The sequence below is a fragment of the uncultured Cedecea sp. genome, from assembly GCF_947498825.1.
Classification (GTDB): Bacteria; Pseudomonadota; Gammaproteobacteria; order Enterobacterales; family Enterobacteriaceae; genus JGM124.
Map to the genome: position 1 here is coordinate 1 of NZ_CANMLV010000016.1, position 57,671 is coordinate 57,671.

The following is a 57,671-nucleotide window of genomic DNA, read 5'->3' on the forward strand; positions in this document are numbered from 1 at the left end:
GCGGGGGCCGGATTTGAACCGACGACCTTCGGGTTATGAGCCCGACGAGCTACCAGGCTGCTCCACCCCGCGTCCGTGGATGCGCACTATACTCCGCTCTCTTTTCTATGCAACTCTTTTTTAGAATTAATCTATTAATTTACCGTAGTTGATTAAATATTATCAATCATCCTCGCAAATAAACCCTATTCACGTTGAGATGGCGGCAAGCGTTTAATTTTTTCAACGTCTTTGCTATCTTCGCAGTAACGGGTGTTGTTAGCAGGGCAGGATAAAGATGAAAGTGCATTGGGTAAAATATGCGGCAGTGGGTGTGGTGTTAGCGACTTTGGCTGCCTGTACTTCAAAACCAACCGATCAAGGGCAGCAGTATAAAGATGGTAAGTTTTCTCAGCCTTTCTCGCTGGTTAATCAGCCTGATGCTTTGGGGGTTCCAATTAATGCGGGTGATTATGCTGAGCAAGTTGCACAAGTCGCCTCTGCCTCGCCTCGCCTTTATAATGGCAGCAGCAATGTCTATGATGCGGTAAAACAGTGGCTAGGGGCTGGAGGAGATACGCGTCAGCTCAATCAGTTCGGTTTGAATGCCTGGCAGATGGAAGGCGCTGATAATTACGGCAACGTGAAGTTTACCGGGTATTACACCCCTGTGGTGCAGGCTCGTCATACCCGCCAGGGGGAGTTCCAGTATCCGATCTACGCGATGCCACCGAAAAAGGGGCGTCTGCCTTCTCGCTCAGAAATCTATAATGGTGCACTCGGTACTCGTTATATCCTCGCCTGGAGTAATTCATTAATGGATAACTTCATTATGGATGTCCAGGGCAGTGGCTATATCGACTTTGGCGATGGTCAGCCTTTAACGTTCTTCGGCTATGCCGGCAAAAACGGACATGCTTACCGTAGCATCGGTAAAGTACTGATTGACAGGGGGGAAGTGAAACGAGAAGACATGTCGATGCAGGCTATTCGTCACTGGGGGGAAACGCACAGTGAAGCTGAAGTGCGCGAACTACTGGGGCAGAACCCCTCTTTTGTTTTCTTTAAACCTGCAAGTTACTCGCCGGTGAAAGGTGCCAGCGCGGTACCGTTGATTGGCCGGGCTTCTGTGGCATCGGATCGCTCGATTATTCCTGCGGGAACAACCTTGTTGGTTGAGGTTCCCCTGTTGGACAATAACGGCAAGTTTACCGGGAATTATGAATTGCGGGTGATGGTTGCTCTTGACGTGGGTGGCGCCATCAAAGGCCAGCATTTTGATATCTATCAGGGCATTGGCGCAGATGCGGGACATCGTGCTGGCTGGTACAATCACTATGGCCGGGTGTGGGTATTGAAAGCGGCACCCGGAACGGGCGCTGCCAGTAAAGTTTTTAACGGTTAATTCAATCTGTTTGAATTGCAGGGACAGCCTGTTCCCGCACCTTGTGCTCTTTATTGGTATTCCCGGCGGGCTGTATAATCAGCCCGTCACAGTGTAGACCAGGAAGGAAAAACGTGGTTTTTCCTGCCTGGTGATTATCAGTCTAAAATCAATCAATTGATTTAACTTATTTTTTTAATCTATCTCTGTTGGGTCAGAGGTGCTTTAAGGTTTGTCGTCACTTTCGCGGGCTGTATAATCAGCCCGTTGTTATTTCCGAGGATAAATGATGTCAGTGATACTCACCGATGCCTGGCGGCAACGCTTTGGTGGTACAGCCCGTCTTTATGGGCAGTCAGCTTTGCAATTATTTGCCGAGGCGCATGTGTGCGTCATTGGTATTGGCGGTGTAGGTTGCTGGGCCGCTGAAGCGCTGGCACGTACGGGGATTGGCGCAATCACACTAATTGATATGGATGATGTCTGTATCACCAATACTAACCGTCAGCTCCATGCCTTACGAGAGACCGTCGGACAGGCAAAAACGGAAGTGATGGCGCAACGTATTTTGGCTATTAATCCGGAGTGTCGGGTCACTGTTGTTGATGATTTTATTAACGCTGATAATACGGCAGAGTTGCTTGGCCAAGGCTTCAGCTATGTCATCGATGCGATTGATAGCGTTCGGCCGAAAGCCGCCCTGATAGCCTATTGTCGACGCAATAAAATACCTTTGGTGACGACCGGTGGTGCAGGGGGACAGATCGATCCGACTCAGATACAAGTTACCGATCTGGCAAAGACGATTCAGGATCCGCTGGCGGCAAAATTACGCGAAAGACTAAAAAGTGATTTTGGCATTGTTAAAAACAGTAAAGGTAAGCTGGGTATTGATTGCGTGTTTTCAACCGAAGCGCTGGTTTATCCGCAAGCCGATGGCTCGGTCTGTGCGATGAAAAGTCAGGCAGAAGGCCCGAAACGTATGGACTGTGCTGCCGGATTTGGGGCTGCCACGATGGTAACGGCCAGTTTTGGTTTTATAGCCGTATCCCATGTACTGAAAAAAATGATGGCTAAAGCAAAAGCCCGAACGGCTTAAACAGCCTGACGGGCAATCTGCTGTACACGTTGTGCTAATGCATGTAGCCCGTCACTTCTTGAGGCACTGAGCTGGTTACGCAGCCCCAGATCGTCAAACAATGTCAGAGGGTCGACAGTCAGCAATTGCTGAGCTGTTTTGCCTTCAATCGCCGTCAGTAACACCGCCAGCAATCCGCGAACAATTCGCCCTTCACTGTCGCCGAAAAAATGCAACGTCCCGTCTGACTGATAAATATGCCCCAGCCAGACCCGATTCTCGCAACCGCTGATTTCAAATTGTTCTTCTTTCAGGCTGTTCGCCAGGGGAGGAAGTTGTTTCCCTAACAGAATCAGTTGGCGATATCGATCTTCCCATTGCTTTAAAGGAGTAAATAAATTTTTCAGACTCTCTGGGCTGATTTTGCTGCCAAAAGGATGAGAGGTGTTCAAGTTATCAATCAATTAGTCCACCAAAATATCAAGTGCAAGGTCAACGGCTTTTACCAGCCTGTCAACATCAAGCTCGGTGTTATAAGGCGCAAAAGAAGCGCGTAGTGTCCCACTGACGCCTAAAGCCGCCATCAAAGGCTGGGCGCAATGCTGGCCAGCACGTAGTTCAATACCCGATTCCGCCAGCAGAGTCACCATGTCATGGTGGTGCACACCCTCAAAGTTAAAAGCCAGCAGGCTTGACTCCTGGCAGCGATAGCTCTGAAAGCCAGAACGCAGGGACAGTGCGGACTCTGCCATTCCGGCTAATTCACGGCACCAAGCCTCAGCTTGCGGCTGGTTAATATCTTCAAGCCAAGTCAGGGCCGCATTCATACCGATAACCCCTGCAACATTAGGTGTGCCCGCTTCGAATCGCAAAGGTACTGGCTGGAGCTTAACACCGGTAAATGAAACTTCAGTTATCATTTTGCCACCTCCCAGCCAGGGAGACATCATTTCCAATAGCTCAGGTTTTCCATAGAGGATACCTGTGCCGGTTGGGCCATAAAGTTTATGGGCTGAGAAAGCATAGAAATCGATATCCAACGCCTGGACATCAGGTGGGCAGTGTACAATTCCTTGAGCACCATCGACCATCACGACAGCACCGGCCTGATGGGCCAGTTCAATTGCTTTAGCGAGGAAGGGACAGCCACCCGTGACATTCGACATCTGACCCAGGGCCAGAATTCGCGTCTTGTCGCTCAAAAGGTTGGGTAACAGAGCAACGTCAGGCAGCATGTCGGAGCCGACAGGCAATTTGACTATTCGCGCACCGGTTTGCTCGGCCACCATTAGCCAGGGCACAAAGTTGGCATGATGCTCAGCTTCACTGACAATAATCTCATCACCAGGCTTCAAACGTGGGCGAGCGTAGCACTGAGCGACCATATTTATCGACTCCGTTGCACCCTTCGTCCAGACCACGGATTGAGGCTGTGGTGCATTCAATAACTGTGCCACGCGAGCGCGTGCTGACTCGTAACTGTCTGTCAGAAGCTGTGCGGCCAGAAACTGACTGCGATGGACATTTCCTCCACTCAGACGATAAAACTGCTGTGTTGCTTCTATGACTGCCTGAGGTTTAAGTGCCGTTGCAGCGCTATCAAGGTAGACATTTGTGTCAGATAACGCGGGGAACTGTGCACGGAACTGTGCTGGATTAAATATTTTCATGACATTCCTCATTTACCTTCCTCGATCGTTTCTCATATTCACTCAGAGCACAAGATTTTTGTCATTCTCATCGTCGGACCTGAGCCGCATAAGAACGGTTCCAAGTTAAGGCTGCAAAAAATATGAGAAAAATCTGTCGGGTAGGTTAGATTGAAGGGACGACAGGATGGGGAACAGGCAAAAAAAAAGCACCGCAAAAGGCGGTGCCATATAAATCATTATTGGCAGACAGGGTAATCTGACAGGAACTAAAAAGAGGGGCTCCCCGCTGCCGGGGTCTGAAAAACAGACCAAACGCAAACACAACAACACAACAACACACAACCATAAGCCAAAAACTCTCTGAACACGCATTCCAGATAGTTTTTCGTTCCGGCTCAAGAAGTGGCGTCACTATAGGTATTTGCTGGTACATCCTCAACGGACAATTTATAATGGCTCAGATAAAAAAAACTAATAGGTAAACAAGAGTTTCCTGTTTTGTTAATAATCATTCCTGTAAAAGTCTAATCATCCATGTCCAAACGGTTACCACCTTTAAATGCGCTGCGGGTTTTTGATGCTGCCGCCCGTCATTTGAGTTTCACTAAAGCTGCGGAAGAGTTGTTTGTGACTCAGGCTGCAGTCAGCCACCAGATCAAGTCTCTGGAGGATTTTCTTGGGCTAAAGCTGTTCCGTCGTCGTAATCGTTCGCTACTGCTTACCGAGGAAGGTCAGAGTTATTATCAGGATATTAAAGAGATTTTTACGCAGTTAACTGAAGCTACGCGTAAACTTCAGGCGCGTAGCGCAAAAGGAGCCCTGACAGTCAGTATACTGCCGAGCTTTGCCATTCACTGGCTGGTACCTCGACTGAGTAGCTTTAACTCGTCCTATCCGGGGATCGATGTAAGAATTCAGGCGGTTGACAGACAGGAAGAGAAACTCTCTGATGATGTCGATGTGGCTATATTTTATGGGAGGGGAAACTGGCCTGGGCTGCGGGTTGAAAAATTGTATGCGGAGTATCTGCTACCTATTTGTTCCCCGACACTGCTTATTGGTGATAATCCGATTAAAACTCCCGATGATTTGGCAAAACATACTTTGTTGCATGATACTTCCCGCCATGACTGGCAGGCTTATACCCGACAACTGGGTGTCAGCCATATCAGCGTTCAGCAGGGACCTATTTTTAGCCACAGCGCGATGGTTTTACAGGCTGCAATCCACGGCCAAGGCATTGCGCTGGCTAACAATGTTATCGCGCAGTCTGAGATTGAAGCGGGCCGTTTGGTCTGTCCGTTTAATGAAGTTTTAGTCAGCAAAAAAGCTTTTTATCTGGTTTGTCATGACAGTCAGGCAGAACTGGGTAAAATAGCCGCCTTCAGACAGTGGATCCTGGCAAAAGCAGCCAGTGAGCAAGAGAAATTTCGGTTTCACTACGAACAATAAGTCATTTTCGCGTGGCGATACCACGCTTTACTTTAAGGTTACAACATGACCAGCCGGTTTATGCTGATTTTCACCGCTATCAGCGGTTTCATCTTTGTTGCTCTGGGGGCTTTCGGCGCACATTCACTAAGCAAAACCTTGGGCCCTGTGGAGATGGGGTGGATTAAGACAGGCCTTGAATACCAGGCTTTTCATACCTTGGCTATTTTGGGATTGGCTGTTGCTATGCAGCGCCGAATCAGTATCTGGTTTTACTGGAGTAGTGTTTTTATGGCGCTGGGTATCGTGCTATTTAGTGGCAGCTTATATTGTCTGGCGTTGTCACATTTGCAGTTCTGGGCGTTTATTACGCCAGTTGGTGGTGTCAGTTTTCTTGCTGGCTGGATATTAATGCTCATTGGTGCTGTGCGCCTCAAAAAAAAGGGCACAAACCATGAATAAAATTATTTTGTATTGCCGTCAGGGTTTTGAGAAAGAATGTGCTGCAGAAATTACGGATAAAGCCGCTCAGCGCGAAGTTTTTGGTTTTGCCCGTGTTAAAGAACAAAGTGGTTATGTGGTCTTTGAATGCTATCAGCCTGAGGATGCAGACAAACTCATCAGGGAGTTACCTTTCCGCTCATTGATTTTCGCGCGTCAAATGTTTGTTGCCGGTGAACTGTTAAAACATTTACCCCCGGAAGACAGGATAACACCGATCCTCGGTATGCTGCAGGGCGTGGTTGAGAAGGGCGGAGACCTGCGGGTTGAAGTCGCCGACACGAATGAAAGCAAAGAGCTAATGAAGTTTTGCCGTAAACTTACTGTGCCATTACGCAGCAATTTACGTGAAGCTGGTGTACTGGCTAAGCATGATTCACCCAAGCGTCCGGTCGTCCACGTATTCTTTATTGCACCAGGTTGTTGTTATACAGGCTATTCTTACTCTGATAATAACTCACCATTCTATATGGGGATCCCACGCTTAAAATTCCCGGCCGATGCGCCAAGTCGTTCAACCCTGAAACTGGAAGAAGCTTTCCATGTCTTTATTCCTGCTGATGAATGGGATGAACGCCTGGCAAATAGCATGCATGCGGTTGATCTTGGGGCCTGTCCCGGAGGCTGGACCTACCAACTTGTGAAGCGCAATATGTGGGTAGTGGCTGTTGATAATGGCCCGATGGCACCCAGCCTGATGGATACCGGGCAGGTAACCTGGTTACCTGAAGACGGTTTTAAATATCGTCCGACTCGCAATAACATCTCCTGGATGGTGTGTGACATGGTTGAAAAACCAGCCAAAGTCGCGAGCCTGGTTGCTGACTGGCTGGTTAACGGCTGGTGTCGTGAAACTATCTTTAACTTAAAACTGCCGATGAAAAAGCGCTATGAAGAGGTGTCACAGAATCTGGCGTTAATCCGTAGTCGACTGGAAGAGAATGGGATTAACGCAGAGATCCATGCTCGCCAGCTTTATCATGACCGGGAAGAGGTTACGGTACATATTCGTCGTTGGTGGGCTGCAGTAGGTGGACGTTTCGACGAGCGATAAGTTTTTTTACTCAGCAAGGTCTGTTTGACTGAGCCTCAGCTGCTGTAAGTTACCCTCCAGGTGTAAGTCTGTTTTCAGCCTTGCTACCTGGCGGCTGGCAAAAGCCAGTTCCTGGTGCTGAATCAGTTTTTTACGCCACTTTTCCGGAACCGCATCTAGCTGCTGATAGAGCTGTTCCAGCGTGGAAAATTGCTGGATCAGCGGCATCGCGCTTTTCGGCCCCAGGCCGGGTACGCCGGGTATATGGCTACTACTGATGCCAGCCAGTCCCCAGTAATTGGCCAGCTGTTCTGGTTTAACGCCAAATTCGTGAGCGATAAAGGGCGCATCCAGCCAGCGTTTCTGGAAGTAGTCACGAATTTGTAAGGTTGGCGCCAGCAGCTGGCAGTAACCTTTATCTGTCGAGACAATAGTGGTCCGGTGTCCACTACCCGTCACTTTAACTGCCAGGGTAGCAGCAATATCATCAGCCTCATTTCCTTCTGAATGCCAACAACAAACGCCACGTTGGGTAAAAGCATCGCGGATAATTGGCATTTCAAGTTGCAGATTATCGGGCATCGGGGTTCTGCCCGCTTTATAGCCGGGTAATATTTTATGACGCCAGTTTTCACTTCCGGCGTCATTATCAAAGACTGCAACTGCATGAGTGGGTTGGCTATGTGTAATTAATTGTTCCAGAGCCTGCAGGCAGGCTTTAACACAAGGCGTCCCCTGTACTGCATGAATTCGCCTGATAAGATTCAATGCATCAACAATAAGTAAATGAATAGCCATGGGAAATTTGCTCTTTATATCAGAGTTTCTACCCTAACATGTTCAGTCCAAGGGTGCTATTTTCATCGTAAACACAGGGAAGAACCTCGCAAAATAGCCAATAAAAAGGGTGGAAATACATTGCGAAGTCATGAGATAGCCAGGTATATTTTATCGGCATAAAAAAATAGAGAATATCATATGAGCAACATCACACATCTCGCGCAACGCATTCAAAATTTACAACCTTCTGCCATTCGCGAATTGCTGAAACACAGCAAAATGCCAGGCGTTATTTCACTGGCGGGTGGCATACCTTCCAGCGACTTGTTTGATAAAGAAGGTTTAAACCTGGCCACACAAAAAGTCTTGGATGAACAATTTTTTGATGCCTTCCAGTATGGCCTGACTGAAGGTAATGTGCTTCTGCGCAACCAGATTGTTGATGTCTGCAAGCAGCGTGGTATCACCACCCAGCAGGATAAACTGCTGGTCACCTCCGGTTCTCAGCAAGCCCTGGACTTGTTAATGCGTACCCTGGTAGATGAAGGGGATGTATTTGTTGTTGAACGTCCTACCTATCTCGCGACACTACAAATTCTTAGCCTTACCGGAGCAGACGTTAAGTCAGTCGGCGGCGATGAACACGGCATGATCGTGGATGAGCTGGAAGCGTTGCTGAAAACAACCCGTATTAAAGGGGTCTATCTGGTTCCAACTTTTGGTAACCCAAGCGGGACGACCTTAAGTGCCGAACGTCGTGAAAAGCTGGTTAAACTTGCCGCTGAATATGACTTTGTGATTATTGAAGATGACCCTTATGGAGCGATAAGTTTTACCGACCGTAAGGAGAAGACGCTGATTCAGATAGCCACTGAACAGAATCTGGAGCAGCACGTTGTCTATACTTCGACCTTTTCAAAAATCCTGGCACCGGGCCTGCGAGTTGGCTGGATTATCCTGCCTGAATGGATGAAGCAGAAAGTCGCCATTATCAAACAGGCGACAGACTTGCACAGTAACTCCTTTACCCAGGCACTGGCTGCCAGCTATCTGACACTTTCGCGTCTGGATACGCAAATTGACCTGATCCGTGAGGCTTATAAAAAGAAATGTCTGACGCTTTCAGAGTTATTACAGCAGGAACTGGGAGAACATATTCAGTTTAATCAGCCAGAAGGTGGCATGTTTCTCTGGGCAGCATTCCGTTATGACTTTGATACGACGGCCTGGTTACAGAAAACCCTGGAGCAGGGCGTGGTCTACGTACCGGGCGAGTTCTTCTTCAGCGATAACCCGGATAAACGTACCTTACGTTTCTCTTATGCGACAGCAACCGAAGAACAACTGTTTGAGTCGGTCAAACGTCTGAAAGCGGCGCTGTAGTTCGCCTCTGGAATGCAAAAAGGGAAAAGTAAGATACTTTTCCCTTTTTTTATCAGCACGATATATTAATCGCAGTTAACCACTTTTAATGCCAGCCCACCACGTGATGTTTCGCGATATTTTGAGTTCATGTCTTTGCCTGTTTCGTACATGGTCTCAATCACTTTATCCAAACACACGCGCGGCTCGCTGGTACGGCGCATTGCCATACGTGCTGCGTTGACCGCTTTAACGGCGGCAATTGCATTACGCTCGATGCAAGGAACCTGAACTTGTCCGGCAACTGGGTCACAGGTCAAGCCAAGATTATGTTCCATACCGATTTCGGCAGCGATACAAACCTGAGCAGGACTACCACCCAATAATTCAGTGAGCCCGGCTGCCGCCATTGAACAGGCAACGCCGACTTCACCCTGACAGCCCACTTCCGCACCAGAGATAGACGCATTCATTTTATACAGCGTCCCAATTGCACCTGCTGTCAGTAAGAAACGTGCGCAAGAGTTAGGATTTACCTCACGAATGAACTTATCGTAGTAAGCCAACACGGCTGGGATAATCCCACAGGCACCGTTAGTTGGCGCGGTGACCACACGCCCTCCGGCGGCATTTTCTTCGTTGACAGCCAGAGCAAACATATTGATCCAGTCAACCACGGCCATTGGGTCAGTATTATTTTTATCGCTGGTTACGAGCATACGACGTAGAGCTGCGGCTCTGCGTGGTACCCGCATTTTTCCGGGCAAGACACCCTCGGTGCTAATGCCGCGTTCAATACCCTTACGCATCACTTCCCAGATAGCGGCAAAGCGGGCATCAATCTCTTCTTGAGATTGGGTTGCGCGCTCGTTCTGCATCATTAATCCGGACAGTGACAGGCCGGTATCCTGACACCAACGCTGCAGATCGGCTGCATTTTTATAAGGGTAGGGCACGGTGGATGTACTGCTACTTTCTTCACCAAAGTGCTCTTCATCGACGATAAAACCACCGCCAATGGAATAATAGGTTTTGGTGTACAACACTTTGTCATGGGCCAGCGCGGTAATCCGCATCCCATTTTCGTGTAATGATAAGTTGTCTGAATGAAAATTCATGCAACCATCAACAGGGAATTCAACTTCATGCTGACCATTTGCTAGCATCAGACGGCCGGTAGTATTCACATTTTCAATAAAATGAGGAATGGCATCAATATCTACACTGTCCGGAAGATTACCAGCCAGGCCCATAATAATGGCGAGATCGGTATGGTGTCCCTTACCTGTCAGAGAAAGAGAACCGTAAACATCAACCACTACACGGGTTACGTCGTGCAAAATACCCTTTGCGATTAAATCATCAGTAAATTGTTTACCCGCTTTCATCGGGCCGACGGTATGAGAGCTTGATGGGCCAATACCGATTTTGAAAATGTCGAATACGCTAATCATGATAGATCACCCATGGCGTCAGAAGACTGGAAAGAGAGGAAGCCGCCCGCAGGGCGGCTTTGAAAGGCTTAGATGAACAGTGTATAAGCGATAGCAGAGATGGCAATCAGACCCATAATCACAACGAATACGTTGCTGATATGGCCGCTGTATTTACGCATTGCCGGAACCTTGTTGATGGCATACATAGGCATCAGGAACAGGATCATCGCGATAACCGGACCGCCCAGGGTTTCAATCATACCGAGGATGCTTGGGTTCAGTGTTGCAACAGCCCAGCAAGTCACCAGCATGAACAGCGCAGTCAGTTTGTTCAGTTTGTTCAGTTCAATAGTTTTACCTTTGCTGCGCAAAGATTTAATCACCATACCGTTGAAACCTTCACGTGCGCCCAAGTAGTGACCCAGGAAGGATTTAGTGATAGCGATGATGGCAATGATAGGCGCCATCCAGGCAATTAATGGCGCCTGGAAGTGGTTAGCCAGGTAAGACAGGATAGAGATATTCTGTGCTTTTGCTTCAGCAAGGTCAGCAGGTGACAGACTCAGTACGCAGCTGAACACGAAGAACATAACGGTAAGTACCATCATGATGTGTGCACGTGCCAGGATGCTGGAACATTTTTTCTCTGCGCCATCGCCGTACTCTTCACGTTTAGCGACTGCGAAAGAAGAGATAATAGGTGAGTGGTTAAAGGAGAACACCATAACCGGGATTGCCAGCCATAAAGTTAACCACAGGCCGCTACCCATTGATTCACCGCTCATAGAGAGCGTATCAAAAGCGGCAGTGCTCCAGTTAGGAATCAAAAACAGAGCCAGTACCATCAGAGCTGCAACGAATGGGAATACCAGCACACTCATCGCCTTAACAATCATTTGCTCACCAAAGCGAACAATCGTCATCATGCCCACAATCAGGATTAAGGACAGCAGCGCACGAGGTGGTGCAGTCATACCTAACTGGTGATTGATAAAACTTTCTACGGTGTTGGTAATAGCAACGCTATAAACCAGCAGAATTGGGTAGATAGCGAAGAAGTACAGTAAGGTAATTAATTTACCCGCACCGATACCAAAGTGTTCTTCAACTACTTCAGTAATATCTTCACCTGGGTTTTTACCTGATAAAACAAAACGTGTCAGACCGCGGTGAGCGAAGAAAGTCATTGGGAAGGCAAGAATTGCCATAATGATTAAAGGAATCAAACCACCCACGCCGGCATTGATTGGCAGAAACAAAACGCCTGCACCAATCGCTGTACCATAAAGGCCAAGCATCCAAATAGTGTCAGACTTACGCCATGCACTTTTTGCCGCAGCAGAAATGACGCTGCCTTTTTGAGTTGTTTCCATTAAGATTCTCCAAGGATATGTTTAATGCAATATTTAAGATTCTGGATAGTTAAAACACTGTTTCTGTCTCAACTGTTAAAACTAAATTCTGTATTCGGCCTTTATACTAAGAGTTATTGACCGTGATTATCGGCGGGCGGAAAGATACATTTATGTTAGTGCTGTATCAGTGATCATGATCCCAATTACGATAAATATCTTTGATTTGGGATTGATGCCGCATAAATATCTGCCAGTGCATTCTCTTGCGAAACTTATCTGTATAAATACTACCACTTGCAGATGATGTGATACTTTGATTAAAGATAAATAAAATGTTTTTCACTGCAAAATTTATCCTGGGCAGGATAATTAAAAAACAGATCACATATTGGTAATATTTTGATGCGCATCAAAAATCAAATTGTCTAACCAATTGATTTGATGAGTGCTATACAAATAACAATCGAAATGGCTATGTTAATAAAAAGTATTCTGGCAGGCAGGAGGGGCTATAAAGGTGGGTGTAGTTCATTTAAATGACATGGTTATTTACTGCGGGAATAAAAAACAGGATTCAGCAAAACGGGCGGCCGAATGACCGCCCTGGAAGAATTAACGACAAATTTCGTAGCAGGGGATGTAAGCGCTACCCGGTAGCTTCATCCGCTGTTGCTGAACAAAGCCTTCCAGTAGCTCATCCATCTGCTGCATCATCTGAGGGTCACCATGTAATTTATAGGGGCCGAATTGCTTAATCGCCTGGATCCCGACATCTTTAACATTACCGGCGACGATCCCTGAAAATGCCCGACGCAGTGCAGCGGCCAGTTGCTCTGGTGGCTGAGAAGGATAAAGTTTTAAGTCAGCCATATTTTCATGAGTCGGAGCAAATGGCTTCTGTAGGTCTGGAGCGATACGAATAGACCAGTTGAAGCTATAAGCATCCCCACTCTCACGGCGGCTCTCTTTTACCCGAGGCATCGCTTTTTTCATCACCCGAGCCACTTCTGCGGCATCATCAATAATGATGGTGTAATGACGACGAGCTTGCTCGCCCAGAGTATTAACAATAAATTCGTCCAGCACACGGAAGTAATCAGCACTTTCTTTCGGCCCGGTCAGAATCAGTGGCAGAACCTGATTCTTGTTATGCGGATTCATCATGATACCCAGTAAATAAAGGAACTCTTCAGCAGTTCCTACGCCACCCGGGAAGATAATGATCCCATGTGCGATACGCACAAAGGCTTCAAGACGCTTTTCGATATCCGGCATGATTATCAGTTCATTGACCAAAGGATTCGGTGGCTCGGCAGCAATGATAGAAGGTTCTGTCATACCAATAAAACGGCCGTCTTTATAGCGTTGCTGCGCATGTCCCACTGCTGCGCCTTTCATTGGGGCTTCCATTGCCCCGGGTCCGCACCCGGTACAAATATCCAGTTCGCGTAATCCCAGCTGGGTACCTACCTGGCGAGCATAAAAGTATTCAGTTTCATTGATCGAGTGACCTCCCCAGCACACGACAAGATTTGGGGCTTCGCCAACATGTAAAGCACGGGCATTACGCAAAATAGAAAAGACTGTGTTGGTGATATGAGTCGAGTCATCGTTATGGGGCTGAGTTGTCCGGTTCAGATGTGCCATTTGGCCATTAACAAAGACGATATCGCGTAATACTGCAAACAGGTTAGCTTGTAGGGCGCGAATAATTCGGCCATCGACAAAAGCATCTTCGGGTGGATTAACCAGTTCAAGTTTAACGCCACGCTCACGACTCAAGACATTGATATCAAAACTTTCAAAGCGAGAAAGAAGTTCCGTACTGTTATCCGTCTGGCTTCCTGAGTTGAGCACTGCAAGTGAGCAGTTACGGAAGAGTTGATACAGATCGCTGCTGGCGGTGCATTGAAGCATATCGACTTCTAGCTGCGACAGCATATCCATTGAACCAAGTGGACTAACATGTGTAATCAAGTGAACTCCTTAAGTAACGAAAAGTATTGTCCTTAAACTCCACAATATCCCTGAGTCGTCTGTTTTTACAACCCATTGATCCCGCGACTATGATATGGACGAGATATTTCGAATTTATTGCCGAACCAAACGACCAAAAGTAGGGTGGAAATGGGTATTGGTTCGCCATGGGTTAATATCCAGTCCACCGCGACGAGTATAGCGTGCATAGACGCTTAACGCTTGTGGCTGACAGTAGCGCTGAATATCGTTGAAAATACGCTCAACACACTGCTCATGAAACTCATTGTGATGACGAAATGAAACCAGATATCGCAGTAGCTTTTCACGGCAGATTTTTGGACCTTTATAGTGGATCTGAACGGACCCCCAGTCAGGCTGATGGGTAATCAAACAGTTGGATTTTAACAGGTGGCTGACCAGCGTTTCTTCTACAACCTCTTCAGAACCGGCATTAAGCAGATGGTCGGCATTGAACTCATAGTCATTGATAACAATATCTTGTTCATCAATACATTCGCCGCTTAATGGGACCAGGTGCTGACATTCCAGCTCATCAAGTCGAAACAGTACAACGGTGACGTCGCCTTGAGCGCAGGCGCTTAAATCTTGCTGGAGTGTTTCCTGAACGTTATCCCAGTTTGCAAAATGCGTCTGATTGAAACTGTTGAGATAGAGCTTAAAACTTTTAGATTCGACTAAATTAACGCTACTGGCGCTAATTTGAACATGACCGACAGCAACTTGAGGTAACCCGTTATTATTTAACCAGGATAGTTCGTAAAGTGTCCAGATGTCACCACCGTGAAACGGCAAAACCTCACCATCGAGCCCTGGCATATTACGATTAAGACTACGAGGAACGCCCTGAAGTAGATCCGGTTGATACTTATCCTGATAAGCTGTTGCTTTTCCAAGTGTCAGGCCGCTCAAAGCCTGATGATTTTCATCGAACATATTTCACCGTATTGATTGTACAATTGGTCTGTATTGTATCAAAGCCGGCATGAGTGAGGAATTAATGCACGAAATTAGCCTTTCCCTACAAGAATTCACCCAGCGATTTTGCGCTAAATGGCAGCAACAGACGGGAAACGGGCCGCTCAGTGAAGAGTTGTACGGTATTCCATCTCCCTGTATTACCCATACAGTCGAGGATTCTGTTCACTGGCAGCCCCAGCCTTTTATACCCGAATCTGATTTAAGCGCGGTAGAACGGGCGCTCGAGATAACTCTGCATCCGGATATTCATGCGTTCTATACCACGCAATTTGCCGGGGATATGCCTGCCATAAGCGGGACGACCTCTCTCACTTTGTTGCAAGTATGGAGCGAAGATGATTTTCAACGTATACAGTCCAATCTTATCGGACATTTAGTGACACAAAAACGTTTAAAGCTGTCACCGACGTTGTTTCTGGCAACGACAGAAGATGAAATGGAAGCGATATCTCTTTGTAACTTGACAGGGAAAGTATTGCTTGAAAAGATCGGTACTAGCAAGCGTAACGAGCTTGCTTCCTCACTGACGGCCTTTCTGAACAACCTTGAACCAGTGGTTATTTTATAAGCAGATCACATAAATGTAAGATATTTCCTACATGACTTGTGCGATATTTCTGAAATTAGATCTAGATCAATATTTATACAGAAAAAATAGTATTTATATAACACTCAGTTGCAGAGTTTTTTGCGATACAGCTTGGTAGTGTGTCCGTTATTTTAAATTTGACATCTTGTCATTTTAAGCTAAATAAACGATGCTACTGAAACGACATGATACCGCTGAAATATAGGAAATATAAGCATTATCTCCTTTATTGATGCAGGTATAGTTGGCCAGGATGGCGTATTGGACTTTTTCATGGACGAAGTATGGGATAGCTCAGGATGAGCTAAAGGACACCTCCAGGAAGGAGAATGAGAGCTGTAACATGGAGTGCAGTGGGTCAAGGAGACCTAGGGACAATGCATCAGAAGATGCAGTAGCCGACAGGATGAAGGCAGCAGGACGCATATGCAATGGATTGTAGGTCAGTAGACCGAGGGACAAAGTTGTCATGGATGAGCAGGGAGCAAAAACGTAGCAGGATCAGCTACAAAACGAATCGAGGGCACTGTTTATACAGTGCCCTCTTTTTTTTTTCCCCAGGCGAGCCTGATAAATCTGTCAGGTTAAAAGAGACCCGGATTGCCCGGGCGAGTAGCCAGCTTATACAACTAAAGTAGCAAGCGTGCTCAAGCAGAAAAAATATCCAAATATCAGCTTCGGGAATTATGGCTGTTTATCCCCAGCCTGAAGCCGTGGTGAAAGACGGCTTCAGCGCCACAGACTTCGCGCTGACAGCTACCACCTATGGTGTTCTGATCGAAGGTGAAAAGGCTGAAGAGCTGGCAAAATAATACAGCGTAAAAACGGCTCTTTACTGTTGATGCTTTTTCCGATGAGCTGAAGAAATGTTATTCTGTCTTCTCTATTTTCATAGCAGCTTAAGGTTTTCATGGACAGTCATACTCAAATTCGCCAGCATCTTATTATTATTGAGCAGATTTTGCGTGATCACGCCCTGTGGCAGGAAACTATGCCTCATCCTGCTGCGTTAGACAGCACACAACCTTTTTGCATGGATACCCTTGATCCTGTTGAATGGCTGCAGTGGGTTTTGCTCCCTCGTATGCATGCTCTACTCGACAGTGAACGTGCATTACCCGGTGAATTTGCTGTTGCCCCCTATTATGAAATGGCGCTGGATGGTTCAAGACGTGAACGTGAACCTCTACTGGCGGTGTTATTATCTTTAGATGCCTTTTTTAATCCGGCCGATTCTTGATGTTAGAGATTATTTATCAAGATGAATGGCTTGTTGCCGTTAATAAGCCCTCCGGATGGTTAGTTCATCGCAGTTGGCTGGACAGGCATGAAACGCGCATTGTGATGCAAACTGTACGCGATCAGCTGGGGCAGCATGTTTTTACCGTACATCGTTTGGACAAACCTACTTCTGGCGTACTGTTAATGGGGTTATCCAGTGACGTGGGGCGTTTATTATCACAGCAATTTGAACAACATCAAATTCGTAAACGTTATCATGCTTTGGTGCGGGGCTGGCTGGAAGCTGAGGCTGTCCTCGACTATCCGCTGACCGAAGAGCAGGATAAAATTGCCGACAAATTCAGTACTGAGGATAAGCAGCCACAATCAGCAATCACCCATTATCGCGGTCTGGCTTCCGTTGAAATGCCGGTCGCAGTGGGACGTTATCCCACTGCTCGCTATAGTATGGTTGAACTTGAGCCTCAGACAGGGCGTAAACATCAACTCAGGCGTCATATGTCGCATTTGCGTCATCCGATTATCGGTGACTCAAGGCACGGTGATTTACGTCAGAACAGAGGTGCGGCAGAGCATTTTGGTTGTCAGCGACTTATGCTGCACGCCAGTCAACTCTCTTTGACACACCCGATAACCGGTGAAGCGTTAACCTTGCGTGCTAACCTGGATACAACATGGATGAATATGTTGTCACAATTCGGCTGGAACGGGCTGTTATCAGAAATTGAAACTGAGAGCATCGCGCAGAGAGATTGTCATGATGGTTTCACGCAGTAGTGCTTATTTATAAGGAATAATTCGATGGCTGAAGTAGGTATCTTTGTTGGTACGTTGTATGGAAATGCGTTGTTTGTTGCCGAGGAAGCCGAAGCTATTCTGACCAGACACGGCCACAGTGTGAAAGTGTTTGAAGATCCAGAATTAACACAGTGGCAGTATTATCGGCATCATTATGCTTTGGTAATTACCTCGACGACCGGGCAGGGAGATTTGCCAGACAGTATCGCTCCGTTATTCCATGCGATTAAAGACGAAGTGGGTTATCAGCCTGAACTGCGTTATGGATTGATTGCCCTTGGTGATAGCAGTTACGACGTTTTCTGTGGTGCCGGAAAACAGTTTGATGCGTTATTGCAAGAGCAGGGAGCAACGCGCATTGGCGATTTATTGCTGATTGACGCCGGCGAAGATCCTGAACCTGAGTCTGTCTCTAATCCATGGACAGAGCAGTGGGCTTTATTGCTGAAATAACTGCTGATTAGTTCATTGGGCAGATAACGCCTTTCTGTTTCATTCGTTATCTGTTCAATTCAGCGTTTCTTCGCCCGTACGACGATAAGCACCAGGGGAAGTATTAAATTTTTTACCAAACGTACGGGTGAATGATTGTTGTGAATCAAACCCATAGCGTATTGATATATCCAATATTCTGTCGCTGGTGTTTTTAAGATCGGCCGCAGCAAGCTGAAGTTTACGCTCTCTGATATAAGCGCCAAGACTTTTCCCTGCCCAGCCAGTGAACATCCTCTGTAGATACCATTTGGAGTATCCTGACTGTTTTGCCACGTCTTCAATACGGAGTGGACGCTGCATATTGTCGTCTACCCATTCAAGTAGTGATTCCATAAAACCTTGAGGTACGGACATATCTGCTCCTTATAACCCAGTATTTTTGTGACAAATTGAGTGAGTGAACACTCATTATAGGTATGAGGGGTCAACCGTCAACAAAATTTACGGTATAATACTTAGTTCTACATTCAGATGATCAAAGACACCTGGTCGGGGTTATTGTTCATACTTATTCTTTGTGAGGTTACGTGGCTCGTCCAAAAAGTGAAGATAAAAGATTAGCGTTGATCGAGGCGACAACTCGTGCCGTAGCTGAATTCGGTCTGGGAGCAGCAACCTCGCTTATCGCCAGAGAAGCGGGTGTGGCCGAGGGAACGTTATTTCGTTATTTCGCGACTAAGGATGTGTTATTTAACGAGGTCTATTATCACCACAAGCAAGCTCTGGGGACTGAGTTGATGAAGACCTACGACCAGAATTTGCCAGTAAAAGAGCGTGCCCAGAAAATATGGAATAGCTATATCGACTGGGGGTTGGTTAACGTGGATGCCAGAAAAGCGATGAGCCAGCTAGCGGTCTCAGGGAAAATAACCAAAGAGACCTTACAAAAAACATTCGATGAATTTCCTGAACTACGTCAGCTTTCTAACGAGAGTATTACTAACGAATATTTGACCTGCGGCGAATCACCCTTCGCTGATGCTATCTTTTTTGCCCTGGCAGAAACCACGATGGAATTTGCTGCCAGGGAACAGGAACGTAAGCAAGACTACATGGCTGCTGGATTTGATGTAATGTGGCGTGGAATGACTAAAGCCTGATAAAGGCTAGTTAAGGTACGCTTGCGCTGCGTGCACTACATTGTCCATCTCATCTAACAATTCCAGAATTTCGGGTTCCAGCATTTCGGGTGCTACGCCGTTGCTTAACTCTGTTTCCAGCAGCAAACAGAGTTTCTTTAAACGCGGTACCCCACTATAGCTACAACTTCCGTGCAACTTATGAATGATATCCTTTATTTTTTGATGGTTATTATTTAAAGGTTGTTGCTCTAATACCTGACGTACTTCGGGTAGAAATTCCAGCAGCATTATCAGCATTTCTCGGGCCAGGCCCGGTTTGTTTGCGGCCTGAACCAGAGCCAGTTGCCAGTCAAAGGTTTGATCAGCCAATGGTTTGTCTTCTGTCGCGGGTACCAGCGTGGCGCTATTGAGAGTATTAAACTGATAATGCAGTAAAATATTATGTAATTTGTTCTCTTCAATCGGTTTGGCAAGGTAGTCATTCATCCCGGCAGTGAGTAATTTTTCTTTCTGCCCGGCCATTGCGTGCGCCGTAACTGCGATCACCGGCGTATTTTTATGGTGAGGTAGCTGACGAATCAGTTCACAGGCACGGATCCCATCGATTTCTGGCATTTGAATATCCATCAGTATCAAATCCAGCTCCATCTGACGCGCCTGGTCCAGAGCTTGCAGCGCGTTACTGCACAGCACCACATGCTGTACTTTGTCTTCCAGTAGCGCACTAAGCAGTTTTAGATTGGCGAGATTATCATCAACCGCCATCACCGTCATGGGCAGTTTTCCATCATCGGTTGCCACTGGCTGAGTCGCTGTCGTAGGGGAGTAACTTTCCAGTAGCAGCGGGAATAAACGTGTGGATGTCACAGGCTTTAACAGGCAATTGGTGACACCCTGACGTTTAAGCTCTTCAGCGTGGATCTGTGCCTGACAAGGTAAAGCAAGGATCAGACAATCACTCATTGTGACGGCTTGTGCCAGATTAATATAAGCCAGCGGCTGATTTTCGTTTAAGGTAACCGGAGCCCCAATGAGTAATATATCAAAGTGTTCGTTGGGCAACCCTGAAATTGACGGCGTATGAACGACCGATAAGGGAGTACTCTGAAGCAGATTAAGCGTACTTTGTGCGGCATTCGCATTAGCTTCTACATAAGCAATCCGACGACCAGCAAGCTTATTCATGACTTTATTATTCACCACAGCATGTGGATTCAAGTCGAGATTAATATAAAACCAGAATGTTGAACCGCTGTCAGGTTTGCTGTGGAAGGATATTTCCCCGCCCATTTCATCCACTAATTTTTGAGTTATCACTAACCCTAGTCCGGTTCCACCATGACGGCGGGAAATACTGGCGTCTGCCTGGCGAAACGCCTGGAAGAGTCGTGACTGCTCCTGTTCAGGAATGCCAATACCAGAATCGTGGATTTGCATCTCAATCTGAACTTTATTGTTCCCCTCAGCCCGCTTTTGTACCAGAACATCAATATTGCCTGTTTCAGTAAATTTAATCGCATTACCCACTAAGTTAGTAATAATTTGCTGTAAACGTAGTGAGTCGCCGATAACATTATCCGGAACATTATTCTGAATATTGAGTGTGAGTTCGAGCCCCTTTTCATGGGCTGAATGTGCCAGCAGAGTGATGACTTCATCCAGAGTATTGCGTAGTGGGAACGGAATGTTTTCCAGCAACAATTTACCGGCTTCCAGCTTAGAGAAGTCCAGTACATCATTGATGATAGTCAGTAGGTTATTCGCTGAGCGTTCAATCGTATATAAGTAGTCTCTTTGGGTCGAGTTCAACTCAGTTTTTAGTGCCAGTCGGGTAAAACCAATCACGCCATTCAGTGGCGTTCGAAGCTCATGAGACATATTGGCTAAGAATTCAGATTTTATCCGTACGGCTTCCTGAGCTCGTTTTTTGGCTAAATCTAGCTCTACGTTCTGAATTTCCATCTGCTCTAGCGTTTCACGCAGATCGGAGGTCGCCTGATCGACATTATGTTGCATTTCTTCATGATAAGCGGTGAGCGACATTGCCATAGAGTTAATGCCATTCTTGAGCATATCCAGCTCACCCAGCATAAATCCTTCAACCCGACTATCGAGTTGTCCCCGACGTATCCGGTCAACGGTATTCACCATATTACGAATTGGGGCGGTAACATCGCGCATCAGACGATAAGCAAAAAGCATGGCAATGGCGATACAAGCCAGCATCATCATGGTTGAAGTGAAAATTTCGCGGTATTGCTGCAGTCGTACTGATTGTAAGTCCAGTTCCATAGCAACATAGCCTTGGATAGAGTCGGAATCAGCCTTCCCTTGCGCTTTTTCTTCATTTTGAAAATAGGCTTCAGACATGATCGGAGCACGTAAGATCATTTTATAACCTTCGCGACTTACCGTCAGATGTGGAGGAATACTTTCGTTATCAGGTAGCTGAAGTGAGGATGAATCTTTTTGAAAATTTGAGGTGACGAACAGCTTGTTCTGACTGTCATAAATCGAAATGCCACGCACAATATCTGAATGCCTGCGATGAGTAACACTAACCAGTTTGCGTAAGGGCTCCCGGTTATTGAAGTTCATTGTATATTCGCAAGCAACGGCCAAAGGTTCGATAATGCTGACCCCGGCGTTTTCTAATTGGTTCTGCAAATCGTTATAGCGATGTACAACGAAAAACGTACTGAGCAGCAAACCAATGAGAAGCGTGGGCGCCAGTATCAGTATCATCATACGTGCGCGAAGGCTGTAGTTAGTCATGGGATTCCGATATGGGGCAATAACGCAACGTTAAGCATCACAATGTCTTTATAGTATTACAATGCATTCTACTCTGTGAAACGTATCAAACCTACGCGTAACATCAAAGTCGTCATGTTAAGTTGTGCGATTGACAGTCTAAAAAGCCATTTCAGGGGAACGGTTATCGTTCATGCCTCATTGTAGCGCCTGATTGATTTCATTGCCCCATCATAGTGCATATTCATGAAAGAGAAATTCCATTGCTTGCTTTAGCTGGTGTTGTTGAAAGTAAGAAACTGCATTGTTATGGCCAGTCATGCGCCAATCAGTGTTGATGACAGTTAAAATTCAAAACTGGAACACTTTTCGCAAGTACGGGTCATATAGATGAGAGTCTGACTCCGACCCGCTGCTTTCAGCAGTGTGATTCTATCCAGCAGATGAGTGCATTGATTAACTGATTATCTGGCAAGAAGACACAATCCGTACCTCAAAGGGCTTTTCGCTATTCTGCTGAATAAGATAAGGACTATTCCTGTTAAAAAAGGCGTCTCTAAGATCTCATGTCCAGAAGGTAATGCTGCGCTGAGGGTAAAAGCGCAATATAATGTTCAATACAATTTACTGAAAAATGTCATTTTTGGATCACTATTCAGATAAAAATATGATCGGCAGTACGGTTACCAACGGTTTGATAACATTTAGACTTTCAGTTGTATAACGTTATAAATGTCATCCTGTACCTCATCCGTCTGCGAAAGTACTGTCGGTGCCCTACAATCAGATAATGATTGTGGCGAAAAATGTTAGCCGGGCACCTGAAGTATCAATGAAAGTGATTGATCTATTTCCCCATACAAATGCCCTTGAGTCTATATCCGTGACAGGTCAAGCGGCCTGGATGTTGCCTTCGTGAAACGAGCCTGCGAGCAACTAGAATGATTCAGGGGAGATAGCGTTTTAGAGATTGTTCAGGTCTTAAGAACCTGATTTCGGTTTCACAGGAGAGAAGAATGGTTGCGGTTAGAAGTGCACATCTCAACAAAGCCGGCGAATTTGCGCCCGAAAAATGGATAGCAAGCCTCGGGATTTCAAACCAGCAGTCGTGTGAGCGCCTGGCCGAAACATGGTCATATTGTGAGAAACTGACAAAGGGGCATCCTGATGCCGAATTGTTACTGTGGCGCGGTGTTGAGATGGTTGAAATTCTCTCCATGCTCAGTATGGACAATGAAACGTTACGTGCGGCGTTATTATTTCCATTGGTTGATTCTGGTGTTGTAAGTGAAGACGTGCTGCAAGAAAGTGTCGGAAAATCAGTAGTCATGCTGATTCATGGTGTGCGTGATATCGACGCGATCCGTCACCTTAAAGCCACCCATAATGACTCCGTTTCCTCCGAACAAGTTGACAACGTCAGGCGCATGCTGCTCGCGATGGTAGATGATTTCCGCTGCGTGGTGATAAAGCTTGCAGAACGTATTGCCCATCTGCGCGAAGTGAAAGATGCTCCGGAAGATGAACGAGTTCTGGTTGCTAAAGAATGTACGAATATCTACGCACCGCTGGCAAATCGCCTGGGGATTGGCCAGCTAAAATGGGAAATGGAAGACTACTGCTTCCGTTATTTGCGCCCGGATGAATATAAGCGTATCGCAAAATTGCTGCATGAGCGGAGGATTGACAGAGAGCATTATATTGATGAATTTGTCGCGATGCTGCGCTCATCAATGAAGGAAGAAGGCGTAAAAGCTGAAGTGTATGGCCGGCCTAAACATATCTACAGTATCTGGCGCAAGATGCAGAAAAAGCATCTGGCATTTGACGAGCTGTTTGATGTGCGAGCCGTCCGTGTTGTTGCTGAACGCTTACAAGATTGTTATGCCGCTTTAGGCATTGTTCATACCCATTTCCGTCATCTGCCTGATGAATTTGACGATTATGTCGCTAACCCGAAACCAAATGGTTACCAGTCGATTCATACCGTTGTACTGGGTCCGAATGGCAAGACAATTGAAATTCAGATCCGTACCCGGCAGATGCATGAAGATTCTGAACTCGGTGTCGCGGCTCACTGGAAATATAAAGAAGGGAACTCGCGTAGCGGCAGCAGTGGTCATGAAGATCGTATCGCATGGCTACGTAAACTGATTGCCTGGCAGGAAGAGATGTCAGACTCAGGGGAAATGCTTGATGAGGTCCGCAGTCAGGTGTTTGACGACAGAGTCTATGTCTTTACCCCGAAAGGAGATGTGGTTGATTTACCCACAGGTTCCACACCGCTGGACTTCGCCTACCATATTCACAGTGATGTGGGACATCGCTGCATTGGTGCCAAAATTGGTGGGCGTATTGTTCCTTTCACCTATCAGCTACAAATGGGCGATCAGATTGAAATCATTACCCAGAAGCAGCCTAACCCAAGTCGTGACTGGTTAAACCCTAACCTCGGTTACGTTACTACCAGCCGCGGTCGGGCAAAAATACATAACTGGTTCCGTAAACAAGACCGTGACAAGAATATTCTGGCGGGCCGGCAGATTCTGGATGATGAAATTGAACGTCTGGGCGTGAGTCTGAAAGAAGCCGAAAAAACCTTGCTACCACGTTATAACTTTAACGAAATGGAAGAGTTACTGGCGGCAATAGGTGGCGGAGATATTCGTCTTAACCAGATGAGTAACTATCTGCAGGCGAAGTTTAATAAACCCAGCGCGGAAGAGCAGGATGCCGCAGCCCTGCGCCAGTTGCAGCAGAAAACTTACGCGCCGCAACAATCGCAGCGTAAAGATGATGGTCGTGTCGTGGTTGAAGGTGTAGGAAATCTGATGCACCATATTGCCCGCTGCTGTCAGCCAATTCCAGGGGATGAAATTATTGGTTTTATTACCCAAGGACGCGGTATTTCTATTCACCAGGCTGACTGTGACCAGCTGGCAGAACTGAAATCTCATGCTCCAGAACGAATCGTTGATGCGGTCTGGGGAGAAAGTTATTCAAGCGGTTATTCTCTGGTGGTGCGTGTTACTGCTAATGACAGAAGCGGTTTACTGCGTGATATCACCACCATTCTGGCCAATGAAAAAGTTAATGTTCTGGGGGTTGCCAGTCGTAGCGATACCAAACAGCAACTGGCGACCATTGATATGAATATCGAGATTTATAATCTACAAGTTTTAGGCCGGGTTCTGGGGAAACTGAACCAAGTTCCCGATATCATCGATGCCCGACGACTGCACGGTTAAGATATATCCGTCATACTTCGAGTTGTCTGGGGGCTGCTGCAGGCAACTCGAATTATTTAGGATATATACCATCAGTATTATCATGACCGACGTATTTTTTAAGGATTTATCATGAGTCAGTTAAACCGTCTGCTCGGTATTATGCAGCGTCTGCGAGATCCCGAGAACGGTTGTCCGTGGGACAAAGTACAAACCAATGAAACGTTGGCTCCCTACACGCTGGAAGAGACTTACGAAGTACTGGATGCTATTCACCGTAATGATATCAATGGATTGCGTGAAGAACTGGGTGACTTACTGTTTCAGGTCGTGTTTTACGCCCAGATAGCCAAGGAACAAGAACAATTTAGTTTTGAGGATATCTGTCAGGCGATTAGTGACAAACTGGAGCGGCGACATGCTCCCATCTTCGCTAATAGTGGGGCCAACACCAGTGAAAAGGTGTTATCTCAGTGGGAAAATATCAAACGTGGAGAGCGGGAGCAAAAAGCACAGCATTCCGTGCTTGATGATATTCCTGAAGCTTTCCCGGCGTTGATGCGGGCACAAAAAATTCAAAAACGCTGCTCCACCGTTGGTTTTGACTGGAAAACCCTTGGTCCGGTATTGGACAAAGTGCATGAAGAAATTGACGAGGTCATGTGCGAAGCGCGGCAAGTGGTAGTTGATGAAGATAAACTAGAAGAAGAGGTTGGCGACTTGCTATTTGCGACTGTCAATCTTGCACGCCACTTGGGGACTAAGGCAGAAACGGCGCTGCAAAAAGCAAACCGTAAATTTGAGTCTCGCTTCCGACAGGTTGAAGCTATCATTATGGCGCAGGGTTTGAAGATGGAAGAAACCAGCCTGGATGTGATGGAAGAGGCCTGGCAGCAAGTTAAACGTCAGGAAAAATTGAAATAAATGGGCGATAGATAACAGTATATTCGAGTGATGACACCTCCAAGCGTAAAATAGAATAAGTATTAATCATTTTTCGCTAAGAATACAATTGGTTACCGAGCGATGAGCCTTTGCTGACAAATGAAAATTTGTGGCGTCTGCCCTGTTCGGGTATACTGTTTTCCCGTCCTGGTACTCCATCGTCTTTAAACCTAACTTCTCAGGTTCAGCATGACAACGAACTATATTTTTGTGACCGGCGGGGTCGTTTCCTCTCTGGGTAAAGGCATTGCCGCAGCCTCTCTCGCAGCTATTCTTGAAGCCCGTGGCCTCAACGTATCCATCATGAAACTCGATCCGTACATCAACGTCGATCCGGGTACCATGAGCCCTATTCAACATGGGGAAGTGTTCGTTACTGAAGACGGCGCTGAAACCGACCTTGATTTGGGTCACTACGAACGTTTTATTCGCACCAAAACCAGCCGCCGTAATAACTTTACGACCGGTCGCATCTACTCCGAAGTGTTGCGCAAAGAGCGCCGTGGTGATTATCTGGGAGCAACCGTACAGGTTATTCCTCATATCACTAACGCGATCAAAGAGCGTATCCTGGAAGGTGGCGAAGGCTATGACGTGGTACTGGTCGAAATCGGCGGTACTGTCGGTGATATCGAATCTCTGCCATTCCTTGAAGCGATTCGCCAGATGGCGGTCGAAGTCGGCCGGGAGCACACGCTCTACATGCATTTAACCCTGGTGCCTTATCTGGCAGCAGCGGGTGAAGTGAAAACGAAACCGACTCAGCATTCTGTTAAAGAACTGCTGTCGATTGGTATTCAACCCGATGTTTTAATCTGTCGTTCCGATCGTACCGTACCGGCGAATGAACGTGCCAAGATTGCATTGTTCTGTAACGTCCCGGAGAAAGCGGTAATCTCTCTGAAAGATATCGATTCTATATATAAAATTCCAGGACTGTTGAAATCACAGGGCTTGGACGATTATATTTGTAAACGATTCAGCTTAACTTGTCCGGAAGCCGACCTGACCGAATGGGAACAGGTTATTTACCAGGAATCTAATCCAACCGGTGAGATCACCATCGGTATGGTGGGTAAATATATTGAGTTGCCAGACGCGTATAAGTCAGTCATTGAAGCACTGAAACATGGCGGACTTAAAAATCGTCTGACAGTGAATATCAAACTGATTGACTCGCAAGATGTAGAAACGCGTGGCGTTGATATCTTAAAAGGGCTGGATGCTATTCTTATCCCGGGTGGCTTCGGTTACCGTGGCGTAGAAGGCAAAATCGCTACCGCACGCTATGCGCGTGAAAATAAAATCCCTTATCTCGGTATTTGCCTGGGGATGCAGGTAGCTCTGATTGAGTTCGCACGTAACGTTGCTGGCATGGAAAATGCCAACTCTACAGAATTTGTGCCAGACTGTAAGTATCCGGTGGTTGCATTAATCACCGAATGGCGCGATGAGAACGGTAACGTGGAAGTGCGTACTGAAAGCAGCGATTTAGGTGGAACCATGCGTCTGGGTGGCCAACAGTGCCAGCTGGTTGACGGTAGCCTGGTTCGCCAGATGTACAATGAGCCAACGATTGTTGAGCGTCATCGTCATCGTTATGAAGTCAACAACATGTTGTTGAAGCCGATTGAAGCCGCAGGTCTTCGTGTTGCAGGTCGTTCTGGTGATGACCAACTGGTAGAGATAATCGAAATTCCCGATCATCCATGGTTTGTTGCCTGCCAGTTCCATCCGGAATTCACGTCGACCCCACGTGACGGTCACCCACTGTTTGCAGGCTTTGTGAAAGCAGCCGGTGAGTACCAGAAGCGCCAGGTGAAGTAGGCAGAGAGTTAGAACAACAACGCGCGACATTATCGCGCGTTGTTTGTCTGGAGTTTTAGTTTAACATTGTGACTTGAGGAAAACTGATTATGTCCAAAATTGTGAAAGTTATCGGTCGTGAAATCATTGACTCCCGCGGTAACCCGACTGTTGAGGCTGAAGTTCACCTGGAAGGTGGTTTTGTAGGTTTGGCTGCTGCACCATCAGGTGCTTCTACTGGTTCCCGTGAAGCTCTGGAACTACGCGATGGCGACAAGTCTCGTTTCCTGGGTAAAGGTGTCCTGAAAGCAGTTGGCGCTGTAAACGGCCCAATTGCTGAAGCATTGATCGGTAAAGATGCAAAAGATCAGGCTAACATCGATAAAATCATGATTGATCTCGACGGTACCGAGAACAAATCTAAATTTGGTGCTAACGCGATTCTGGCTGTTTCTCTGGCCGCTGCTAAAGCTGCTGCTGCCTCTAAAGGCCTGCCACTTTACGCTCATATCGCTGAACTGAACGGTACTCCGGGTAAATACTCTATGCCTCTGCCAATGATGAACATCATCAACGGTGGTGAGCATGCCGACAACAACGTCGATATCCAAGAGTTCATGATTCAGCCTGTTGGCGCTAAAACTCTGAAAGAAGCCGTACGTATGGGTTCTGAAGTATTCCACCACCTGGCAAAAGTGCTGAAGTCTAAAGGCATGAACACTGCTGTAGGTGATGAAGGTGGTTATGCTCCAAACCTGGGTTCAAATGCTGAAGCTCTGGCTGTTATCGCTGAAGCAGTTAAAGCCGCTGGTTATGAGCTGGGTAAAGACGTTACTCTGGCTATGGACTGCGCAGCATCTGAGTTCTACAAAGACGGTAAATATGTTCTGGCTGGCGAAGGTAACAAAGCCTTCACTTCAGAAGAGTTTACTCACTTCCTGGAAGAGCTGACCAAACAGTATCCAATCGTTTCTATCGAAGACGGTCTGGACGAGTCTGACTGGGCTGGCTTTGCTTACCAGACCAAAGTTCTGGGCGACAAAATTCAGCTGGTAGGTGACGATCTGTTCGTAACCAACACCAAAATCCTGAAAGAAGGTATTGAGAAAGGCATTGCTAACTCAATCCTTATTAAATTCAACCAGATCGGTTCTCTGACCGAAACTCTGGCTGCGATTAAAATGGCGAAAGATGCAGGCTACACCGCTGTTATCTCTCACCGTTCAGGCGAAACTGAAGATGCAACCATCGCAGATCTCGCGGTTGGTACTGCAGCAGGCCAGATCAAAACTGGTTCTATGAGCCGTTCTGACCGTGTTGCCAAGTACAACCAGCTGATTCGTATCGAAGAAGCGCTGGGTGATGCAGCACCATTCAACGGTCTGAAAGAAGTTAAAGGCCAGTAATCTGCGCCGTTAATTTTTAGCCTGATAAACCCGCTTCGGCGGGTTTTTTTTCGTCATAATAAATACCTGCTTACATGCCTGGGCGCATTACCCATGATCTCTGAGCCTGCTTCTGCGATAATCAACTTTTAAGATAAAAGTGGAATGATTATGCAGTATCCGATAAACGAGATGTTCCAGACCCTCCAGGGGGAGGGATTTTATACTGGCGTGCCTGCCATTTTTATTCGTCTGCAGGGATGTCCGGTAGGTTGTGCCTGGTGTGATACCAAGCATACCTGGGATAAACTCGCTTCTCGTGAAATCTCGTTGTTTAGTGTGCTGGCCAAAACTAAAGAAAGCGATAAATGGTCTGGGGCCAGTGCCGAAGAGTTGCTGGCTGTTATGGGACGACAAGGCTATACCGCACGGCATGTCGTGATTACTGGCGGTGAGCCTTGTCTTTATGACTTAACCCCCCTGACACAATTGCTGGAAGCTAACGGCTTTAGCTGCCAGATAGAAACCAGCGGTACGCATCAAGTTCTTTGCACCCCAGATACCTGGGTGACGGTTTCACCGAAGGTGAATATGCGTGGTGGCTTTGACGTGCTGGGAGAGGCGCTGGAACGCGCGAATGAAATAAAGCATCCGGTGGGGCGGGTACGTGATATTGAAGCGCTGGACTCACTCCTTACTGCTTTGCCAGAAGCCCCCAATCGCATCATTGCCTTACAGCCAATTAGCCAGAAAGAAGATGCGACCCGGCTGTGTATTGAAACTTGTATTGCCCGCAACTGGCGACTTTCAATGCAGACACATAAATACCTAAATATTGCCTGATATTCCGATATCTGCTGGCAAAGGTCTGCTACTTTGCCAGCGCTTATTTAATCCGGGGTCAGCTCTATCCCCGATAGACACAACCTGCCGTACAGGTTTCCTTCACCATCACTGCACTGAGCAGAGGCAGAATTGGTTTCATTTCTTGCCAAATCCATTGTGCGAGCACTTCGCTGGTTGGGTTTTCCAAGCCTGGAATATCATTCAGATAGAAGTGATCCAGTCTGTCATAGATGGGCTTAAATGCGGCTTTTAATTCAGAAAAGTCCATAATCCAGCCAGTAAAGGGGTCGACTTCCCCGGTAATTTCCAGCCGTACCATAAACGAATGGCCATGTAAGCGACCGCACTTATGACCAGCCGGAACATGGGGGAGATGGTGAGCAGCTTCGAAAGTAAAATCTTTAAATAAGGTGGTGGACATAAAACATATCTCTAAAAGCTAAAAACGAGCGGATGATAACGGAAAGCAGTTTTTTTCGCATTAACTAAACCTTTTCAGTTTCTCTGTCATCGTTAAAATATGCATAACACTCAAAAAAAACAATAAATATCATATGGTTAATTAACCTGTTTTACCGCTATACCTTATCTAAAAATACGGTTAGTCATTTTGGTTATTTGTTATTGCTATCCTGTCTTTAATTGTTGTTAACTCACTCGTTAATTTAGTGCCATTACCTTTAATAAGCCCTTTTTCGTCTCAGCTACCGGAATCCTAAAACGCATGACAACTCAGGCTCCACCGACCACGACGCTGCCCTTGAATCAGGAACAGCTGGCTCATCTTCAGGCGGCAACAACCGACCTTTCCCACACCCAGCTGGCCTGGTTGTCAGGTTATTTCTGGGGCGTTGTGAATCAACAGGCGCTGGCGCCAGGTGCGGCTGTTGCGCCAGCCGCTGTCGCGGTTGCTGAGACTCCGACCATTACTTTGATTTCAGCTTCGCAAACCGGCAACGCCAGACGTGTGAGCGAGCAATTACGTGATGAGCTGTTGGCAGCAGATCTTAAAGTGAACCTGGTGAACGCCGGGGACTATAAATTCAAGCAAATCGCGCAGGAAAAACTGCTGATTATTATCACCTCCACTCAAGGGGAGGGGGAAACGCCTGAAGAAGCCGTTGCGCTACATAAGTTCTTGTTCTCGAAAAAAGCCCCTCGGCTGGAAGACAGTGCCTTTGCGGTCTTTAGTCTCGGGGATTCGTCGTATGAGTTTTTCTGCAAGGCGGGTAAAGACTTTGATACCCGGCTGGCTGAGCTTGGCGCAGAACGCCTGTTAGACAGAGTTGACGCTGATGTTGAGTATCAGGCTGAGGCAAAAACTTGGCGTGATAATCTGGTGACTCGACTGAAAGCGCGTGTTCCTGCCGGGGCGCCGACAACAGCGGCTGCTATCGCAGGAAATCAGTCCACCGTTCATAGCGAGTTGTACACAAAAGAGTCACCTCTGACAGCAACGCTTGCCGCTAATCAAAAAATAACCGGACGCGCTTCAGATAAAGATGTTCGCCATTTTGAAATCGATCTTGGGGATTCGGGTCTGCGTTATCAGCCAGGAGATGCACTGGGTGTCTGGTATAATAACTCTCAAGAACTGGTGAAAGAACTGGTCGAACTGCTGTGGTTGAAAGGTGATGAAAGTGTTCAGGTTGAGGGGAAAACGCTTCCTTTGAGTCAGGCGCTGAGAGAACACTTTGAACTGACCATTAATACCGCCAATATCGTTGAACAATACGCCCAGTTGACCCGAAATACTCAATTACTCGAGCTGGTGGGGGATAAAGCGAAATTGCAACATTATGCGCAAACCACACCGATCGTCGATATGGTTCGTTTTGCGCCAGCCGAACTGAGCGCTGAGCAACTTATCGGTCTGTTACGCCCGCTGACGCCTCGCCTGTATTCTATCGCTTCCTCACAGGCCGAAGCAGAAAGTGAAGTGCATATTACTGTCGGGGTTGTACGCTATGAAATCGAAGGACGTGCCCGTACTGGCGGCGCTTCTGGTTTCCTTGCTGACCACCTTGAAGAAGAGGGGGAAGTGCGTGTGTTTATAGAACATAACGATAACTTCCGTTTGCCAGCCAACCCAGAAACACCGGTCATTATGATTGGTCCGGGTACCGGTATTGCACCTTTCCGCGCCTTTATGCAGCAGCGTGACAACGACGGTGCCAGCGGTAAAAACTGGTTGTTCTTTGGCAACCCGCACTTCACTGAAGATTTTCTCTACCAGGTCGAATGGCAGCGCTATGCGAAAGATGGCTTACTGACCAATATCGATCTTGCCTGGTCTCGTGACCAAAAACATAAAGTATACGTACAAGATAAACTGCGCGAAAAAGGTGCAGAACTGTGGCGCTGGATCCAAGAGGGTGCCCACATTTACGTCTGTGGTGATGCAAGTCGCATGGCTAAAGACGTTGAGCAAGCATTACTGGAAGTGGTTGCCGAACACGGTGGCATGGATACCGAAACGGCGGATGAATTTTTAAGTGAGCTGCGCGTTGAGCGCCGTTATCAGCGAGATGTCTACTAATGAGTGAAAAACACCCCGGACCTTTAGTGGTTGAAGGTAAGCTGGCCGATGCCGAACGATTGAAACGCGACAGTAACTATTTACGTGGCACCATCAAAGAAGACCTGAAAGAAGGGATTACGGGTGGTTTCCAGGGCGATAATTTTCTGCTGATCCGTTTTCACGGTATGTACCAGCAGGATGACCGTGATATCCGCGCTGAACGTGCAGAGCAAAAGCTTGAACCTCGTCATACCATGATGCTGCGTTGCCGTTTGCCGGGTGGCATTATTTCGCCCCAGCAATGGATGGCGATAGACAAGTTTGCCGAAGATAAAACACTCTACGGCAGTATTCGTCTGACTAACCGCCAGACTTTCCAGTTCCACGGAATTGTAAAAAATAACGTCAAGCCGGCCCATGAAATGCTGCATGAAGTGGGACTGGATGCACTGGCGACGGCCAACGATGTTAACCGAAATGTTCTGTGTACTTCTAATCCGGTTGAGTCAGAGCTTCACCAGGAAGCGTACGAGTGGGCGAAAAAGCTGTCTGAGCATTTACTGCCACGCACCCGGGCCTATGCTGAGATCTGGTGGGATCAAGAGAAAGTGGCGACCACAGATGAGGAACCTATTCTGGGGCCGACTTATCTGCCGCGTAAATTTAAAACCACTGTGGTTATTCCACCGCAAAATGATGTCGATCTTCATGCCAACGACATGAACTTTATTGCGATTGCGGAGAACGGCAAACTGGTTGGCTTTAACCTGCTGGTCGGCGGTGGTTTATCTATTGAGCATGGCAATAAAAATACCTATGCCCGTACTGCCAGTGAATTTGGTTATATTCCACTGGAGCATACTCTGGCGGTGGCAGAAGCAGTGGTCACAACCCAGCGTGACTGGGGTAACCGTACCGATCGTAAAAATGCCAAGACCAAATATACCTTGGAACGTGTTGGGGTTGAGGTTTTCAAAGCGGAAGTTGAGCGTCGTGCCGGTATTAAATTTGAACCGACCCGCGACTACAAATTTACTGGCCGTGGCGATCGTATTGGCTGGGTAAAAGGCATTGATGATAAATGGCATCTGACGCTGTTTATTGAAAATGGCCGTATTCTTGATTATCCGGATAAGCCGTTAAAAACCGGGTTACTGGAAATTGCGCGCATTCACCAAGGAGATTTCCGCTTAACTGCCAATCAGAACCTGATTGTGGCGGGTGTTCCGAAAAGTGAAAAAGCAAAAATTGAAAAGCTGGCGAAAGCGCATGGCCTGATGGATGCTGTTACACCACAGCGTGAGAACTCGATGGCCTGTGTTGCCTTCCCCACGTGTCCGCTGGCAATGGCAGAGGCAGAGCGTTTCTTACCTCAGTTTGTCACTAAAGTAGAGCAGGTTCTGGTAAAGCATAACGTGCCGAATGAGCATATCGTAACCCGCGTAACCGGCTGCCCGAATGGTTGTGGTCGTGCCATGCTGGCTGAAATTGGTCTGGTCGGTAAAGCACCTGGTCGCTATAACCTGCATATTGGTGGGAATCGTATCGGTACCCGTATACCGCGTATGTACCGGGAAAATATTACTGAACCCGAAATTCTTGCCTCAATTGATGAGTTGGTCGAGCGCTGGGCCAAAGAACGTAAAGCAAAGGAAGGCTTTGGTGACTTCACCATCCGTGCCGGTATTATCCGCCCGGTGCTGGATCCCGCTCGTGATCTCTGGGATTAATGCTGACTGAGTCGTCAGTCTGAGCGGTCTGTCAGGCTATAACAGACCGCTACATTCACTCTTTCGTTACAAATGAGTCGCTTATGTCCTTACCGAACTTAGCTACCTTAAATGAATTGTCATCAGTTGAACGCGCGATAGCACTGGCGCAGGTCAACAATGACTTGGAAAAACTGAACGCTGAACAGCGCGTTGCCTGGGCACTGGAACATTTGCCCGGCGAGTTTGTGCTGTCTTCGAGCTTTGGTATTCAGGCCGCGGTATGTCTGCATCTGGTGACCCGACAGCGACCAGATATTCCGGTTATTCTCACTGATACAGGTTATCTGTTTCCTGAAACTTATCAGTTTATTGATGAATTAACCGAAAAGCTGAAGCTGAACCTTAAGGTTTATCGTGCCTCTGAAAGTGCTGCCTGGCAGGAAGCTCGCTACGGAAAACTCTGGGAACAGGGAGTGGAAGGGATCACTCGCTACAATGAAATAAACAAAGTCGAACCTATGAATCGGGGATTACAGGAGCTTAATGCTCAAACCTGGTTTGCCGGTTTGCGCCGGGAGCAATCGGGAAGCCGAGCGCATTTACCGGTACTGGGTGTTCAGCGTGGTGTGTTTAAAATCCTGCCAATCATTGATTGGGATAACCGTACCGTATATCAGTACCTGACCGATCACGGACTGAAATATCATCCGTTGTGGGATAAAGGCTACTTATCGGTAGGAGACACCCATACCACCCGTAAATGGGAACCCGGCATGGCAGAAGAAGAGACCCGATTCTTTGGATTAAAACGTGAATGCGGGTTACATGAATAGCCTGCAAGTACACTCGCCCTGCTGTTATCGGCAGGGCGGTATCACCAGCACTACTTTTCTGCTTTAGCCAGACTTTTTACCAGCGGCAGCATAATTCTCACGCTATCGCGCGTACGCTGCTTGATTCTCCCTGGTAACCATTTGTCCAGATACTGCATGTTATCCCGGGCGGCCTGGTGGTGTACTGTGCCTTCAGGAAACGCCTTGCTAACAGCACGCTGTTGCGGCAGATACTGTTTTTTCTCTACCCGCCCAGAGCTCACTGAAAGCACTGGAATTCCGGTATTATCAAATAACACTACCTCCCGGTAAAAATCACCCTCTTTTGCTGGCAGAATATCGGGCTGGATGGCAGCCGGAATAGCAAACTGATTCGCGAGAGTGATTGCTTTGTCGCGGCCGAGTTTCCGTACCGCTGTCGGCGTTGATGCGCTACTGATAAAAGTCAGTTTTTCCCCGACGACCAAACTGTCCAGGTTAATCACCATCAGGGTATTTTTTTGCTCTTCCGGACTCATCCGTAGCAGCACACTACTGGCTCCGGCAGCAGCGAGCTGCTTACCACTGGTGGCGATGAAACGAATACTGTAACGGGTTGGCGTATTGCGCAGACGTTGCGCCAGTTCCAGCATTACCCCTAAGCCTGATGCATTATCATCCAGTCCCTGTAACGATAAGCCACCAAGATTGTTGTCTCTGTCTTTATCACTGAGCGGGATCCAGGTATCCAGATGCGCCATGATAATAATCTGTTGTGGTTCTTTTCCCGGATGGACCGCAATCACGCTATTACCAGTGACATTTTGCTCACTTTGTTGACCGTTGGTCTGGGTATAGGAATAGCGCGCAGTAAACTGGCGGATATCGCTTTGGTATCCCCATGATTTAAATTGCTGCATCAGATAGTCTGCTATCAGTAATTCAGCCGGGCTTCCGGCCATACGACCGGGAAAATGACTGGCAATATATCGCGTCTGTTGTTCGGCAATCTCACCGATTTTAGGCGCATGGGAAGCAGAAAAAACGCTAACAGAATAAAACCCCAGCATCAGACAAAGCAGCAGGCGGCGCACAGCGGAGAACATGATCTATCCTTATTTCATTTTTGCTCTGCACTATCCGGTCCAGAGTCATGATATGTGAGAAAATCTGGTCGGAGAGCGATATTTTTTAACCCCTTCTAGTATGAAACTGTCGCGGTGGATAGCCAATGATAATTATGTTTAAACCTGAATAAATTAGGTGGTTAAGCACAATTTGTTGTGAGCTTTGTCATTTCGTTATTACTTTTTGGAACGACTCATTCCAAATGGTAATTTCATAACGGATCAAGTCGCGATTTATAGTCCTGTTAGATTAAATCTCAAACGGCTGACAACGAGCAGTCGTAATGTTTTTCGCTTAAGGGAAGGTTATGGACCAAAATCGACTTACGCACTTGCGACAATTGGAAGCTGAGAGTATCCATATTATTCGTGAAGTTGCTGCCGAGTTTTCTAATCCGGTGATGATGTACTCCATTGGTAAAGATTCCTCAGTGATGCTGCACTTGGCACGCAAAGCCTTCTACCCAGGAACATTACCATTCCCTTTACTGCATGTGGACACGGGCTGGAAATTTCGTGAAATGTACGAGTTTCGCGATCGCACCGCCAAAGAGTATGGCTGTGAGTTGATTGTTCATCGTAATCCGGAAGGCCTGGCAATGGGGATTAATCCCTTTGTTCATGGCAGTGCCAAGCATACTGATATCATGAAAACCGAAGGGCTCAAGCAGGCTCTGAATAAATATGGTTTTGATGCGGCATTTGGCGGTGCGCGCCGCGATGAAGAAAAATCCCGTGCTAAAGAACGTATTTACTCTTTCCGTGACCGTTTTCACCGCTGGGATCCTAAAAACCAGCGCCCTGAGTTGTGGCATAACTATAACGGCCAGATCAACAAAGGTGAGAGTATTCGCGTATTTCCTTTATCTAACTGGACTGAGCTCGATATCTGGCAGTACATCTACTTAGAAAATATCAATATTGTTCCACTCTATCTTGCGGCTCCTCGTCCGATTATTGAACGTGATGGCATGCTAATGATGGTGGATGATGACCGTATTGAGCTGCAACCTGGCGAAGAAATACAACAGCGTATGGTGCGTTTCCGTACCTTAGGCTGCTGGCCATTGACGGGTGCCGTTGAGTCCAGTGCTCAGACACTGCCTTCGATAATTGAAGAAATGCTGGTCTCTACCACCAGTGAACGACAGGGACGCGTCATCGACCGCGACCAGGCAGGCTCTATGGAGCTGAAAAAACGTCAAGGTTATTTCTAAGGAACCGCCAGATGAACACGACTATTGCACAACAAATTGCTGATGAAGGCGGAGTAGAGTCCTATCTGCACGCTCAACAACATAAAAGCCTGCTGCGTTTTCTGACTTGCGGCAGCGTTGATGACGGTAAAAGTACCCTGATTGGGCGACTGCTGCACGATACCCGGCAGATTTATGAAGACCAGCTCTCTTCCCTGCATACCGACAGTAAACGTCATGGGACGCAAGGCGAGAAGCTGGATCTGGCATTGCTGGTAGATGGCTTACAGGCTGAACGTGAGCAGGGCATCACCATCGACGTTGCCTATCGCTATTTTTCCACTGAAAAACGTAAATTCATCATCGCAGATACACCCGGGCATGAGCAGTATACCCGTAATATGGCGACCGGAGCCTCGACCTGCGAACTGGCTATTTTGCTTATCGATGCCAGAAGAGGCGTTCTTGATCAGACGCGTCGGCACAGTTTTATTACCACTTTATTGGGTATTAAACACCTGGTCGTTGCTGTGAATAAAATGGACCTGGTTGATTTCAGCGAATCCAGATTTGAAGAAATTAAACAGGATTATCTGACTTTTGCTCAACAATTGCCGTCAGACCTGGATATTCGCTTTGTGCCGCTTTCAGCACTTGAAGGGGATAATGTTGCCAGTTCAAGTACGGCTATGCCGTGGTACAGTGGCCCAACTTTACTGAGCGTACTGGAAACGGTTGAGATAGCACGGGATGTTGATCGGCAACCGATGCGCTTCCCGGTACAGTACGTTAACCGCCCGAATCTCGATTTCCGTGGTTATGCCGGAACGCTGGCATCCGGAACCGTGTATGTGGGACAGCGAGTGAAGGTCTTACCTTCCGGAGTGGAGTCATCCATTGCTGAGATCGTCACCTTTGACGGAAATCTTGATAACGCAATCGCAGGTGAAGCGATAACGCTGGTTCTGAAAGATGAAATAGATATCAGCCGGGGTGATTTACTGGTTGATGCCGGCGAGAAACTTGAAGCGGTGCAGAGTGCTAAAGTTGATGTGGTGTGGATGGCTGAGCAATCACTAAAAATTGGCCAGAGCTATGACATTAAAATTGCCGGAAAGAAAACCCGCGCTCATGTTGATGCCATTGATTATCAGGTAGAAATAAACTCTCTGACCCATCTGGAGGCGAACAGTTTACCGCTCAATGGTATTGGTCTGGTCAGCCTGACTTTTGATGAGCCTTTAGTGCTTGATACTTATCAGCAAAATCCGGTTACCGGTGGAATTATTTTCATCGACCGTCTGAGTAATGTCACGGTCGGAGCCGGTATGGTGCGCGAGCCATTACTGGGAGAACAACAGACGCCTGCTGAATTCAGTGCCTTTGAGCTTGAGCTGAATGCTTTAGTTCGTCGTCACTTCCCACATTGGGGTGCGCGCGATTTGCTGGGAGGAAAATAATGGCGAGCCATGATGATAATGTAGTCTGGCACTCCCACGCGGTGACACAGAAGCAGCGCGAAGCGCTGCACCAGCATCGTGGTGCGGTACTATGGTTTACCGGGCTTTCCGGCTCGGGAAAATCGACGGTTGCAGGTGCGCTGGAAGCCGCATTGCATGCGCGGGGGATCAGTACTTATCTGCTGGATGGCGACAATATCCGTCATGGCCTGTGTCGCGACTTAGGTTTCAGTGAGCATGACCGGAAAGAAAATATCCGTCGCGTAGGCGAAGTCGCTAAGTTAATGGTGGATGCGGGGCTGGTGGTATTAACGGCCTTTATTTCACCTTATCGGGCAGAAAGACAACAGGTCCGTGAATTAATTGGCGATGCTGATTTTTACGAAATATTTATCGATACGCCGTTGGAAATTTGTGAAACGCGCGATCCCAAAGGGCTTTATAAGAAGGCAAGAGCCGGAGAATTAACTCATTTTACCGGGATTGATTCACCTTATGAATCGCCGATAAACCCTGAGCTGCATCTTGCTGGTGAACAATTAGTAACAAATTTAGTGACTCAAATATTAGATCTGTTACGTGAGGAGGATATTATCAATCTCTGAATCCTATCTGGGAGTATAATGCTCCCAGACATCAGAGTTATGAATACGCTATGCGCAACAGCCCGAATTATTATATTTCCCAGGTTGACTCCAGGGCTGCCCCTGAAGATAAAACCTGGTCTCTGCCCGGTGCCTTTATTGGCTTTTTGTCGTGGCTGCTGGCGCTTGGCATGCCGTTCCTGCTGTATGGCCTGAACACGCTGTTTTTCTTCCTTTATACTTGGCCTTTTTTCCTCGCCCTGATGCCTTTATCAGTGGTTATTGGTATTGCCATGTACTCTCTTTCCGGCGCTAAACTGATGCTCAGCGCTCTGACAACCTTACTGCTGGTTGCGGTGATGTTTGGTGTCTTACTGTTATGGTTGTTTACCTGATCCATTCATCAAAGACCCTGTCTTCGTCTACTATTATCAGCGAAATATGTTGCAAACGCGCATCACCTCGCGTTCTGTGATAAATTTCACCGCAATGTCGCGGGTACCCTTATTCCCGCAGTAGAGTCAATGAACGAGTTGTGGGATGATTGTGCCGTTTTTCAGGGGGCTGGATGGGTAAACTAACTTTACTGTTGCTGTGTATACTGGCTTGGCTCCAGTATTCTCTGTGGTTTGGGAAAAACGGTATCAACGATTACGCCCGGCTCAGTGAAGATGTCACGGTACAACAGGCGACTAATGCCAAGTTAAAATCACGTAACGATCAGTTATTCGCTGAAATTGATGATCTTAACGGTGGACAGGAAGCGATTGAAGAACGCGCCCGCAACGAATTAAGCATGATTAAACCCGGTGAAAATTTCTACCGTCTGGTTCCGGATGCCTCTAAGCGCGCTTTAAATAACCTGGGTGCCGGGCAAAATAATCGATAATTTTCTATAAGTGAAAGGCATGTGCAACTCCTCTCAGGATGTTATTGCCGTGGTTCCGGCTGCGGGTATCGGCAGTCGTATGCAAACGGAATATCCTAAGCAATACCTAAAAATTGGTCGTCTGACTATCCTCGAGCACGCTGTTGCGAGTCTGCTGGCGCATCCACGTATCGGTCAGATCATTATCGCTATCAGTGCTGACGACCCGTTTTTTGCAACGTTACCTCTTGCCGTCAATCCGCGTGTTACGGTCGTAACTGGGGGACAGACGCGTGCCGACTCTGTTCTCGCGGGTTTACAAGCGGCAGGCGAGAAACAGTGGGTACTGGTTCATGATGCAGCCCGTCCCTGTTTACATCAGGATGATCTTGAGCGTTTACTGGCTATCACTGCCACCAGTAAGGTTGGCGGTATTCTGGCGGCCCCTGTACGCGATACTATGAAGCGTGGTGAGCCAGGGGCATTGCTTATTGCACAAACTGTAGAGCGAGAAAACTTGTGGCATGCTCTGACCCCGCAACTCTTCCCCCTGGAGCTGTTGCGTAGCTGTCTACTACGTGCACTGAATGAAGGCGCTATTATCACTGACGAGGCATCAGCGCTGGAACATTGCCATTTTCATCCTCAATTAATTAGTGCTCGCGCCGACAATATTAAAGTGACCCGTCCTGAAGACTTGGCACTGGCGGAATTTTATCTTACGCGGTTAACCCAAACGGAGAATCTGTAATGCGTATCGGACATGGTTTTGATGTTCATGCTTTTGGCGGCGAAGGTCCCATTGTTATTGGCGGGGTGCGTATCCCATTTGAAAAAGGGCTGATTGCCCATTCAGATGGTGATGTTGCTTTGCATGCGCTTACTGACGCCTTACTGGGAGCCGCCGCTTTAGGTGATATTGGTAAATTATTTCCTGATACTGATGCAACCTATAAAGGCGCCGATAGCCGTGAATTACTGCGTGAAGCCTGGCGTCGTATTCAGGCGCGTGGCTATACCTTAGGTAATGTTGATGTCACCATTATTGCTCAGGCGCCTAAAATGGCCCCGCATATCCCACAGATGCGAGTATTTATTGCCGAAGACTTGGGTTGCCATATAGATGACGTCAATGTGAAAGCAACGACCAGCGAAAAACTGGGCTTTACAGGGCGGGGTGAAGGTATTGCTTGTGCCGCTGTGGCGTTATTACAGAAGGCTTCTCAGTAATGGATATGCAAAATCTGACCTGGTTGCACGGCAGACCATCAGGTAGTGGAGTCATTAAAGCTAGCCCGGAAGATTTTCTGGTGACCGAAGATTTAGGCTTTGGTCCCGACGGAGATGGTGAACATGTGTTGCTCCGGATACGTAAAAAAGGCTGCAACACGCGTTTTGTGGCTGATGCGTTGGCAAAATTTCTTAAAGTTCACGCCCGCGAAGTGAGTTTTGCTGGTCAGAAAGACCGGCATGCTATTACCGAACAATGGTTCTGTGTCCGCCTGCCCGGGAAAGATATACCCGATATGAGTGGTTTTATACTTGAGGGTTGTGAGGTTCTGGAGTATGCCCGTCATCGTCGTAAATTACGCCTCGGAGCATTAAAGGGAAACGCCTTTAATCTGGTATTACGCAATATCAGTGATAGCTATGATACTGACATACGGCTGCAAGCGATAGCGAAAGTGGGTGTACCGAACTATTTTGGCAGTCAGCGTTTCGGTATCAATGGTAATAATTTGCAACAAGCACTGCGCTGGGCACAAAGCGATGCGCCTCTGCGGGATCGAAGCAAACGCAGTTTTTGGCTGTCTGCGACACGAAGTGCTCTGTTTAACTATATCGTCAGTACCAGACTGGCAGAAAAGCAGGTTAATCAAGTTATTGACGGGGATGCTTTACAGCTCGCCGGCCGTGGTAGCTGGTTTGTGGCGACGCCGGAAGAACATGACGTGTTACAGGCGCGTGTTGATAACGGTGAGTTATTAATCACAGCATCGTTACCTGGTGATGGTGACTGGGGCAGCCAAGGGGACGCTTTGGCTTTTGAGCAAGGCTGTGTGGCTGAAGAAGAGGTTTTGTTAGGATTGCTGAAACGTGAGCGTGTTGAAGCGGCACGACGGGCGATTCTGGTGACACCTCAAGCATTCCAGTGGCACTGGCAGGATGATTCCACTGTTGAGCTTAAATTTTGGTTACCGGCGGGGAGTTTTGCCACCAGTGTGGTGCGTGAACTGATCAACACCGGCGGTGAAGAGATCAATATTTCCGAATAATCAATATTCTGCTTGCCAAAAGTTATCAGCATCAGACTGTTGATTACGGATAAGCGGATAACGTCTTTTCTCAGGACGTTATCCGCTAGTGCTATACATCGAATCTGACTTCTCTAAAGCATACATCTGATGTCCTGTACCTTCCTGTGCTGGCGGTGGTGCATGTTGTGCTGTTGGTTTAGAATGTGTAGCCATCAAACCGGACAATAATTAGAGATCTCATAACGGTTATTGATTAAAAAAATAATGGAATGTTGTCTAAATGAGAATTTTGCTGAGTAACGATGATGGTGTGTATGCGCCGGGTATTCAGATATTAGCCAGCGCCTTACGTGAATTTGCTGAAGTTCAGGTTGTTGCTCCGGATCGAAACCGGAGTGGTGCGTCGAACTCATTAACGCTTGAATCGCCGTTACGTGCTATGACGCTTGATAATGGCGATATATCGGTTCAGATGGGCACACCAACAGACTGCGTTTATCTGGGGGTTAATGCGTTGATGCGACCGGGGCCAGATATTGTTGTCTCAGGGATTAACGCGGGCCCTAATCTTGGTGACGATGTCATTTATTCCGGAACAGTGGCGGCGGCAATGGAGGGGCGTCATCTTGGATTTCCTGCTCTGGCGGTATCGCTAAATGGGCATCAGCACTATGAAACCGCTGCGGCGGTAACTTGCTTCCTGTTGCGGGCTTTGATGAGTGAACCGCTACGGACGGGGCGAATTCTGAATATTAACGTCCCGGACTTACCGCTAGAACAAATCAAAGGTATTCGCGTTACTCGCTGTGGCAGTCGTCATCCGGCAGATCAAGTCATTGCTCAGCAAGATCCTCGCGGGCATACCGTTTACTGGATAGGCCCTCCTGGAAATCAGCTCGATGCTGCGTCTGACACCGATTTTTCCGCAATTGATGAAGGTTATGTTTCAGTGACACCGCTGCATGTCGACTTGACCGCTCATCGGGCGCATGAGGTGGTCACTTCCTGGCTGGCAAAAGCCGGAGTAGAAATGCAATGGTAAGTCGTCGCGTACAAACGTTGCTCGATAATCTACGAGCCCAGGGGATTAAAAGTGAACAGGTGCTTGGCGCTCTGGCCCAGGTTCCGCGCGAGAAGTTTGTGGATGAAGCGTTTGAACATAAGGTCTGGGAAAATACGGCCTTACCTATTGGTTCTGGACAGACTATCTCGCAACCCTATATGGTTGCACGTATGACCGAGCTCCTGGCGCTAACGCCACAGTCAAGAGTGCTGGAGATTGGTACGGGATCAGGTTATCAAACGGCGATTCTGGCACATTTAGTTGAGCATGTTTGTTCTGTTGAGCGCATAAAAAGTCTACAATGGCAGGCGCGGCGACGTTTGAAACAACTTGATTTACATAATATTTCTACCCGTCACGGTGATGGCTGGCAAGGATGGCAGGCGAAAGCTCCTTTTGATGCCATTATTGTGACCGCTGCGCCATCAGAAATTCCTGTTGCTTTACTTGGGCAGCTTGCCGATGGCGGCATCATGGTGTTACCGGTTGGAGATGAACAACAAGTCTTAAAACGTATCCGTCGTCACGGAGACGAGTTTTTAGCTGACACCATCGAAGCAGTACGGTTTGTACCTTTGATTCGTGGTGATTTGTCATAAAGTTAGCATCAGCAGTTGAAAGCTGTCAGGTAGCATTAAGAAAAAACTGGCATGTTTTTCCTCTGTTTTTGTATAGTATTTTTATATATCCGGCATCATTCACGCTATTTTCGGGGTGAAACTGAAAACTACAGTAGACGGGTATATACCATGATTTTTATTTTGGGGGATACATGAGCGCGGGAAGCCCAACTTTTTCTTTACGCCGGGTGGCGATGTTAACACTTGGAAGCCTGTGGTTAGTAGGTTGTTCTGGTAATAACACGCAAGCACCGATCAGCTCTGTTGGCGATAGCAATCAGCGCACGGGTTCTTCTGAAGGGAGTTTGTTGGTGACTAAGCCGTCGTCAATGAGTTCATCCCTGCCACCACAGCCTCAGATACAGAATATACAGCAGCCTGTGATGCAAAGTCAGCCTGTGCAAAACACGGCATCTGCGCCTGTTCAGACCCAAAATGGTCGCATTGTTTATAACCGTCAGTATGGCAACATTCCGAAGGGAAGCTATACGGGGGGGAATACTTATAACGTCAAACATGGCGACACGCTTTTTTATATTGCCTGGATTACTGCGAACGATTTCCGTGATCTGGCACAGCGCAACAACATCTCTGCGCCTTATAATCTTGAAGTGGGACAAACATTACAGGTTGTTAATTCACCAGGTGTTCCCATTACTGGCGGTAATGCGATTACTGCCGCCGATACGCGTGAACAAGGAACGATTCAACCCTCTGCGCAAAATAGCAGCGCGGTGGTTGCGTCCAGACCAACAATTACGTATTCTGAGAATTCAGGTGAAAATAAAGTTAACACGTCGTCGTCAAGTAGCGGAACTATGCTCCGTCCGGTCACAGCACCGGTTACTGCGCCAGTAGTTAACAACGCCGAACCGACCGTCAGCAGTACTTCCAATAGCGCACCGATTTCTTCGTGGCGCTGGCCTACTGATGGTAAAACTATCGAAACCTTTGCCGCTACCGAAGGGGGTAACAAAGGGATCGATATTGCAGGCAGTAAAGGACAGGCTATCGTCGCGACCGCACCAGGACGCGTGGTATATGCCGGTAACGCACTGCGCGGTTACGGTAATCTAATTATCATAAAACATAATGATGATTACCTGAGTGCCTACGCCCATAATGATAAAATGCTGGTTCGGGAACAAGAAGACATCAAGGCGGGGCAGAAAATCGCTACCATGGGTAGCACCGGAACCAGTTCTACACGTTTGCATTTTGAAATTCGTTACAAGGGAAAATCCGTAAACCCGCTGCGTTATTTACCGCAGCGATGAATCGCAAAACATCCATTTTTGTTTTTGCTTAGGGATCACGGGTAGGAGCCACCTTATGAGTCAGAGTACGCTGAAAGTTGACGATTTAAACGAAGATGCGGAATATGATGATAGTAGCATTGAGGTTTTTGATGAAAAAGCCCTTGTAGACGAGGACTCCAGTGACGACGATATTTCGGATGACGAACTATTGTCGCAGAGGGCTACCCAGCGCGTGCTGGATGCCACTCAGCTTTATCTTGGGGAAATCGGTTATTCACCATTATTAACAGCAGAAGAGGAAGTTTACTTTGCCCGTCGCTCTTTGCGTGGTGATATTGCATCACGTCGGAGAATGATCGAAAGTAACCTGCGCTTGGTGGTTAAGATCTCCCGTCGTTACAGCAATCGTGGTCTGGCACTGCTGGATCTGATTGAAGAAGGGAATCTTGGTTTAATTCGCGCAGTTGAAAAATTTGATCCAGAAAGAGGATTCCGTTTTTCAACTTATGCGACTTGGTGGATTCGTCAAACGATTGAACGGGCAATTATGAACCAAACCCGGACCATCCGTTTGCCGATTCACATAGTAAAAGAACTGAATGTCTATTTACGTACCGCACGTGAACTTTCTCATAAACTTGATCATGAAGCGAGTGCTGAAGAAATTGCGCTGCAGCTTGACAGACCTGTTGATGACGTAAGTCGAATGCTTCGCCTTAATGAACGTATCACTTCGATAGACACTCCACTGGGTGGGGATTCTGAGAAGGGGTTGCTGGATATTCTGGCGGATGAAAAAGATAACGGGCCAGAAGAGACAACACAACACGATGATATGAAAGAAAGCATCGTTAAGTGGTTGTTTGAGCTCAATGCCAAACAGCGTGAAGTCCTGGCGCGACGTTTTGGTTTGTTAGGTTATGAAGCGGCAACGCTTGAAGATGTTGGTCGTGAAATTGACTTAACCCGTGAACGCGTTCGTCAAATTCAGGTTGAAGGTTTACGCCGTTTGCGTGAAATATTGCAGTCCCAGGGACTCAGTATCGAGGCGTTATTCAGGGAATAAAAGATTAAGGTAAAAAAGGCGGTGATTTAATCACCGCCTTTTTTATTTTCCAGGATCGAATAAACTTATTTTGCCAGGCTTTTTAAACGATAGATCCACTCCAGCGCCTGACGCGGAGACAAACTGTCCGGGTCCAGTGTTTCCAGGGCATCCAGCGCCGGCGAAGTTTCTTCGGCAATACTCAACAAAGACATTTGTGTACCATCGACTTGGCTTGCAGATGCCCCGCCAGAAATACTTTCCAGTTCACGCAGTTTTTTCCGCGCACGTTTAATAACATCTTTTGGGACACCCGCGAGAGCGGCTACCGCCAGACCATAACTTTTACTGGCGGCACCATCCTGCACGCTGTGCATAAAGGCAATAGTTTCGCCATGTTCCACCGCATCCAGATGCACATTCACTACGCCTTCCATTTTTTCTGGTAGCGTCGTCAGTTCAAAATAGTGAGTAGCAAATAATGTCAGAGCCTTGATACGATTAGCCAGATTTTCCACACAAGCCCAGGCCAGAGATAATCCGTCATAGGTCGAGGTTCCACGTCCTATCTCATCCATCAGTATCAGACTGTGCTCGGTGGCATTATGTAAAATGTTCGCCGTTTCTGTCATCTCAACCATAAAGGTTGAACGGCCAGAGGCCAGATCATCAGCAGCCCCGACACGGGTGAATATTCTGTCAACCGGGCCAATCTCGGCTTGCTCAGCAGGCACAAAGCTCCCGATATAACTTAGCAGAACAATCAGCGCTGTTTGCCGCATATAGGTACTTTTACCGCCCATATTGGGGCCGGTAATGATCAGCATGCGGCGCTGAGGTGACAAATTCAGAGGATTGGCAATAAAAGGTTCTTTGAGAACCTGTTCAACGACAGGATGACGCGCTTCAGTCAGTTTAATGCCTGGTTTATGGCTAAATACCGGGCAGCTGTAATTCAGAGTATCGGCACGTTCTGCCAGGTTAACCAGCACATCCAGCTCCGCCAGCGCGGCGGCACTTTTTTGCAAGACTTCCAGATGAGGAAGCAGCAAGTCAAACAGTTGCTCATAAAGCTGTTTTTCCAGTGCCAGCGCTTTACCTTTAGATGTCAGGACCTTATCTTCGTACTCTTTCAGCTCAGGAATAATATAGCGTTCAGCATTTTTCAGCGTCTGGCGACGGACATAATGAATCGGCACCTGATGACTCTGCCCACGACTCACCTGAATATAGTAGCCATGAATCGCATTAAAGCCGACTTTTAGCGTATCCAGACCCAGTTTTTCACGCTCACGAATTTCCAGACGATCAAGATAGTCGGTGGCACCATCGGCCAGTCCCCGCCACTCATCCAGCTCTTCATTATAACCAGGAGCAATGACTCCACCGTCACGGATCAGCACCGGAGGTGCTTCAATAATGGCGCGTTCCAGCAGTTCACGCAGTTCGGTAAACTCGCCCATCTGCTGACGTAGAGCCTGCACTGATGTCGGCTTAATTTCCGTCAGTACAGTGTTTAACAAAGGTAGCTGCTGGAAGGCATAACGCATACGTGCCAGATCGCGTGGCCGGGCGGTACGTAATGCCAGACGGGCCAGAATACGTTCGAGATCGCCAACCTGACGTAAAATTGGCTGAATTTCACTGCTGTAATCTTGCAGGGCTGCAATAGCCTGCTGGCGCTGAGTCAGAATAGTGGTATTACGCACTGGTGAATGCAGCCAGCGCTTTAACATTCGACTGCCCATCGGGGTCACGGTTTGGTCGAGTATCGAGGCCAGAGTATTATCCGTTCCCCCGGACAGATTCTGAGTGATCTCAAGATTACGACGCGTCGCGGCATCCATAATAATGCTGTCTTGCTGACGTTCCATCATCACTGAACGAATATGGGGCAGGGAAGTGCGCTGAGTATCTTTGACATACTGCAGTAAACAGCCCGCAGCACAGAGCGCATGGTGGGCATTTTCTACGCCAAACCCGGTCAGATCGCGCGTGCCAAATTGCAAGATCAGTTGCTGACGCGCGGTCTCAATTTCAAACTCCCATAACGGACGACGACGTAACCCACGCCGCCCTTCAATCAAACTCATCTCAGCAAAGTTTTCGGCATACAGCAATTCAGCGGGGTTTGTACGCTGTAATTCAGCGGCCATGGTTTCTCTGTCTTGCGGCTCGGTCAGTAAAAAACGACCGGAACTGATATCCAGCGTCGCATAGCCAAAGCCACTCTGAGTGTGCCAGACCGCAGCTAACAGATTATCCTGACGCTCTTGCAGCAAGGCCTCATCGCTTATGGTTCCAGGGGTAACAATCCGCAGCACTTTACGCTCAACCGGACCTTTACTGGTTGCCGGATCGCCCACTTGCTCACAGATAGCGACAGACTCACCCTGTTGTACCAATTTGGCCAGATAGTTATCCGCCGCATGATATGGGATCCCCGCCATCGGAATAGGCTCACCCGCAGAAGCACCGCGTTTAGTCAGTGAAATATCCAGTAACTGAGATGCGCGTTTGGCATCATCATAAAACAGCTCATAGAAGTCACCCATACGATAAAACAGCAGAATGTCCGGATGCTCGGCTTTCAGACGCAGGTATTGCTGCATCATTGGGGTGTGTGAATCTAGGTTTTCTATTTTACTCATTAGCTTATAATGTCCATTTAATTGATTTTTAATGAGTTAGTGATATTTATTATTCTCATTACGTTTCACGTTGTCTCATTGAATCTCATGAAATCCTACATTCAGATGTAGGTTAAAGCGCAGCTTGTAGACTGACTCCCTGGTAAAATCTAACTACACAGCGAAACCTGCATTTCGTTTCATCAATACACAGGAAGCATGATAACGGAGTATTTAAGGGAGTAAAACAAGAGGTAAAGCGACTTTCGTTTAAAGCGGTAGAAAAGATAAGTTCCAGCCTGAAATTGCAGCTAAACAAGGCATGTAAGTATCCTGCAAAAAGAACCATTCACTTTTTGAGATCTTCCGACATACTGAATATGTCCCCAGAAGAAGATCGCTGTGCGTAAGCCTGCTAAAACTGAATTTTCGTCGCAAAGGAAAGCAACGTTTACCGGTACGTAATCCTGCATCGCTGGCGACGCCGAAGGCGCTTAACCAAAGCTGGTCGATTGATTTTATGCACGATGCGATGACATGTGGCCGACGTTTTCGAACATTCAATGTTGTTGATGATTTTAACCGTGAAGCACTGGCTATCGAAATTGACCTGAATATTCCGGCGCAACGTGTCGTCCGGGTACTGAACAGGATAGTGGCTAACCGCGGATATCCACTGAAAATGAGGATGGACAACGGACCTGAACTTGTTTCAATTACTCTGGCGCAATGGGCCGAAGAGCATGGCGTGATGCTGGAATATATCAGGCCGTGCAAGCCAACACAGAACGCGTTTATAGAACGATTTAACCGAACGTACCGGACCGAAATACTGGATTTTTATCTGTTCAGAACATTGAATTAAGTCAGGGGAATCATAGAACGTTGGCTAATGGAATACAACAGTGAGCGGCCTCATGAATCCCTGAATAACCTGACGCCGGCAGAGTTTGCCCGAAGTCATCAAAAAGGTCCGGATCTCTGATTTAGCCTGGAACGGATATTATTGTGTAGGGATTTTTTGGGCCTTTGAGCATTTTCTAATCGTTTAAATGAACAACTAACTCATCCAAAAGTGATTTTGATGAGGCCGTGAGCAAGCTGCCTCCGTTTAATAAATCAGTATCGTTACCATTTATATTGGCACAGATTATACCTGCCTCTCTCATGCAGGGGACCAAAGCCGCGATATCCCAAGGCTTCATAATAGTATCGATTGCAGCATCAATACGGCCCATAGCAACCATAACATGCTGATAGCTGTCATTGATAAACACAGCATCCCTTGCTGATTTAATCACCTTAGATAAATGATAAGCTTTTGTGCCCTCTCGGCTGTCAAATGTCGTACTATGAATACCCGAGGTTGAGACTACGGCACTCGCTAAATTGATGTTTTTTTCCGACCCTGCCCATATCCTTACCGGTTTGTCATCTCCATTCTGTAACCAGCAGCCACCATTTTTCGATGCATAAAATATCTGATTTAAGGCAGGAAATGAAATCACGCCTATGATTGGTTCATTATTTTCAACATAAGATATGAGAGTGCTAAAAAGTGGAACTCCATATAGAAATGCTCTCGTCCCATCAATTGGATCAATGATCCAACCTGTCTTAAAAGGATCATGAATTCTTGGGTTAAACTCCTCTCCCATTATCTCTATGTCAGGATATTTAGACATGAGAAACTGTCTAATTTCTCTCTCTACAAAAAGGTCGGTTTGAGTCACCAATGATTTATCGGGTTTTATATTAAAATACTTGGCATTTTCAAATGACTTAATCGTGTGAGGACGTATCATTTTTACCGCATCTAAAGCAATCTCTAACATATTCTCTCCGAGGAGGCTAAACCATATACTATGGTTCAGCCAACTAGTTTAACGAGGTTTGATTACTCTATGCATAAATTCGTCAAGATTATTTCTGAAAGAGTCTATCTTTGATAATTTAAATTCTGAGTGCTCATTACTTAGCTGCACAATACCTTTGCATAGTACATTAAAACTTAATTGCAGACATTTATTGTCCTTAGCAAGATAATCAACAGCACTTACAAAGTCTACGACATCAAGCACCTCTAGATTAGTCTCTTCTTTAATTTCTCGCTTTAGTGCTTGTAGCATAGATTCGCCCTCTTCAATACCACCTGAAGGTATTTCCCAGACGCCAGGCATAAACTCATAATTAGAGCGTTTTAAAAAGAGAATCTCATTTTCATCCTCAGTAACGCTAATAATCCCACCGACTACAATGCGGTCATAATTATCAAGGAAATCTAATATATCATGAGGAACTAATCGCTCAATCATTTTCTATATAACTCCGCGACAGAATTTATAATGGATAAATAGTTGTCAATAAAACCATAGCGCTCTTCCCCATACCAAACATCTAATTTGAACATGCTATTATGAAATTTAATAGCATTCACAAAATGGTCCTTTTCAACACGCAACTTCTCAGAATAGTCTTGCGATATTTTATGCGGAGAATGGAATAAGAAATAGCCATTAATAGGACAGGTTGATCCTGGAATATCGGCTTCTACAGCACCCAGTTCATTCAATTTTTTGACAAATTTGTGGAGATCAACTGTAAATTTACTCTCATCAAACATGACAGGTAATGCATACCAAGCTGGATTGGCCTTGTCAGGAATACGTGCGACTTTCAAACCATCTATTGCTTCAATGCCTTTTTTCATCAGCATTGCTGTTTCGCGTTTTTCCTCCATCATCTGTTCAAAATGAGCCATCTGCGGCATAACAACAGCAGCCCCAAGAGGATGCATGCGCAAATTTAGACCGGTACCGGTAATAGCAAAATCCTTCAAATCTTTGTCATGAACTTCTTTTTTTGCACGTTTGTTAAAATGCCCAACGAGGACTGCTTTTTCATACACTCTACGGTGTTTTGTCGCAAAGAAACCACCTTCTCCTGATGTGAGGATCTTTTTACCCTGAAAACTCCATGCAGAGCCATCACTGAAGCTACCAATCATCTTGCCATCCCAAGTTGCACCGTGGGCATGTGAGCTGTCCTCAAGAAGTAGCAGGTTATGGCGTTTACAGATATCCATAAGTTCGTCCATATCACATGGAATACCCCACATATGGGTCACCACCACAGCTTTTGTTTTACTGGTAATCAAGGCCTCAACCGCCTTAGGATCCACATTACCATTATCTCCGCAGTCGGCAAATTTCAGCTCAGCCCCAAGTTGATGGAGAGGTGCACAAGTTGCAAAAAAAGTATAACTCGGAACAATGATCTCATCCCCATGTGCAATTCCGGCACCGTAGAACATAGAGAATAAAGCAGTTGTCCCTGAATTAACTGCGATAGCATTTTCTACGTTAAACTTTTTTTTGAACTCCCCTTCAAGACGCTCATATATTCCTCCGTTATCATATATAGAGATGTCTTCTAGAAGCTGATTTTGCACGCTGTCTTTTATTTCATTAGAGATTTTGGGGTGAGAGAATTTAGAGTATTGTGAATGCATATTACTTATCTCCTTTATGCAAAAATATTAAATTCACTGTTTTTAAGAGCCTTTTCCAAAACACGCATGAGTGACATCGAATTACTTAAATTCCTTTCAAATCCTGCTTCGCCGCTATCAAAAAGGAAATCTTGATACATCCTTACAAATGGTGATGTTGGTTCTACTTCGTGATAATCAATAACCTCTTGCTTTTTATTTCTAATGGTGACGCTTTTCTTGTTGGCATGAAATATTTTATTTTTACCATAAGCAGTAATGTCTTCATGCTTTTCAATTTCCACACAAGAAACATATGCGAATATAATTACTCCATCACACTCTAGTTCGACGAAAGCCATATCATCGACGTTGTAATCATCTCCTGATGAATTTATCAGCCTGGCGTGATTGATGGTTACATCTTTACCATCGAACAAATAATTTACGATATCCATAACGTGATATCCCATATCCAACCAAACACCACCTCCTGATGTTAAAAAATTGCTTCTCCAATTGGCATTAGGGTTTTTACTGGGGATTGTATATCTAATCGTTAGCTGTGAAATTTTTTCACCTGACTCAAAAATCTCACTCTTAAGTAACTCATAGGCAGGAGTATATCTCTTCTGACAAACAGTGAATATTTTAAAATTTTTACCGCGAGAAAAGTCGCTAAATATTTTCGCCTGTTTTAAATTGAGTGCAAACGGTTTTTCTTTGATTATTTTCAAAGAGAAATCACTGCAATATGTTAATACTTCATCATACAAGTTATGAGGTAAAGCAACCACTAAGGTATCCGGTTGAACATCATCAAGCAATGATTTATAGCAGGTGTAAGCTGGAACCTTATAATTAAGAGCTTTTTGTGCACTCTCAATATTATCTGAAGATATATCGCACAAAGCATGTACTTTAATTCCTAATGAAACTATTGCAGGTATGTGTTCTTTCAGTACAATACTCCCACATCCAATAACGGCAACTTTCATAGAACATTCCTTGTCTTATGGATAAGTATGAACTAAATAATAAAAAAATAATGTATTTAAATCAGCAATGAGAATTAAAAGAACTATGTATACATTTTCTTATTGTTTTGTTTTTAATTGTGTTTTTCATGCGCTTATGATAAAGGATAACGTACAGCACCTCGATTCTTTTTCGAATGTCATCAGCAAGAGGCATTTCCAGCTTAACCATATTTGCGAAACTATTAGTTATATGTGGCCAGCAATAGCTTGGCGCTATCGCAATTCTGTGTTCCTCGGGGTTTGCTGCTAACTGAACAGCATTTATAAAACTATCAACAACTAATGTTATTTTCCTTTTATAACCAATGTCATTTAAGCATGTATCGAGAACCCATTCTTTTTTGTTTTCCCAGGACACACCTATATGTTCATATTTGATAAAAGTTTCAAAACACCATCTCTCAGATAGAATAGGGTGGTCCTTATGTACATATACAGATGGTACATCTCGAAAAAGAATCTCATAACATATGTTAATCGGTAATTTATCTGGGTGATATTTTGAATCCAAGCATGATTCTAATCCACACACACCTATATCAAATTCGCCATGTGTTATATCTGACATCGAATTATAATTCCAGTTGGATATTTTAATTTCCAAGAAATTAGCATTCATTAGCTTGTGTAAATCTGATGATATGCTTTTAAGTGCAATGGTTAGAAAATGTTCTTCCATTATTAAATTTATCTTTTGCCCATTCCAATTTTGAGTGTTTTTCATTTGGCTGATGAATTTTGCAGTAGACAGAAAATCTTCGACCATTGGATATAATTGTTCTGAAAATGGAGTAGGTATCAATTCATTTGGTGTTTGAACAAAAATTTCATCGTCATACCAAGACCTTAATTTTGCCAAATTTTTTGATATAGTTGAGGGCGTGACGCCAAGTCTTTTTGATGCCCCTCTTACAGATTTTTCTGCATAAATAATTGAGAAGGTTTCAAGTATCTTAAAATCGAAACCTTTCAAAGGATAGACCATTTCAATCACCATTTTTATTAAAAATCCATTGGTGATATTGTAAAGCCATAAGTGAAATTAAGCCACCCACCACTAGATTAAATAGTAGGATAATGCGAGTAAAGTTGCAGAGAAAAATGAAATAAATAAAAAATAAGTTGTCATGCCTCCGTGATTAGCAGGGCCCCAATACTGGGTGCTATAATGGGTACTGTACAAAAAATTCCGTTTAACCTTGCATAAGCTCTAATTCTTAAATCTTTGTAGTATAATTTTTTCTCACCAATGACTGGGCTGTGATATAACATACTCCGCTTCCAAAGCCTTGAAAAAACCTTGCCAAAAGGAAAGTTTTTAGCTCCCCTTCTACAATACTAGTGCAATACAAAAATGATAAAAAATCATAATGCAACCAAAAATACAGACGTATCTATTTCCGTAAAAATCTGAAAACTTACCTGCTATGATTAAACTAATTGCCACGCCAATTAAATAAATACCAAAAAAGTATCCTGCTTCTTTTTAGTTAGCATATACGAAAGTTGATGTTCAGGAGCAATCACTAAATATAAATCTAGTCCTAATGGGTAAAGCATCACCAGTAAGCCGGTTACTATATTTAATTTTTTATTCATTTGATTATCACTCCTTTAACACCAAACACCATAATGTATCAATTCAACCATTACAATACATTATTCAGGAATTCATGTGTTTCCAATTTAGAAACGCCTCACCGAATATATAACCCTTTCCTAAATTAAGGTTTTTATAGCCATACATTTACAGTGATGTTTTTTATTGTAAAATTCTCTTTTTATTTAATGAAATAACCCCAATAATTATTTGAATACGTTGGTATTTAGTCAGCAGTTAGCATCATGACGGAGATTAAAATTTAATATTATTGTTTTATTAAAAGTTATCTGGCCTGCGATGCGTTACAGATGGCGCTCTGGCGGCGTAAATGTCCGAAAAATGTCATCGTCCACAGGGATCGTGGCGGGCAGTATTGCTCAGCAGATTATCAGGCGCGACTGAAGCGGTATAACTTGCGCGGTAGCATGAGTGCAAAGGGCTGCTGTTATGATAACGCTTGCGCGGAAAGCTTCTTCCACTCGCTGAAAGTCGAATGCATCCACGGTGAACGCTTTATCAGTCGGGAAATAATGCGGATGACGGTGTTTAATTATATCGAGTGTGATTACAATCGCTGGCGTCGCCACAGTGCGTGTGGCGGTCTCAGCCCGGAACAATTTGAAAACGAAAACCTCGCTTAGGGCTGTGTCCACATTACGTGGGTAGGATCATATTGGCCCTTTTTAAGTATCCGCGTATCTGATGAAATGAAGTCGGCTGGAAAGCTTAATATAATAGCTATAAACTTATACCTACCTACTGGTCCAATGTTGAGGAATTGCGTGATGAGCAACAACAAAAAAGAGCAGGTAACTTATGCCAAGCCGTCTCGTTCGGACATAACTCGTTCCGTAGCGACGTCAACGGCGGTCGAGACAGGACAGCCTTCAGCCAGGATTGAAGCTTCTCTGGAAGCCGCACGTAAAAAGTTTGCCCATCTTCGCCTTGCCTAACCCTTTCTTAATGCTTCACTGACCCAGTGTTTCATCGGCTCGTAGTCCATTGATACACCAGCATGAATAGCCGAGATATACTGGGTTTTGTTTTGCTCCCAGCTTTGATAATCCAGCGGTTTGTATCCTCCCTGAACGCCCATCATGTCGGCTAGCAGTCGCGACAGGCGCCCGTTTCCCTCTCTGAATGGATGGATAAGTATCAGCTCGACATAGGGGATGGCGATAGCGGTGATGAGTTGTTCTTAGTTCATGCCGCTACATGGCGTGAAATGAGCAAGATATTTGGTATCGAATTCGTTCAGTAGTTTTGGCAACTGTGCTGAGGGGGCAAACATAAACCCGCCTTTGCTGATATTGACCGCTCTTTCTTGTCCAGCCCACTCGTAAATGTTACCTAACCAGCGGCGATGCCCAGTTTATTAGCCAGAATCAAGCTCACAAACGGTCGTGGAACACGAGTACTAAGCAAGGGGGAGCTTACAAAATTTCTTAAATGGCTCCCTGGCTCTGCTTATGCGCCAACAATCAAAAACGTTTTACGTCTGACCCTCTGGACGGGTGTCGTACCGGTGAAATTTGCAATATGGCCTGGAAAGATGTTGATCTTGAAAAAGGCACCATTCACCTGAGAGAAACCAAAACAGGGGTAGAGCGCTACGTACAGTTATCTGATCAGGCAATCGACTTTCTCAAAGTACTACGGCTTACCTCCGACAAATATCTGTTTCCTTCGCAAGCCACTAAGAAACCAATCCAGCAGAAGTATTTAACTGAAAACTTATGGCGTTTACGTGAAAACGGCCAAATGCTTGATATACCTCATTGGACGCCACAGGGTCTGCGCCGTACAGTACGAACGGGATTATCTCGTTTGCAGTGTCCAAATGAGGTAGCAGAGACCGTATTGGGCATACACGTGGCGGCGTTGAAGGTATTTATAATTTGTATAAGTATGATGCTGAGTGCCGGAAGTGGTTGCAGGTATGGGCAGATTACCTGGATAGTTTGCTCAGGGAACAAAACTGACTTATGACTGAATACCTGCCGGAAAAAAGTCCATGTGGTAGTGAAACGTACCCGATAAAACAGAAGGTTCATGTCATCCTTGAGGGAGGCTGAATACTATAGGACAGAATAGGTGAAAACATGGGCTTTTCTGCTGAATGTAGTGCTTCATTACTTACTGGCATACAGCCCAAGTATGAATCCGATAAAAAGGCTGCGGAAAGTGATAAGTGAGCGGGTGGGAAATACATCATTTCTTCAGCAACACATTACCGGTACTTGC

General features: G+C 46.3%; 51 protein-coding genes and 4 pseudogenes. 36 read left to right on the forward strand and 19 right to left on the reverse strand.

Annotation, left to right across the window (positions count from 1 at the left end; genetic code table 11):
- The first annotated feature begins 277 nt into the window (after positions 1-277).
- Positions 278-1,384 carry a murein transglycosylase A gene (gene mltA, locus Q1A40_RS15760; RefSeq protein WP_300001726.1) on the forward strand — a complete coding sequence of 369 codons (1,107 nt, stop codon included), beginning with the start codon at positions 278-280 and terminating at the stop codon, positions 1,382-1,384.
- 268 nt (positions 1,385-1,652) lie between these two features.
- A complete protein-coding gene (gene tcdA, locus Q1A40_RS15765) occupies positions 1,653-2,462 on the forward strand; it encodes a tRNA cyclic N6-threonylcarbamoyladenosine(37) synthase TcdA (RefSeq protein WP_300001982.1) in 810 nt (269 codons plus the stop codon).
- Here tcdA and csdE read toward each other — a convergent pair.
- Both csdE and csdA read right to left on the reverse strand, forming a co-directional pair.
- On the reverse strand, positions 2,459-2,893 hold the full coding sequence (gene csdE, locus Q1A40_RS15770) for a cysteine desulfurase sulfur acceptor subunit CsdE (RefSeq protein ID WP_300001985.1): 435 nt from the start codon (positions 2,891-2,893) through the stop codon (positions 2,459-2,461). The two genes, tcdA and csdE, sit on opposite strands and share 4 nt — an antisense overlap.
- A 12-nt stretch (positions 2,894-2,905) precedes the next feature.
- Entirely contained in the window at positions 2,906-4,111 is a 1,206-nt protein-coding gene (gene csdA, locus Q1A40_RS15775; RefSeq protein ID WP_300001729.1) for a cysteine desulfurase CsdA, read from the reverse strand.
- Positions 4,112-4,627: 516 nt separating this feature from the next.
- On the opposite strand from csdA, the gene Q1A40_RS15780 reads away from it, so the two are divergent.
- Genes Q1A40_RS15780 through rlmM form a run of 3 tightly spaced genes read left to right on the forward strand, consistent with a single transcriptional unit; the run spans position 4,628 to position 7,079 of the window.
- Entirely contained in the window at positions 4,628-5,545 is a 918-nt protein-coding gene (locus Q1A40_RS15780) for a transcriptional regulator GcvA (protein WP_300001731.1), read from the forward strand.
- A 45-nt stretch (positions 5,546-5,590) separates the two neighbouring features.
- Entirely contained in the window at positions 5,591-5,986 is a 396-nt protein-coding gene (locus tag Q1A40_RS15785) for a DUF423 domain-containing protein (RefSeq protein ID WP_300001734.1), read from the forward strand.
- Positions 5,979-7,079, forward strand: coding sequence for a 23S rRNA (cytidine(2498)-2'-O)-methyltransferase RlmM (gene rlmM / locus Q1A40_RS15790; RefSeq protein WP_300001737.1), 1,101 nt, complete (start codon positions 5,979-5,981; stop codon positions 7,077-7,079). Before Q1A40_RS15785 ends, rlmM begins: the two co-directional genes overlap by 8 nt.
- A gap of 6 nt (positions 7,080-7,085) precedes the next feature.
- Here the strand turns inward: rlmM and xni are convergent, their stop codons facing one another.
- Positions 7,086-7,856, reverse strand: coding sequence for a flap endonuclease Xni (xni, locus tag Q1A40_RS15795; RefSeq protein WP_300001740.1), 771 nt, complete (start codon positions 7,854-7,856; stop codon positions 7,086-7,088).
- A 180-nt stretch (positions 7,857-8,036) separates the two neighbouring features.
- Here xni and Q1A40_RS15800 point away from each other — a divergent pair, with 180 nt between their 5' ends.
- Complete coding sequence (locus tag Q1A40_RS15800) at positions 8,037-9,221, forward strand: PLP-dependent aminotransferase family protein (protein WP_300001743.1); 1,185 nt, start codon at positions 8,037-8,039, stop codon at positions 9,219-9,221.
- Positions 9,222-9,286: 65 nt separating this feature from the next.
- Here the strand turns inward: Q1A40_RS15800 and Q1A40_RS15805 are convergent, their stop codons facing one another.
- The 4 genes from Q1A40_RS15805 to queF form a co-directional block, all read right to left on the reverse strand.
- A complete protein-coding gene (locus Q1A40_RS15805) occupies positions 9,287-10,654 on the reverse strand; it encodes an L-serine ammonia-lyase (protein WP_300001747.1) in 1,368 nt (455 codons plus the stop codon).
- Between the two features lie 68 nt (positions 10,655-10,722).
- On the reverse strand, positions 10,723-12,009 hold the full coding sequence (locus tag Q1A40_RS15810) for an HAAAP family serine/threonine permease (protein ID WP_300001750.1): 1,287 nt from the start codon (positions 12,007-12,009) through the stop codon (positions 10,723-10,725).
- A 594-nt stretch (positions 12,010-12,603) separates the two neighbouring features.
- On the reverse strand, positions 12,604-13,968 hold the full coding sequence (ppnN, locus tag Q1A40_RS15815; protein WP_300001753.1) for a nucleotide 5'-monophosphate nucleosidase PpnN: 1,365 nt from the start codon (positions 13,966-13,968) through the stop codon (positions 12,604-12,606).
- A gap of 114 nt (positions 13,969-14,082) precedes the next feature.
- On the reverse strand, positions 14,083-14,925 hold the full coding sequence (gene queF / locus Q1A40_RS15820) for an NADPH-dependent 7-cyano-7-deazaguanine reductase QueF (protein ID WP_300001756.1): 843 nt from the start codon (positions 14,923-14,925) through the stop codon (positions 14,083-14,085).
- A gap of 64 nt (positions 14,926-14,989) precedes the next feature.
- Between queF and syd the strand changes: the two genes are divergently transcribed.
- The 5 genes from syd (at position 14,990) to Q1A40_RS15845 (ending at position 18,052) form a co-directional block, all read left to right on the forward strand.
- The gene (gene syd, locus Q1A40_RS15825; protein WP_300001759.1) at positions 14,990-15,538 is read left to right on the forward strand and encodes a SecY-interacting protein; all 549 of its coding nucleotides are present in this window, start codon (positions 14,990-14,992) and stop codon (positions 15,536-15,538) included.
- Between the two features lie 707 nt (positions 15,539-16,245).
- Positions 16,246-16,371, forward strand: a complete 126-nt coding sequence (locus tag Q1A40_RS15830) for a hypothetical protein (protein ID WP_300001762.1) — start codon at positions 16,246-16,248, stop codon at positions 16,369-16,371.
- A 98-nt stretch (positions 16,372-16,469) separates the two neighbouring features.
- Positions 16,470-16,799 (forward strand): YqcC family protein, encoded by a 330-nt coding sequence (locus Q1A40_RS15835; RefSeq protein WP_300001765.1) that lies wholly within the window; start codon positions 16,470-16,472, stop codon positions 16,797-16,799.
- Positions 16,799-17,578 (forward strand): tRNA pseudouridine(65) synthase TruC, encoded by a 780-nt coding sequence (gene truC, locus Q1A40_RS15840; RefSeq protein WP_300001767.1) that lies wholly within the window; start codon positions 16,799-16,801, stop codon positions 17,576-17,578. Before Q1A40_RS15835 ends, truC begins: the two co-directional genes overlap by 1 nt.
- A 24-nt stretch (positions 17,579-17,602) precedes the next feature.
- Positions 17,603-18,052 (forward strand): flavodoxin, encoded by a 450-nt coding sequence (locus Q1A40_RS15845; RefSeq protein WP_300001769.1) that lies wholly within the window; start codon positions 17,603-17,605, stop codon positions 18,050-18,052.
- A 54-nt stretch (positions 18,053-18,106) separates the two neighbouring features.
- On the opposite strand, the gene Q1A40_RS15850 is transcribed toward Q1A40_RS15845, so the two are convergent.
- Complete coding sequence (locus Q1A40_RS15850; protein WP_300001772.1) at positions 18,107-18,448, reverse strand: helix-turn-helix domain-containing protein; 342 nt, start codon at positions 18,446-18,448, stop codon at positions 18,107-18,109.
- Positions 18,449-18,621: 173 nt separating this feature from the next.
- Between Q1A40_RS15850 and Q1A40_RS15855 the strand changes: the two genes are divergently transcribed.
- Positions 18,622-19,194 carry a TetR/AcrR family transcriptional regulator gene (locus Q1A40_RS15855; RefSeq protein WP_300001774.1) on the forward strand — a complete coding sequence of 191 codons (573 nt, stop codon included), beginning with the start codon at positions 18,622-18,624 and terminating at the stop codon, positions 19,192-19,194.
- Positions 19,195-19,200: 6 nt separating this feature from the next.
- On the opposite strand, the gene barA is transcribed toward Q1A40_RS15855, so the two are convergent.
- Positions 19,201-21,951, reverse strand: a complete 2,751-nt coding sequence (gene barA, locus Q1A40_RS15860) for a two-component sensor histidine kinase BarA (RefSeq protein ID WP_300001777.1) — start codon at positions 21,949-21,951, stop codon at positions 19,201-19,203.
- Positions 21,952-22,946: 995 nt separating this feature from the next.
- On the opposite strand from barA, the gene relA reads away from it, so the two are divergent.
- From relA to queE, 5 genes are all read left to right on the forward strand, one after another.
- Positions 22,947-25,178 carry a GTP diphosphokinase gene (relA, locus tag Q1A40_RS15865; protein ID WP_300001780.1) on the forward strand — a complete coding sequence of 744 codons (2,232 nt, stop codon included), beginning with the start codon at positions 22,947-22,949 and terminating at the stop codon, positions 25,176-25,178.
- Between the two features lie 111 nt (positions 25,179-25,289).
- Complete coding sequence (gene mazG / locus Q1A40_RS15870) at positions 25,290-26,081, forward strand: nucleoside triphosphate pyrophosphohydrolase (protein WP_300001783.1); 792 nt, start codon at positions 25,290-25,292, stop codon at positions 26,079-26,081.
- A 210-nt stretch (positions 26,082-26,291) separates the two neighbouring features.
- Positions 26,292-27,929: a glutamine hydrolyzing CTP synthase gene (gene pyrG, locus Q1A40_RS15875; protein WP_300001786.1), complete on the forward strand. Its 1,638-nt coding sequence runs from the start codon at positions 26,292-26,294 to the stop codon at positions 27,927-27,929.
- 89 nt (positions 27,930-28,018) lie between these two features.
- Positions 28,019-29,314, forward strand: coding sequence for a phosphopyruvate hydratase (gene eno, locus Q1A40_RS15880; RefSeq protein WP_300001788.1), 1,296 nt, complete (start codon positions 28,019-28,021; stop codon positions 29,312-29,314).
- Positions 29,315-29,464: 150 nt separating this feature from the next.
- The gene (gene queE / locus Q1A40_RS15885; RefSeq protein WP_300001790.1) at positions 29,465-30,136 is read left to right on the forward strand and encodes a 7-carboxy-7-deazaguanine synthase QueE; all 672 of its coding nucleotides are present in this window, start codon (positions 29,465-29,467) and stop codon (positions 30,134-30,136) included.
- A 64-nt stretch (positions 30,137-30,200) separates the two neighbouring features.
- Here the strand turns inward: queE and queD are convergent, their stop codons facing one another.
- Positions 30,201-30,560, reverse strand: coding sequence for a 6-carboxytetrahydropterin synthase QueD (gene queD / locus Q1A40_RS15890; protein WP_300001792.1), 360 nt, complete (start codon positions 30,558-30,560; stop codon positions 30,201-30,203).
- Between the two features lie 303 nt (positions 30,561-30,863).
- Here queD and cysJ point away from each other — a divergent pair, with 303 nt between their 5' ends.
- The 3 genes from cysJ (at position 30,864) to cysH (ending at position 35,205) form a co-directional block, all read left to right on the forward strand.
- The gene (cysJ, locus tag Q1A40_RS15895) at positions 30,864-32,678 is read left to right on the forward strand and encodes an NADPH-dependent assimilatory sulfite reductase flavoprotein subunit (protein WP_300001795.1); all 1,815 of its coding nucleotides are present in this window, start codon (positions 30,864-30,866) and stop codon (positions 32,676-32,678) included.
- Positions 32,678-34,390: an assimilatory sulfite reductase (NADPH) hemoprotein subunit gene (cysI, locus tag Q1A40_RS15900; protein WP_300001798.1), complete on the forward strand. Its 1,713-nt coding sequence runs from the start codon at positions 32,678-32,680 to the stop codon at positions 34,388-34,390. Before cysJ ends, cysI begins: the two co-directional genes overlap by 1 nt.
- 83 nt (positions 34,391-34,473) lie before the next feature.
- Entirely contained in the window at positions 34,474-35,205 is a 732-nt protein-coding gene (gene cysH / locus Q1A40_RS15905) for a phosphoadenosine phosphosulfate reductase (RefSeq protein ID WP_300001801.1), read from the forward strand.
- Between the two features lie 50 nt (positions 35,206-35,255).
- Here cysH and Q1A40_RS15910 read toward each other — a convergent pair whose 3' ends face one another.
- Positions 35,256-36,290: an aminopeptidase gene (locus tag Q1A40_RS15910; protein WP_300001802.1), complete on the reverse strand. Its 1,035-nt coding sequence runs from the start codon at positions 36,288-36,290 to the stop codon at positions 35,256-35,258.
- A gap of 329 nt (positions 36,291-36,619) precedes the next feature.
- Here Q1A40_RS15910 and cysD point away from each other — a divergent pair, with 329 nt between their 5' ends.
- The 12 genes from cysD (at position 36,620) to rpoS (ending at position 46,685) form a co-directional block, all read left to right on the forward strand.
- Positions 36,620-37,528 carry a sulfate adenylyltransferase subunit CysD gene (cysD, locus tag Q1A40_RS15915; RefSeq protein WP_300001805.1) on the forward strand — a complete coding sequence of 303 codons (909 nt, stop codon included), beginning with the start codon at positions 36,620-36,622 and terminating at the stop codon, positions 37,526-37,528.
- Between the two features lie 11 nt (positions 37,529-37,539).
- Positions 37,540-38,967: a sulfate adenylyltransferase subunit CysN gene (gene cysN / locus Q1A40_RS15920; protein WP_300001807.1), complete on the forward strand. Its 1,428-nt coding sequence runs from the start codon at positions 37,540-37,542 to the stop codon at positions 38,965-38,967.
- Entirely contained in the window at positions 38,967-39,572 is a 606-nt protein-coding gene (cysC, locus tag Q1A40_RS15925) for an adenylyl-sulfate kinase (protein WP_300001810.1), read from the forward strand. Before cysN ends, cysC begins: the two co-directional genes overlap by 1 nt.
- 50 nt (positions 39,573-39,622) lie before the next feature.
- A complete protein-coding gene (locus Q1A40_RS15930; protein WP_300001813.1) occupies positions 39,623-39,946 on the forward strand; it encodes a DUF3561 family protein in 324 nt (107 codons plus the stop codon).
- A 173-nt stretch (positions 39,947-40,119) separates the two neighbouring features.
- Positions 40,120-40,440, forward strand: a complete 321-nt coding sequence (gene ftsB, locus Q1A40_RS15935; RefSeq protein WP_300001816.1) for a cell division protein FtsB — start codon at positions 40,120-40,122, stop codon at positions 40,438-40,440.
- A 19-nt stretch (positions 40,441-40,459) separates the two neighbouring features.
- Entirely contained in the window at positions 40,460-41,170 is a 711-nt protein-coding gene (gene ispD / locus Q1A40_RS15940; RefSeq protein WP_300001819.1) for a 2-C-methyl-D-erythritol 4-phosphate cytidylyltransferase, read from the forward strand.
- Positions 41,170-41,649 (forward strand): 2-C-methyl-D-erythritol 2,4-cyclodiphosphate synthase, encoded by a 480-nt coding sequence (ispF, locus tag Q1A40_RS15945; protein ID WP_300001822.1) that lies wholly within the window; start codon positions 41,170-41,172, stop codon positions 41,647-41,649. Before ispD ends, ispF begins: the two co-directional genes overlap by 1 nt.
- Entirely contained in the window at positions 41,649-42,695 is a 1,047-nt protein-coding gene (truD, locus tag Q1A40_RS15950; RefSeq protein WP_300001824.1) for a tRNA pseudouridine(13) synthase TruD, read from the forward strand. Before ispF ends, truD begins: the two co-directional genes overlap by 1 nt.
- Before the next feature lie 262 nt (positions 42,696-42,957).
- The gene (gene surE, locus Q1A40_RS15955) at positions 42,958-43,719 is read left to right on the forward strand and encodes a 5'/3'-nucleotidase SurE (protein WP_300001826.1); all 762 of its coding nucleotides are present in this window, start codon (positions 42,958-42,960) and stop codon (positions 43,717-43,719) included.
- The gene (locus Q1A40_RS15960; protein ID WP_300001829.1) at positions 43,713-44,339 is read left to right on the forward strand and encodes a protein-L-isoaspartate(D-aspartate) O-methyltransferase; all 627 of its coding nucleotides are present in this window, start codon (positions 43,713-43,715) and stop codon (positions 44,337-44,339) included. Before surE ends, Q1A40_RS15960 begins: the two co-directional genes overlap by 7 nt.
- 173 nt (positions 44,340-44,512) lie before the next feature.
- Positions 44,513-45,637 (forward strand): murein hydrolase activator NlpD, encoded by a 1,125-nt coding sequence (gene nlpD, locus Q1A40_RS15965; protein WP_300001832.1) that lies wholly within the window; start codon positions 44,513-44,515, stop codon positions 45,635-45,637.
- Between the two features lie 55 nt (positions 45,638-45,692).
- Entirely contained in the window at positions 45,693-46,685 is a 993-nt protein-coding gene (gene rpoS / locus Q1A40_RS15970; protein ID WP_300001835.1) for an RNA polymerase sigma factor RpoS, read from the forward strand.
- 65 nt (positions 46,686-46,750) lie between these two features.
- On the opposite strand, the gene mutS is transcribed toward rpoS, so the two are convergent.
- Positions 46,751-49,315, reverse strand: a complete 2,565-nt coding sequence (gene mutS, locus Q1A40_RS15975) for a DNA mismatch repair protein MutS (protein ID WP_300001838.1) — start codon at positions 49,313-49,315, stop codon at positions 46,751-46,753.
- A 391-nt stretch (positions 49,316-49,706) separates the two neighbouring features.
- Between mutS and Q1A40_RS15980 the strand changes: the two are divergent.
- Positions 49,707-50,279 (forward strand): annotated as a pseudogene (locus tag Q1A40_RS15980) (integrase core domain-containing protein); the annotation flags it as partial.
- Positions 50,280-50,334: 55 nt separating this feature from the next.
- Here the strand turns inward: Q1A40_RS15980 and Q1A40_RS15985 are convergent.
- The 6 genes from Q1A40_RS15985 to Q1A40_RS16010 form a co-directional block, all read right to left on the reverse strand.
- Complete coding sequence (locus Q1A40_RS15985) at positions 50,335-51,129, reverse strand: inositol monophosphatase family protein (protein WP_300001841.1); 795 nt, start codon at positions 51,127-51,129, stop codon at positions 50,335-50,337.
- Positions 51,130-51,177: 48 nt separating this feature from the next.
- Positions 51,178-51,609, reverse strand: coding sequence for an NUDIX domain-containing protein (locus tag Q1A40_RS15990; RefSeq protein ID WP_300001844.1), 432 nt, complete (start codon positions 51,607-51,609; stop codon positions 51,178-51,180).
- The gene (locus Q1A40_RS15995) at positions 51,606-52,805 is read right to left on the reverse strand and encodes an aminotransferase class V-fold PLP-dependent enzyme (protein ID WP_300001846.1); all 1,200 of its coding nucleotides are present in this window, start codon (positions 52,803-52,805) and stop codon (positions 51,606-51,608) included. Before Q1A40_RS15995 ends, Q1A40_RS15990 begins: the two co-directional genes overlap by 4 nt.
- A gap of 14 nt (positions 52,806-52,819) precedes the next feature.
- Entirely contained in the window at positions 52,820-53,782 is a 963-nt protein-coding gene (locus tag Q1A40_RS16000; protein ID WP_300001848.1) for a Gfo/Idh/MocA family oxidoreductase, read from the reverse strand.
- Between the two features lie 61 nt (positions 53,783-53,843).
- Positions 53,844-54,821: a LysR family transcriptional regulator gene (locus Q1A40_RS16005; protein WP_300001851.1), complete on the reverse strand. Its 978-nt coding sequence runs from the start codon at positions 54,819-54,821 to the stop codon at positions 53,844-53,846.
- Positions 54,822-55,276: 455 nt separating this feature from the next.
- A complete protein-coding gene (locus Q1A40_RS16010) occupies positions 55,277-55,423 on the reverse strand; it encodes a hypothetical protein (RefSeq protein ID WP_300001854.1) in 147 nt (48 codons plus the stop codon).
- A 291-nt stretch (positions 55,424-55,714) separates the two neighbouring features.
- Between Q1A40_RS16010 and Q1A40_RS16015 the strand changes: the two are divergent.
- A pseudogene (locus tag Q1A40_RS16015) lies at positions 55,715-56,068 on the forward strand (IS3 family transposase); the annotation flags it as partial.
- Between the two features lie 144 nt (positions 56,069-56,212).
- Positions 56,213-56,380: a hypothetical protein gene (locus tag Q1A40_RS16020; protein WP_219648558.1), complete on the forward strand. Its 168-nt coding sequence runs from the start codon at positions 56,213-56,215 to the stop codon at positions 56,378-56,380.
- Here the strand turns inward: Q1A40_RS16020 and Q1A40_RS16025 are convergent.
- Positions 56,377-56,793: pseudogene (locus Q1A40_RS16025) on the reverse strand (Fic/DOC family protein); the annotation flags it as partial. The gene Q1A40_RS16020 and the pseudogene Q1A40_RS16025 overlap by 4 nt on opposite strands.
- Positions 56,794-56,808: 15 nt before the next feature.
- On the opposite strand from Q1A40_RS16025, the pseudogene Q1A40_RS16030 reads away from it, so the two are divergent.
- Positions 56,809-57,409, forward strand: a pseudogene (locus Q1A40_RS16030) (tyrosine-type recombinase/integrase); the annotation flags it as partial.
- Between the last annotated feature and the right edge of the window lie 262 nt (positions 57,410-57,671).

Coding starts and splice junctions, on each gene's coding strand:
- mltA (WP_300001726.1), top strand. CDS start 278: ATGAAAGTGCATTGGGTAAAATATGCGGCAGTGGGTGTGGTGTTAGCG.
- tcdA (WP_300001982.1), top strand. CDS start 1,653: ATGTCAGTGATACTCACCGATGCCTGGCGGCAACGCTTTGGTGGTACA.
- csdA (WP_300001729.1), bottom strand. CDS start 4,111: ATGAAAATATTTAATCCAGCACAGTTCCGTGCACAGTTCCCCGCGTTA.
- Q1A40_RS15780 (WP_300001731.1), top strand. CDS start 4,628: ATGTCCAAACGGTTACCACCTTTAAATGCGCTGCGGGTTTTTGATGCT.
- Q1A40_RS15785 (WP_300001734.1), top strand. CDS start 5,591: ATGACCAGCCGGTTTATGCTGATTTTCACCGCTATCAGCGGTTTCATC.
- rlmM (WP_300001737.1), top strand. CDS start 5,979: ATGAATAAAATTATTTTGTATTGCCGTCAGGGTTTTGAGAAAGAATGT.
- xni (WP_300001740.1), bottom strand. CDS start 7,856: ATGGCTATTCATTTACTTATTGTTGATGCATTGAATCTTATCAGGCGA.
- Q1A40_RS15800 (WP_300001743.1), top strand. CDS start 8,037: ATGAGCAACATCACACATCTCGCGCAACGCATTCAAAATTTACAACCT.
- Q1A40_RS15805 (WP_300001747.1), bottom strand. CDS start 10,654: ATGATTAGCGTATTCGACATTTTCAAAATCGGTATTGGCCCATCAAGC.
- Q1A40_RS15810 (WP_300001750.1), bottom strand. CDS start 12,009: ATGGAAACAACTCAAAAAGGCAGCGTCATTTCTGCTGCGGCAAAAAGT.
- queF (WP_300001756.1), bottom strand. CDS start 14,925: ATGTTCGATGAAAATCATCAGGCTTTGAGCGGCCTGACACTTGGAAAA.
- syd (WP_300001759.1), top strand. CDS start 14,990: ATGCACGAAATTAGCCTTTCCCTACAAGAATTCACCCAGCGATTTTGC.
- Q1A40_RS15830 (WP_300001762.1), top strand. CDS start 16,246: ATGGCTGTTTATCCCCAGCCTGAAGCCGTGGTGAAAGACGGCTTCAGC.
- Q1A40_RS15835 (WP_300001765.1), top strand. CDS start 16,470: ATGGACAGTCATACTCAAATTCGCCAGCATCTTATTATTATTGAGCAG.
- truC (WP_300001767.1), top strand. CDS start 16,799: ATGTTAGAGATTATTTATCAAGATGAATGGCTTGTTGCCGTTAATAAG.
- Q1A40_RS15845 (WP_300001769.1), top strand. CDS start 17,603: ATGGCTGAAGTAGGTATCTTTGTTGGTACGTTGTATGGAAATGCGTTG.
- Q1A40_RS15850 (WP_300001772.1), bottom strand. CDS start 18,448: ATGTCCGTACCTCAAGGTTTTATGGAATCACTACTTGAATGGGTAGAC.
- barA (WP_300001777.1), bottom strand. CDS start 21,951: ATGACTAACTACAGCCTTCGCGCACGTATGATGATACTGATACTGGCG.
- relA (WP_300001780.1), top strand. CDS start 22,947: ATGGTTGCGGTTAGAAGTGCACATCTCAACAAAGCCGGCGAATTTGCG.
- mazG (WP_300001783.1), top strand. CDS start 25,290: ATGAGTCAGTTAAACCGTCTGCTCGGTATTATGCAGCGTCTGCGAGAT.
- pyrG (WP_300001786.1), top strand. CDS start 26,292: ATGACAACGAACTATATTTTTGTGACCGGCGGGGTCGTTTCCTCTCTG.
- eno (WP_300001788.1), top strand. CDS start 28,019: ATGTCCAAAATTGTGAAAGTTATCGGTCGTGAAATCATTGACTCCCGC.
- queE (WP_300001790.1), top strand. CDS start 29,465: ATGCAGTATCCGATAAACGAGATGTTCCAGACCCTCCAGGGGGAGGGA.
- queD (WP_300001792.1), bottom strand. CDS start 30,560: ATGTCCACCACCTTATTTAAAGATTTTACTTTCGAAGCTGCTCACCAT.
- cysJ (WP_300001795.1), top strand. CDS start 30,864: ATGACAACTCAGGCTCCACCGACCACGACGCTGCCCTTGAATCAGGAA.
- cysI (WP_300001798.1), top strand. CDS start 32,678: ATGAGTGAAAAACACCCCGGACCTTTAGTGGTTGAAGGTAAGCTGGCC.
- cysH (WP_300001801.1), top strand. CDS start 34,474: ATGTCCTTACCGAACTTAGCTACCTTAAATGAATTGTCATCAGTTGAA.
- Q1A40_RS15910 (WP_300001802.1), bottom strand. CDS start 36,290: ATGTTCTCCGCTGTGCGCCGCCTGCTGCTTTGTCTGATGCTGGGGTTT.
- cysD (WP_300001805.1), top strand. CDS start 36,620: ATGGACCAAAATCGACTTACGCACTTGCGACAATTGGAAGCTGAGAGT.
- cysN (WP_300001807.1), top strand. CDS start 37,540: ATGAACACGACTATTGCACAACAAATTGCTGATGAAGGCGGAGTAGAG.
- cysC (WP_300001810.1), top strand. CDS start 38,967: ATGGCGAGCCATGATGATAATGTAGTCTGGCACTCCCACGCGGTGACA.
- Q1A40_RS15930 (WP_300001813.1), top strand. CDS start 39,623: ATGCGCAACAGCCCGAATTATTATATTTCCCAGGTTGACTCCAGGGCT.
- ftsB (WP_300001816.1), top strand. CDS start 40,120: ATGGGTAAACTAACTTTACTGTTGCTGTGTATACTGGCTTGGCTCCAG.
- ispD (WP_300001819.1), top strand. CDS start 40,460: ATGTGCAACTCCTCTCAGGATGTTATTGCCGTGGTTCCGGCTGCGGGT.
- ispF (WP_300001822.1), top strand. CDS start 41,170: ATGCGTATCGGACATGGTTTTGATGTTCATGCTTTTGGCGGCGAAGGT.
- truD (WP_300001824.1), top strand. CDS start 41,649: ATGGATATGCAAAATCTGACCTGGTTGCACGGCAGACCATCAGGTAGT.
- surE (WP_300001826.1), top strand. CDS start 42,958: ATGAGAATTTTGCTGAGTAACGATGATGGTGTGTATGCGCCGGGTATT.
- Q1A40_RS15960 (WP_300001829.1), top strand. CDS start 43,713: ATGGTAAGTCGTCGCGTACAAACGTTGCTCGATAATCTACGAGCCCAG.
- nlpD (WP_300001832.1), top strand. CDS start 44,513: ATGAGCGCGGGAAGCCCAACTTTTTCTTTACGCCGGGTGGCGATGTTA.
- rpoS (WP_300001835.1), top strand. CDS start 45,693: ATGAGTCAGAGTACGCTGAAAGTTGACGATTTAAACGAAGATGCGGAA.
- mutS (WP_300001838.1), bottom strand. CDS start 49,315: ATGAGTAAAATAGAAAACCTAGATTCACACACCCCAATGATGCAGCAA.
- Q1A40_RS15985 (WP_300001841.1), bottom strand. CDS start 51,129: ATGTTAGAGATTGCTTTAGATGCGGTAAAAATGATACGTCCTCACACG.
- Q1A40_RS15990 (WP_300001844.1), bottom strand. CDS start 51,609: ATGATTGAGCGATTAGTTCCTCATGATATATTAGATTTCCTTGATAAT.
- Q1A40_RS15995 (WP_300001846.1), bottom strand. CDS start 52,805: ATGCATTCACAATACTCTAAATTCTCTCACCCCAAAATCTCTAATGAA.
- Q1A40_RS16000 (WP_300001848.1), bottom strand. CDS start 53,782: ATGAAAGTTGCCGTTATTGGATGTGGGAGTATTGTACTGAAAGAACAC.
- Q1A40_RS16005 (WP_300001851.1), bottom strand. CDS start 54,821: ATGGTGATTGAAATGGTCTATCCTTTGAAAGGTTTCGATTTTAAGATA.
- Q1A40_RS16010 (WP_300001854.1), bottom strand. CDS start 55,423: ATGAATAAAAAATTAAATATAGTAACCGGCTTACTGGTGATGCTTTAC.
- Q1A40_RS16020 (WP_219648558.1), top strand. CDS start 56,213: ATGAGCAACAACAAAAAAGAGCAGGTAACTTATGCCAAGCCGTCTCGT.